This is a genomic window from Butyribacter sp. (assembly GCF_056818865.1).
Window position 1 is genome coordinate 1 of sequence record NZ_DBLYGC010000007.1, and the last position, 57,671, is coordinate 57,671.

49 protein-coding genes (1 of these 49 running past the window's edge) are annotated in these 57,671 nt (G+C 35.7%); 8 read left to right on the forward strand and 41 right to left on the reverse strand.

Annotated features, from left to right (window positions below; all coding sequences use genetic code 11):
- Positions 1 to 171: 171 nt before the first annotated feature.
- Positions 172 to 2,145, reverse strand: a complete 1,974-nt coding sequence (locus ACZLXV_RS04415; protein ID WP_482382620.1) for an EAL domain-containing protein — start codon at positions 2,143 to 2,145, stop codon at positions 172 to 174.
- A 214-nt stretch (positions 2,146 to 2,359) separates the two neighbouring features.
- Here ACZLXV_RS04415 and ACZLXV_RS04420 point away from each other — a divergent pair, with 214 nt between their 5' ends.
- On the forward strand, positions 2,360 to 3,208 hold the full coding sequence (locus ACZLXV_RS04420) for a class B sortase (RefSeq protein ID WP_482382621.1): 849 nt from the start codon (positions 2,360 to 2,362) through the stop codon (positions 3,206 to 3,208).
- 4 nt (positions 3,209 to 3,212) lie between these two features.
- Positions 3,213 to 5,285 carry a collagen-binding domain-containing protein gene (locus ACZLXV_RS04425; protein ID WP_482382622.1) on the forward strand — a complete coding sequence of 691 codons (2,073 nt, stop codon included), beginning with the start codon at positions 3,213 to 3,215 and terminating at the stop codon, positions 5,283 to 5,285.
- Between the two features lie 308 nt (positions 5,286 to 5,593).
- On the opposite strand, the gene ACZLXV_RS04430 is transcribed toward ACZLXV_RS04425, so the two are convergent.
- From ACZLXV_RS04430 to ACZLXV_RS04475, 10 genes are all read right to left on the reverse strand, one after another.
- On the reverse strand, positions 5,594 to 6,793 hold the full coding sequence (locus ACZLXV_RS04430) for a C40 family peptidase (protein ID WP_482382623.1): 1,200 nt from the start codon (positions 6,791 to 6,793) through the stop codon (positions 5,594 to 5,596).
- A 136-nt stretch (positions 6,794 to 6,929) separates the two neighbouring features.
- On the reverse strand, positions 6,930 to 7,199 hold the full coding sequence (locus tag ACZLXV_RS04435) for an acylphosphatase (RefSeq protein WP_022224464.1): 270 nt from the start codon (positions 7,197 to 7,199) through the stop codon (positions 6,930 to 6,932).
- 156 nt (positions 7,200 to 7,355) lie between these two features.
- On the reverse strand, positions 7,356 to 8,108 hold the full coding sequence (gene tpiA, locus ACZLXV_RS04440; protein WP_482382624.1) for a triose-phosphate isomerase: 753 nt from the start codon (positions 8,106 to 8,108) through the stop codon (positions 7,356 to 7,358).
- Positions 8,109 to 8,227: 119 nt separating this feature from the next.
- On the reverse strand, positions 8,228 to 9,427 hold the full coding sequence (locus tag ACZLXV_RS04445) for a phosphoglycerate kinase (protein WP_022224462.1): 1,200 nt from the start codon (positions 9,425 to 9,427) through the stop codon (positions 8,228 to 8,230).
- 236 nt (positions 9,428 to 9,663) lie between these two features.
- Positions 9,664 to 10,680, reverse strand: a complete 1,017-nt coding sequence (gene gap / locus ACZLXV_RS04450) for a type I glyceraldehyde-3-phosphate dehydrogenase (protein WP_022224461.1) — start codon at positions 10,678 to 10,680, stop codon at positions 9,664 to 9,666.
- Between the two features lie 198 nt (positions 10,681 to 10,878).
- Positions 10,879 to 11,409, reverse strand: coding sequence for an anaerobic ribonucleoside-triphosphate reductase activating protein (gene nrdG, locus ACZLXV_RS04455; protein WP_022224460.1), 531 nt, complete (start codon positions 11,407 to 11,409; stop codon positions 10,879 to 10,881).
- A 29-nt stretch (positions 11,410 to 11,438) separates the two neighbouring features.
- Positions 11,439 to 13,565 (reverse strand): anaerobic ribonucleoside-triphosphate reductase, encoded by a 2,127-nt coding sequence (gene nrdD / locus ACZLXV_RS04460; RefSeq protein ID WP_022224459.1) that lies wholly within the window; start codon positions 13,563 to 13,565, stop codon positions 11,439 to 11,441.
- A 139-nt stretch (positions 13,566 to 13,704) separates the two neighbouring features.
- Positions 13,705 to 14,625 (reverse strand): sigma-70 domain-containing protein, encoded by a 921-nt coding sequence (locus ACZLXV_RS04465; protein WP_482382625.1) that lies wholly within the window; start codon positions 14,623 to 14,625, stop codon positions 13,705 to 13,707.
- Between the two features lie 164 nt (positions 14,626 to 14,789).
- Positions 14,790 to 15,368, reverse strand: a complete 579-nt coding sequence (locus tag ACZLXV_RS04470) for a hypothetical protein (RefSeq protein ID WP_022224457.1) — start codon at positions 15,366 to 15,368, stop codon at positions 14,790 to 14,792.
- 260 nt (positions 15,369 to 15,628) lie between these two features.
- Positions 15,629 to 16,135 carry a flavin reductase family protein gene (locus ACZLXV_RS04475; RefSeq protein ID WP_022224456.1) on the reverse strand — a complete coding sequence of 169 codons (507 nt, stop codon included), beginning with the start codon at positions 16,133 to 16,135 and terminating at the stop codon, positions 15,629 to 15,631.
- A gap of 192 nt (positions 16,136 to 16,327) precedes the next feature.
- On the opposite strand from ACZLXV_RS04475, the gene ACZLXV_RS04480 reads away from it, so the two are divergent.
- Together ACZLXV_RS04480 and ACZLXV_RS04485 are read left to right on the forward strand one after the other, a co-directional pair.
- Positions 16,328 to 16,996 (forward strand): PHP domain-containing protein, encoded by a 669-nt coding sequence (locus ACZLXV_RS04480; protein ID WP_482382626.1) that lies wholly within the window; start codon positions 16,328 to 16,330, stop codon positions 16,994 to 16,996.
- Positions 16,997 to 17,030: 34 nt separating this feature from the next.
- Positions 17,031 to 17,924, forward strand: coding sequence for a YihY/virulence factor BrkB family protein (locus tag ACZLXV_RS04485; RefSeq protein WP_482382627.1), 894 nt, complete (start codon positions 17,031 to 17,033; stop codon positions 17,922 to 17,924).
- 15 nt (positions 17,925 to 17,939) lie between these two features.
- On the opposite strand, the gene ACZLXV_RS04490 is transcribed toward ACZLXV_RS04485, so the two are convergent.
- The 5 genes from ACZLXV_RS04490 to ACZLXV_RS04510 are packed head-to-tail and all read right to left on the reverse strand — an operon-like array spanning position 17,940 to position 23,701.
- The gene (locus tag ACZLXV_RS04490; protein ID WP_482382628.1) at positions 17,940 to 19,544 is read right to left on the reverse strand and encodes a SpoIID/LytB domain-containing protein; all 1,605 of its coding nucleotides are present in this window, start codon (positions 19,542 to 19,544) and stop codon (positions 17,940 to 17,942) included.
- A gap of 39 nt (positions 19,545 to 19,583) precedes the next feature.
- Positions 19,584 to 20,192: a DUF4340 domain-containing protein gene (locus ACZLXV_RS04495; protein ID WP_482382629.1), complete on the reverse strand. Its 609-nt coding sequence runs from the start codon at positions 20,190 to 20,192 to the stop codon at positions 19,584 to 19,586.
- A gap of 12 nt (positions 20,193 to 20,204) precedes the next feature.
- Positions 20,205 to 21,677, reverse strand: a complete 1,473-nt coding sequence (locus ACZLXV_RS04500) for a Gldg family protein (RefSeq protein WP_482382630.1) — start codon at positions 21,675 to 21,677, stop codon at positions 20,205 to 20,207.
- Positions 21,678 to 21,692: 15 nt separating this feature from the next.
- A complete protein-coding gene (locus ACZLXV_RS04505) occupies positions 21,693 to 22,559 on the reverse strand; it encodes an ABC-2 transporter permease (RefSeq protein WP_022224451.1) in 867 nt (288 codons plus the stop codon).
- Positions 22,559 to 23,701 (reverse strand): ABC transporter ATP-binding protein, encoded by a 1,143-nt coding sequence (locus ACZLXV_RS04510; protein WP_482382631.1) that lies wholly within the window; start codon positions 23,699 to 23,701, stop codon positions 22,559 to 22,561. Before ACZLXV_RS04510 ends, ACZLXV_RS04505 begins: the two co-directional genes overlap by 1 nt.
- A 183-nt stretch (positions 23,702 to 23,884) precedes the next feature.
- Here ACZLXV_RS04510 and ACZLXV_RS04515 point away from each other — a divergent pair, with 183 nt between their 5' ends.
- Both ACZLXV_RS04515 and ACZLXV_RS04520 read left to right on the forward strand, forming a co-directional pair.
- Entirely contained in the window at positions 23,885 to 24,691 is an 807-nt protein-coding gene (locus ACZLXV_RS04515; RefSeq protein WP_482382632.1) for a YARHG domain-containing protein, read from the forward strand.
- Between the two features lie 14 nt (positions 24,692 to 24,705).
- Complete coding sequence (locus ACZLXV_RS04520; RefSeq protein ID WP_482382633.1) at positions 24,706 to 25,692, forward strand: double zinc ribbon domain-containing protein; 987 nt, start codon at positions 24,706 to 24,708, stop codon at positions 25,690 to 25,692.
- Between the two features lie 99 nt (positions 25,693 to 25,791).
- Here ACZLXV_RS04520 and ACZLXV_RS04525 read toward each other — a convergent pair whose 3' ends face one another.
- From ACZLXV_RS04525 to ACZLXV_RS04595, 15 genes are all read right to left on the reverse strand, one after another.
- Complete coding sequence (locus tag ACZLXV_RS04525) at positions 25,792 to 26,310, reverse strand: peptidylprolyl isomerase (RefSeq protein ID WP_022224447.1); 519 nt, start codon at positions 26,308 to 26,310, stop codon at positions 25,792 to 25,794.
- A 26-nt stretch (positions 26,311 to 26,336) separates the two neighbouring features.
- Positions 26,337 to 26,492, reverse strand: coding sequence for a hypothetical protein (locus ACZLXV_RS04530; RefSeq protein ID WP_022224446.1), 156 nt, complete (start codon positions 26,490 to 26,492; stop codon positions 26,337 to 26,339).
- 254 nt (positions 26,493 to 26,746) lie between these two features.
- Positions 26,747 to 28,609 (reverse strand): ABC transporter ATP-binding protein, encoded by a 1,863-nt coding sequence (locus ACZLXV_RS04535; RefSeq protein ID WP_022224445.1) that lies wholly within the window; start codon positions 28,607 to 28,609, stop codon positions 26,747 to 26,749.
- Complete coding sequence (locus tag ACZLXV_RS04540) at positions 28,606 to 30,429, reverse strand: ABC transporter ATP-binding protein (RefSeq protein WP_482382634.1); 1,824 nt, start codon at positions 30,427 to 30,429, stop codon at positions 28,606 to 28,608. The genes ACZLXV_RS04535 and ACZLXV_RS04540 overlap by 4 nt, the downstream gene beginning before the upstream one ends.
- A 128-nt stretch (positions 30,430 to 30,557) precedes the next feature.
- Positions 30,558 to 31,295, reverse strand: coding sequence for a sensor histidine kinase (locus tag ACZLXV_RS04545; protein ID WP_022224442.1), 738 nt, complete (start codon positions 31,293 to 31,295; stop codon positions 30,558 to 30,560).
- Complete coding sequence (locus ACZLXV_RS04550) at positions 31,292 to 32,020, reverse strand: LytR/AlgR family response regulator transcription factor (protein ID WP_482382635.1); 729 nt, start codon at positions 32,018 to 32,020, stop codon at positions 31,292 to 31,294. Before ACZLXV_RS04550 ends, ACZLXV_RS04545 begins: the two co-directional genes overlap by 4 nt.
- Before the next feature lie 84 nt (positions 32,021 to 32,104).
- Positions 32,105 to 33,079, reverse strand: coding sequence for a DUF4097 family beta strand repeat-containing protein (locus tag ACZLXV_RS04555; protein WP_022224440.1), 975 nt, complete (start codon positions 33,077 to 33,079; stop codon positions 32,105 to 32,107).
- Positions 33,079 to 33,690, reverse strand: a complete 612-nt coding sequence (locus tag ACZLXV_RS04560; protein ID WP_022224439.1) for a DUF1700 domain-containing protein — start codon at positions 33,688 to 33,690, stop codon at positions 33,079 to 33,081. The genes ACZLXV_RS04555 and ACZLXV_RS04560 overlap by 1 nt, the downstream gene beginning before the upstream one ends.
- Positions 33,677 to 34,003: a PadR family transcriptional regulator gene (locus ACZLXV_RS04565; RefSeq protein ID WP_482382636.1), complete on the reverse strand. Its 327-nt coding sequence runs from the start codon at positions 34,001 to 34,003 to the stop codon at positions 33,677 to 33,679. The genes ACZLXV_RS04560 and ACZLXV_RS04565 overlap by 14 nt, the downstream gene beginning before the upstream one ends.
- Positions 34,004 to 34,326: 323 nt before the next feature.
- Positions 34,327 to 35,517: a hypothetical protein gene (locus ACZLXV_RS04570; RefSeq protein WP_482382637.1), complete on the reverse strand. Its 1,191-nt coding sequence runs from the start codon at positions 35,515 to 35,517 to the stop codon at positions 34,327 to 34,329.
- A 90-nt stretch (positions 35,518 to 35,607) separates the two neighbouring features.
- Positions 35,608 to 36,243, reverse strand: a complete 636-nt coding sequence (locus tag ACZLXV_RS04575) for an ABC transporter ATP-binding protein (RefSeq protein ID WP_367335658.1) — start codon at positions 36,241 to 36,243, stop codon at positions 35,608 to 35,610.
- Between the two features lie 137 nt (positions 36,244 to 36,380).
- Complete coding sequence (locus ACZLXV_RS04580) at positions 36,381 to 37,037, reverse strand: hypothetical protein (RefSeq protein WP_482382638.1); 657 nt, start codon at positions 37,035 to 37,037, stop codon at positions 36,381 to 36,383.
- A gap of 36 nt (positions 37,038 to 37,073) precedes the next feature.
- On the reverse strand, positions 37,074 to 38,516 hold the full coding sequence (locus ACZLXV_RS04585) for an ABC transporter permease (RefSeq protein ID WP_482382639.1): 1,443 nt from the start codon (positions 38,514 to 38,516) through the stop codon (positions 37,074 to 37,076).
- A complete protein-coding gene (locus ACZLXV_RS04590; protein ID WP_482382640.1) occupies positions 38,513 to 40,375 on the reverse strand; it encodes an efflux RND transporter periplasmic adaptor subunit in 1,863 nt (620 codons plus the stop codon). The genes ACZLXV_RS04585 and ACZLXV_RS04590 overlap by 4 nt, the downstream gene beginning before the upstream one ends.
- A 6-nt stretch (positions 40,376 to 40,381) precedes the next feature.
- Positions 40,382 to 41,971 carry an efflux RND transporter periplasmic adaptor subunit gene (locus tag ACZLXV_RS04595; RefSeq protein WP_482382641.1) on the reverse strand — a complete coding sequence of 530 codons (1,590 nt, stop codon included), beginning with the start codon at positions 41,969 to 41,971 and terminating at the stop codon, positions 40,382 to 40,384.
- 239 nt (positions 41,972 to 42,210) lie between these two features.
- Here ACZLXV_RS04595 and ACZLXV_RS04600 point away from each other — a divergent pair, with 239 nt between their 5' ends.
- Positions 42,211 to 42,816: a hypothetical protein gene (locus ACZLXV_RS04600; protein ID WP_482382642.1), complete on the forward strand. Its 606-nt coding sequence runs from the start codon at positions 42,211 to 42,213 to the stop codon at positions 42,814 to 42,816.
- A gap of 44 nt (positions 42,817 to 42,860) precedes the next feature.
- On the opposite strand, the gene coaE is transcribed toward ACZLXV_RS04600, so the two are convergent.
- The 10 genes from coaE to ACZLXV_RS04650 form a co-directional block, all read right to left on the reverse strand.
- On the reverse strand, positions 42,861 to 43,445 hold the full coding sequence (gene coaE, locus ACZLXV_RS04605) for a dephospho-CoA kinase (RefSeq protein WP_022224429.1): 585 nt from the start codon (positions 43,443 to 43,445) through the stop codon (positions 42,861 to 42,863).
- 99 nt (positions 43,446 to 43,544) lie between these two features.
- Positions 43,545 to 46,436: a DNA polymerase I gene (polA, locus tag ACZLXV_RS04610; protein ID WP_482382643.1), complete on the reverse strand. Its 2,892-nt coding sequence runs from the start codon at positions 46,434 to 46,436 to the stop codon at positions 43,545 to 43,547.
- A 92-nt stretch (positions 46,437 to 46,528) separates the two neighbouring features.
- Entirely contained in the window at positions 46,529 to 46,882 is a 354-nt protein-coding gene (locus ACZLXV_RS04615; protein WP_367334682.1) for an anti-sigma factor, read from the reverse strand.
- A complete protein-coding gene (locus tag ACZLXV_RS04620; RefSeq protein ID WP_482382644.1) occupies positions 46,848 to 49,973 on the reverse strand; it encodes an AAA family ATPase in 3,126 nt (1,041 codons plus the stop codon). The genes ACZLXV_RS04615 and ACZLXV_RS04620 overlap by 35 nt, the downstream gene beginning before the upstream one ends.
- Before the next feature lie 6 nt (positions 49,974 to 49,979).
- On the reverse strand, positions 49,980 to 51,125 hold the full coding sequence (locus ACZLXV_RS04625) for an exonuclease SbcCD subunit D (RefSeq protein WP_482382645.1): 1,146 nt from the start codon (positions 51,123 to 51,125) through the stop codon (positions 49,980 to 49,982).
- Between the two features lie 38 nt (positions 51,126 to 51,163).
- On the reverse strand, positions 51,164 to 52,360 hold the full coding sequence (locus tag ACZLXV_RS04630; RefSeq protein ID WP_022224424.1) for a class I SAM-dependent rRNA methyltransferase: 1,197 nt from the start codon (positions 52,358 to 52,360) through the stop codon (positions 51,164 to 51,166).
- Between the two features lie 161 nt (positions 52,361 to 52,521).
- Entirely contained in the window at positions 52,522 to 54,279 is a 1,758-nt protein-coding gene (locus ACZLXV_RS04635) for a Na/Pi cotransporter family protein (RefSeq protein WP_482382646.1), read from the reverse strand.
- 123 nt (positions 54,280 to 54,402) lie between these two features.
- On the reverse strand, positions 54,403 to 56,169 hold the full coding sequence (locus ACZLXV_RS04640; protein ID WP_482382647.1) for a methyl-accepting chemotaxis protein: 1,767 nt from the start codon (positions 56,167 to 56,169) through the stop codon (positions 54,403 to 54,405).
- Positions 56,170 to 56,331: 162 nt separating this feature from the next.
- Positions 56,332 to 57,204 (reverse strand): methylenetetrahydrofolate reductase [NAD(P)H], encoded by an 873-nt coding sequence (gene metF / locus ACZLXV_RS04645; RefSeq protein WP_482382648.1) that lies wholly within the window; start codon positions 57,202 to 57,204, stop codon positions 56,332 to 56,334.
- Positions 57,205 to 57,255: 51 nt separating this feature from the next.
- Positions 57,256 to 57,396, reverse strand: coding sequence for a FeoB-associated Cys-rich membrane protein (locus ACZLXV_RS04650; RefSeq protein ID WP_022224419.1), 141 nt, complete (start codon positions 57,394 to 57,396; stop codon positions 57,256 to 57,258).
- A gap of 223 nt (positions 57,397 to 57,619) precedes the next feature.
- Here ACZLXV_RS04650 and ACZLXV_RS04655 point away from each other — a divergent pair, with 223 nt between their 5' ends.
- Positions 57,620 to 57,671, forward strand: the start of a protein-coding gene (locus tag ACZLXV_RS04655; RefSeq protein WP_022224418.1) for a metal-dependent transcriptional regulator. The gene runs 314 nt beyond the window's last position; only the first 52 of its 366 coding nucleotides appear in the window; the start codon lies at positions 57,620 to 57,622; its stop codon lies beyond the right edge, outside the window.

Consider the following 57,671-nt stretch of genomic DNA (forward strand, 5'->3'; position numbering starts at 1 on the left):
ACTCACACCTGCATAGCAGGTGGTTTTTTTATTTGCTCCATTCCATTTCTCCTCCAAGAGAAACTACATTTCGCAAATTAGGCCTTTAGGCCATACAAAAAGATAACGCATATCAAATAATTCAACTATTTAATATGCGTTATTTATATTTTTTCCGTAAATTGCCGTCTGTTATTTATCTATTCCTATTTTAAAACCTATGAAATCATCCCTTGTGACATAGGACTGATGCAGATTATATACAAAATCGTGATCTCTTATTTCATTGTAAAATGTGACCTCACATATTTTTCCTATAAATGACGGCTGAAATACATCCCCGCCGAGAACAATACGCTTTGCATAACGATTTCCCGGTACATTCTTCATGTTTCCTACAAGCTGTCCGTTTATGTATGCATATGCTGTCTCTGTTTTTGCATTGTAGCTTACAACATAATGTGACCATTCATTTACCTGTAATTTGCATCCGCTTATATCATACCAACCATCAACCTCTTTTGAATCCCTTATACGGAATGATGAATGTCCCTCCCATGCCAAAGGAATCATACCAAAAAATCCTGTCTCGTATTTGACGTACAATGCACAGCTCCATGAGTGTTCCTCTGTCGGATATATCCACATTGATACCATAAAACTGTCACTTGATAAAATTTCATTCGGAAGTTCGATAACTTCCTGCTCTTTCTCTCCCCCCGGAAATACGAGTGCCTTTTTGTTTTTAAATATACCCGTGCCATATTTCAATTCACTAAAACCTTTCGCATCTGCCTCGATTTTTCCGTCATCAGACTTAATATCACCGTCAAGCTTAAATGTATAACTTGTATCATCATTAGCGATATACTCATTTGCAAATTTGTCAAATTCATTAAGCGGAAGCGGTTTTGCATACAAAAATCCCTGTGCAATCTGACAGCCGCATCTTACAATAAACTCTCTTTGTTCTTCTGTCTCAATTCCCTCGGTGACAACATCAAGTTTTAAGTCTTTACACATATTTATGACATTTCTCAAAACCTTTTTTCCTCTGTCATCATCCCCTGAATCATCAAGAAATTCCTTATCAATTTTTATAATATCAACCGGTAAGTCTTTTAAAAGATTGAGTGCCGAAAATCCTGAACCAAAATCATCTATTGAAACAATAAACTCTCTCTCTTTCAACATTTTAACATTTCTTATGAGTTCCTCGCTGTCCTTGACAAACACGCTCTCGGTAATTTCTATCTCAAGCTCATTGTGACTTACGCCGTACCTGTCAGCAATCTCAACCAACATATCCGGAAATTCTTTATTATAAAGATGCAGTCTTGACATATTCACCGAAACAGGAATATGCCCATATTTCTTTCCATGCCAGCTCTGTTTTATCTTACAGACCTGCTCAAACATGTACAAATCAAGTTTTGAAATGAAACCATTTTTCTCAAATAACGATATGTATATCGCCGGTGTCCTAACACCATCAACCGGATGATTCCATCTTGACAATGCCTCTGCTCCCGTCAGTTTAGTTGATATCATATTTACTTTTGGCTGCAAATACACCTCAAACTGACCGTTTTTTAACGCCTCATCCATCTCAAGTTCCATATTTCTGTTTCTCAGTATAGTCCGGTCATTTTCTCTATAAAATACATACCTGTTTTTTCCGTCATATTTGGCTTCATACATAGCCGAGTCACATTTATGTAAAATATCATCAAGCCTGAGCGATACTTTCTGCCTTGTGACTATACCTATACTGAGTGATACATTTGAAAGAATATCTTTTCTAAAATCGATATCCTGCATATTTTTTAATAATTTTTTTGCCGTACTTTCAAGTTCATCAATACCCATATCTCCATCAAGCAATGCAACAAACTCATCTCCACCTATTCTTGACGTAAAGCCAAATATATTTTCTTCAATAAGTTTTGCTATGCATATAAGAAGTTCATCTCCCATGCTGTGACCATAAATATCATTAACCCGCTTAAAATTGTCGATATCTATAAACATTGCATGAACAATTGCATCGCTTTCAAGTATATCGTAAAAATCGTAAAGTCCTCTCCTATTTGATAATCCGGTAAGATAATCAAATTCTGCCGGATATTCTCTTATTTTTCCCAACATCTTCTCGTTCTGTTTCATAGCTGTCCTCCGAAAAAAACTATATGTATATTTTACATCTTTTTTGCCAGATAAGCTACCATTTTTTTCGAGAGTTCAGTTTTCAATATGTCTGATAACCATATTTTTCATTATATGCATATTTTTTCTAAAAATGGGTTAATAATATTTTTTGTCATATTAAATTTTATTTTTTAATATGAATGGACTGCAGCTTTTTCACCGGAGGACAATTTTGAAAAAGAAAATTTATACTATAGCTTTATGGCTGCTTTCCTTAATTTTTTTTTCAACTATATCATTGTGGCTCATTTTTTCAACACATCATAAAAAGCAGCTAAAAAACCAAGCACTCACATATGAAACTTTTCAAAATAAACTATTAAAAGAAAACAGTTGGGATGATACATCTGACTGTAAATTAACATCTCAAAAAAAATCTAATAAAAAAAAGAAATTACTAAAGATAAAAAATTCTAATGCCAATTCAGGTCTTGCCGAAATACCTGATGTTGATTTTAATTCATTAAGAAAATACAATAATGATATTTATGCATGGATTCAGATTCCAAAAATAAATATCTCATATCCTGTTTTACAACATGAAAAACTTGATTATTATTATCTTACACACAACATCGACAACAGTTTTGGCTATCCCGGATGTATTTTTTCCGAAACTAACAGTAAAAAAAATTTCTCAGACGCATTAACTGTACTATACGGGCATAATATGAAGAATGGTTCGATGTTTGGCATGCTGCACCGTTTCGACAACTTTGATTTTTCAAACAAATCATATTTTATCCACATAATAACACCAAAGTCTAAGATACGCTATAAGATCGTGGCTGGTGCCACTTGGGGAACACAAAATATAATATCGTCTTTCGGCAATTCAGCAGACGGAGCACTACTGTTTTTTAATTCGGTCAACCTGAATTGTCCTGTCAGAAATACTTTAGAAATAAAACAAAATATACACAGCAGACACTCAGGCATGCTTGTTTTATCTACATGTGGAGCAAACAGTAACTCAAGATTTTTAATTATTTCATTAAAACAAAATGAATGGAGGAAATAATATTTTGAAACATAAGTCAAAAAAAGTTATCTCACTGATATTATGCTTTTCTCTCTTGTTTATCGGGATTGGAAGCCTTACTAAAAGTAAAGCTGCTGTGCCAACTTATACTGATTCAGGCAGACAGCACACTTCAAAACAAATTCTTAGTGACTATCAATACTTTACAAAAAGCACTTTTAAAGCGGGTAATCATTTTGTAGGTGCTCTTGCCTGCGGCGGCACTGCATATTTCAATTCGTTTGGTAACGGTGCGATTGTCCCGTCATATATAAAACATGTCTTACATTCCGGCAACTACAGCGGACAATACAACAGCCACTATCTTGCCAATTATCCAAAATACAAAAATCTTTTAAAGCAGCCTGCATATTACAAAACAATAATAACTCCCAACTCTTCTCTCACGGAATACCCTGATAAAAGCGGAGCATATATTGATTTTAAAAAAGCTTTTAATTCTTTAGAAGCCGAGTCCAAATCGCTTGGCAAAAATTCAAGTTTAATACTTTCCAATGAAAATCTAAAATGGGCTAAAATAGATAATCAATCCGGATATTTACTTACAATTCCATTTTCAGCTTCTGTAAAATCAGTATATATTCCGCATAAAGTGTTATATAAAGCTGATTGGATTATGATTGACGGTGTCAAAGATTTAGATGAACTTGTATCAACTGAGCATATTATTACAATAGATAAATACAATACTCTTGAAATCGGCAGCGACTATTCTTATGTAGAATCAGGTGATTACAAGAAAGCCGTATTTATTTCCACTACCAACGACGACGGAAAAACTTTTTCATTTTCAGGAAGCCATTTTGTTCAAAAAGCATATCTGCTTGATGATGCACACGGACTTAAAAACTTAAAGAAATCGGAAACAATTGAGGCAGGTCAAATGGATTTATCCGGTATGAAACTTATCTGGAACTTTCCTGACAATGATTTTCTCACATGTAAATATCTGCCAGGCCATGTTCTCGCTCCAAATGCATTCGTAACTATTAATGGCGGATGTTTTGAAGGTAGCTATATAGCTGACAGTATCTTAAATTATTGCGCAGAAGGACATTTTTATCCGTATGGAGAGGTTCCTGAATCTCCGGAAGAACCAAGCACTCCGCCAACTCAGGCTCCAACTCAGACTTCATCACCATCCGAGGAACCTACACCCGATATTACGCCGACAGAAACTCCTTCAACAGCTCCCAGTGCCACACCATCAGCAATCACTACTCCTGATGTTACACCAAGTGACACTCCAAGCCCTTCTCCTTCAGTAACTCCTACCCCGAGTGAGATTCCGACTCCTTCTCCGTCAGTAGCCCCTACTCCGAGTGAGGTTCCGACTCCTTCTCCGTCCGCTGCCCCTACTCCGAGTGAGGTTCCGACTCCTTCTCCGTCCGCTGTTCCGACTCCAAGTGAGTTTCCGACTCCTTCTCCTTCGGCTGCCCCTACTCCAAGTGAGGTTCCGACTCTTTCTCCTCCGGCTGCTCCTACTCCAACTGCTGCTCCAAGTCCGACCCCGTCAGTTGTCCCTACGCCTACACCATGGAACCCACCACCGACAACTGTTACACCAACTCCAACGGTTAAACCTACAGCTTCAGCAACTCCGTCCGCTACCCCAAATGTAACAGTTAAACCCACAACTTCAGCAGCTCCGTCCGCTACTCCAAACGCAACGGTTAAACCTACAGCTTCAGCAGCTCCGTCCGCTACTACAAACGCAACGGTTAAACCCACAACTTCAGCAGCTCCGTCCGCTACCCCAAACGCAACAGTTAAACCTACAGCTTCAGCAGCTCCGTCCGCTACTCCTGTTGCCACGACAACACCTACAGCTTCGGCTTCTGTAGCTCCTTCTGCCACTCCGGATGCTACTGCTAAACCTGTTATAAAGGCTAAATATCCACCGGCAGATGAGCCTGAACTTCCATCAGGTCAGAAAGGCTCTCCTTCTACCGGAGAAAAAAATCAAACATTACCATTTATATTGATTACAGTGGTTTCCGGTTTAGGTATTTTGTTTTTCGGTCTTAAGCTTGCAGCTCTGAAAAAAAATAACTAATGTAAAACTTAACAGTCTCAATAAATAATTTATATGATGCAAGGGTCAAAAGCAGCTAGTAATGTATGTTTACATACAAATTACTAGCTGGTGGCTTGACCCGCCAAACACCGACAAGTAGCAGATTTGCTTGCAAATATGCGGGATTGGAGGTGTTTGTAGGATTGCGAAAATTGCACAGCAATGAAGCAATCCGTGGCATTAGTTGGGGTCAAAATATCTTTTGAACCCAACATCATTTATATAGAATAATAAAAATTAAAATTAAAAAATCAGTCTGGTGTTTTTTATACATCAGACTGATTTTTTTATTTTGTAATACAGCTTTCACTGCTATAGTAATGCGTGAAAATATCAGTAGCTTCATAAACTACTCCACCTTTTGATGAAGAACAGTGACACCACACCATCTTACCGACCTTATTTTTTCCACAATAAATACCAACATGGTCAATACTTTTTTCAATATCGGTATTATATTTTTTCTTTAATTTATTTAATTTTTTTATTTGCTTATCATATTTTTTTATATTTTTCGATAACTTCTTTACATCAGACTTAATATTTGTGATTTCCACATCACATTTTTTTAATTCCTCAATATTTTTTTCCAGTTCTTTACTCTGTTCATCTTTTTTTATCTCTGTATCTTCCTGCTTCTTTTCATCGTCTGTGATGTCATCGCTTGTATCTTCCACTTCATCAACATCAATACTCGTCGACAAAATTTCCTTTTTATTTTTTTTCAATACATCTTTTTTATCTTTTATTTCTTCTATTTTTTTCGTCTTATTCTTTATTTTTTTCTTTGCAGAAGATTTTTTCTTTTTGTTTATATCTATTTTTTTGTCGAACTTTTCAATTTTTTTATCATTTGCTTCTTCTGCAAACTGTGGTTCTGAATACGATTTGCCATCTGCATCGAAATAAATCGAGCCTGTTCCGTTTCTAAGACCTATATCTCCTACTTTCAATTCACTTTTCTTTATTTTCGGCAAACCTGCTATCGCTATAGTAGAACCGAGTTCTGAAATTCTCTTTTTTTTGTATTTTGAATATACAAATTGGATAAATCCGGAACAATCAAGCTCTTTTGGCTGATTTTTTCCTGATATTTGTGCATCTGAAGGTTTTCCACCCCATAAATATGTAATCTTACCTTTATAACTCTTGGCAATTTTTACTATTTGCTCTCTCGGTTTTGGTGTTGCTGTTGGCTTTGGCGTAACAACTGCTTTTCTGTTCCTTGATTTAGTAACTTTTTTTCCTTCTGATGATGTGACATTCTCAGATGCATAAGACCCTATCGCCTGTGATGTCGCTGTAAATGCTCCTCCTGTTGCTGCATTTAAATTGTCAGATTTTTTTGCTTTATCATACGAAACAACTGAAACCGCAATTTTATCATTCTTTTTAGACTCATCTAAGACTGCCGGATTGATTGCAGAAAGACCAACAACAAGTCCAATTGCTCCAAGCAGACCATATACTGTTGATTTGCGCTTCAATTTTTCATCCTCCTTCTACCACTGTCATAATTATCTATTATATAACTTTTTCTCCAATTATGATAGCAAACTCCACTTAAAAGTTTTTATTTTTTGCATAAATAATTTAACATATTTTACCATATTTATTCTATTTTTAATATATTACTCTGAAACTTTTTTCCTCTTCATCCACACTAATATTTTTCGTTTCCATACTCTGTATATCTATATACATATCTCTGTTCAATGTCTGAAGCATTCTGTCTATAAGGCTTTCATTTCCCTGTACTTCCATCATCACAGAGCCATCATATTCATTTCTGACCCATCCCGTGAGCCCCAAAGCTGCTGCTGCATGCTTTGCATGATACCTAAAACCCACACCCTGAACTCTGCCGTAAAATCTAATCTGTCGTCTCTGCATTATTCCTGTCCTTATCTTTTTATTCGGCAACAAAAGGCACACCGAAAGTTTTCACCCCGATATGCCTCTTATTAATAATTTTATTCATCACTCGCTTTCAGACTGTAAAATCTGAAAGCATCCTTGCCTTTAGCTTAGTGTACTATATCAATGATTTTATTTATTATAGTTTACAATTTTTCCAAAATCAGCTTTAAGGCTTGCTCCACCTACAAGACCTCCATCAATGTCAGGTTTTGCAAGTAATTCAGCTGCATTTCCTGCATTCATAGAACCGCCGTACTGAATACGAACAGCATCTGCTGTAGCTTTGTCGTACATTTCTGCTACACAGTCACGAATTCCCTTGCACACTTCCTGTGCCTGGTCAGATGTAGCTGTCTTTCCTGTTCCGATTGCCCAGATTGGCTCATATGCAATAACCATGTTTTTAACCTGGTCTGCTGTAATTCCTGCAAGATCAGATTTAATCTGAAGACGAATCCAATCCATTGTAACGCCCATCTCTCTCTGCTCAAGTGACTCACCGCAGCAAAGAATTGGTGTAAGACCTGCTTCAAATGCTTTCTTTACTTTCTTGTTAAGTAAGCAGTCACACTCTTTGAAGTAATCACGACGCTCTGAATGTCCGATTATAACATATTTAACACCTGCATCTACGAGCATTGCTGCAGAAATCTCACCTGTGTAAGCACCGCTCTCTTCAAAGTACATATTTTCAGCACCTACTTCTACATTTGTTCCCTTTACAGCTTCTACTACAGGAACAATATCGATTGCAGGTACACAATATACTACATCAACATCATCATTTTTTACTAAATCTTTTAATTCGTTTACTAAAGCAACTGCCTCACTAGGAGTTTTGTTCATTTTCCAGTTGCCGGCGATAATTTTCTTTCTAGCCATTTTATCCTCATTTCTATGCCATCAATCTACAAACAGTATAAATCAATGGCATTATTATCAATAATCTTTATTATATTTTTTTCCTGAACTGCCGTTCAAGAAACGGTCAACCCGGTCTTTTATTTGTCGTCTGCTGCTACAACACCAGGAAGATCTTTACCCTCTAAGAACTCAAGTGAAGCTCCACCACCTGTAGAGATATGTGTCATCTTGTCACCAAAACCTAACTGGTTGCAAGCTGCTGCTGAATCACCACCACCGATGATTGTTGTAGCGCCTTCAAGTTCAGCCATAGCTTCTGCTACTGCAATTGTTCCTTTTGCAAAGTTTGGCATCTCGAAGCATCCCATTGGTCCATTCCAAACTACAGTCTTTGCACCCTTTACAGCGTTTGCAAAAAGTTCTGCTGTCTTTGGTCCAATATCAAGGCCTTCCATATCAGCTGGGATTTCTCCACGGCCTACTACTTTGAAGTTTGCATCATTTGAGAAGTCATCAGCTACTGTTGTATCGATAGGAATAAGAAGTTTAACACCTTTTTCCTCAGCCTTTTTCTCCATCTTAAGTGCATAATCTTTGTAGTCTTCCTCAAGAAGTGATTTACCAACTTCCTCACCGTGAGCTGCCATAAATGTATATGCCATACCACCACCAATGATAAGTGTATCAACCTTATCAAGAAGGTTCTCAATAACAGAAATCTTTGAAGAAACTTTAGCACCACCGAGAATTGCTACGAATGGTCTCTCAGGATTGTTTACTGCATTTCCGAGGAAATCAATTTCTTTCTGCATAAGGTATCCAACTACACAGTCACCCTTAACAAATTCTGTAACACCAACATTTGAACAATGTGCTCTATGAGCTGTACCAAATGCATCATTTACAAATACATCACAAAGCGAAGCAAGTTCTTTTGAGAACTCTTCTCCGTTCTTTGTCTCTTCTGCTCTGTAACGAGTATTCTCAAGAAGAATAACATCTCCATCGTTCATAGCTGCAACTGCTGCCTTTGCATTGTCTCCAACTACATTAGCGTCTGCTGCAAATTTAACTTCCTGTCCAAGAAGTTCTGTAAGTCTCTTTGCTACCGGTGCAAGTGAAAGCTCAGGCTTTGGCTCCCCCTTTGGCTTACCGAGATGTGAGCAAAGAATAACCTTTCCACCGTCAGCAATAAGTTTCTTGATTGTAGGAAGTGCTGCTACAAGACGATTTTCGTCTGTAATCTTTCCATCCTGCAATGGTACATTAAAATCACATCTAACTAAAACTTTTTTTCCTTTTACGTTGATATCATCAACAGATTTTTTATTTAACATAAAAATCTCCTCTCAAAATTTAATCAAATAATCTACATATTAAATGTAGTCTGCCTTATTATGAAAAATATAAAGGCACTTTATATAAACTGAAAAATTCATATAAAGAAAAACGAGCCCGGTCCTCTAAAAGACCGGACCCGTATATGGATCATATCCGTACAAGTTATAACTTCCAGAACTAGCTTAGCAGTTCTCTGAGAAGTACTTGATTGTTCGGAGAACAATCGCAATGATTAGCAGTTCTCTGAGAAGTACTTGATTGTTCTTACCATCTGTGATGTGTAAGAGTTCTCATTGTCATACCAAGAAACTACCTGAACCTCATAAAGGTCATCAGCTACTTTGTTTACCATTGTCTGAGTTGCATCGAAGAGTGAACCAAATCTCATTCCTACGATATCTGAAGAAACTATTTCTTCTTCATTGTAACCAAATGACTCATTAGCTGCTGCTTTCATAGCTGCGTTGATTCCGTCAACTGTTACATCTTTTCCTCTTACAACTGCTGTAAGGATTGTTGTAGAACCTGTTGGTGTAGGAACACGCTGAGCAGAACCGATAAGCTTTCCGTTAAGCTCTGGGATAACAAGTCCGATAGCTTTTGCAGCACCTGTGCTGTTAGGAACGATGTTAACTGCTGCTGCACGAGATCTTCTAAGGTCACCCTTTCTCTGAGGACCATCAAGTGTCATCTGATCACCTGTGTAAGCATGGATTGTAACCATGATACCAGACTCGATAGGAGCAAACTTGTTAAGTGCGTCAGCCATTGGAGCTAAGCAGTTTGTTGTACAAGATGCTGCTGAGATAATCTGATCACCTTTCTTTAATGTCTCATGGTTTGTATTGTAAACGATTGTAGGAAGATCGTTACCAGCTGGAGCTGAGATAACAACTTTCTTTGCGCCTGCATTGATATGAGCCTGAGCCTTTTCTTTAGATGTGTAGAAACCTGAGCACTCAAGAACTACATCTACATCAAGGTCGCCCCATGGACAATTGTTTGCATCTGGGAAAGCGTAGATTTTAATTTCTTTTCCATCAACTGTGATAGAATCTTCACCTGCTGAAACTGTGTCAGCCTTCTCATATCTACCCTGTGATGAATCATACTTTAAAAGATGAGCAAGCATCTTAGGGCTTGTTAAATCGTTGATAGCTACTACTTCATAACCTTCTGCACCAAACATCTGTCTGAATGCAAGACGTCCGATACGTCCAAAACCATTGATTGCAACTTTAACTGCCATGTTAAAATTCCTCCTAAATATAAATTTTATAATTTGTCCGGCAGGAAAGACCTGTCCGACAATTAATCATTTGAATGCAGGCTCTCGCTAAAAAATAATATCTTATGCGATATTTTCTCTTTTGCACAAACCTACCTATAAACTATTGTAACCAATTACCAAAAAAATTTCAAGATTATTTTTGAAATATCTTTTATTTTATCCCTCGGCCTTTTCCCACAAAACAATTTCTCCGCTCTCGAGTGATTCCTTTACCATTATTATTCTTTGATTGGACGAACCCCTGAATACAAGATTTAAATCTTTCAAATCGATTTTAAATTCGCCGTCAACCAAAACATCTATGTAAGACATAAATTTTTTAGTCACTTCCCAGTTTTTAAGCATGTTTTTCTTTATATCTTCCTCAAAATCATACCCTGTATAGCACCAGATTGATTTTTCCGGATATGCTTTTTTTACTTTTTCAAGTAAAGGGATAAGAGCCTCCTGATTCACCTTTTCCATAGGGTCACCACCAAGCAATGTAAGTCCCTTTATATAATCCGGTTCCAAATATTTTATAATCTCATTTTCTGCATTTTCATCAAATACATTTCCATATGAAAAATCCCATGTTTCAGGATTGAAGCACTCTTTGCAATGATGAGTGCATCCGCTCACAAACAAAGACACTCTGACACCCGGTCCGTTTGCCACATCAATTCTCTTTATATCTGCATAATTCATTGTTATCACCTTTTGACCCTTGCATCATATTATAAGTGAAGCACTCTTGAATTTATTTCCTTAGTCTTTCCTACATTCCAGAAATTCTCCCCGAGATAGCCGCATGTTCTTCTTATGACAGTCATCTTATTCTTGTCTTTGTTGTGGCACTGTGGGCACTCCCACTCAAGGTCATCATTTATAATAATCTCTCCGTCATATCCGCACACATGACAATAATCTGATTTTGTGTTAAACTCCGCATACTGTATGTTTTCATATATAAACTTGACAACATCCTCAAGAGCTTCAAGATTATTTCTCAAATTTGGTATCTCTACATATGAGATAGCACCGCCTGAAGAAATCTTCTGGAACTGACTTTCAAATTTAAACTTTTCAAATGCATCTATTTTTTCACGGACATCTACATGATATGAGTTTGTATAATATCCCTTGTCAGTTACATCTTTTATTACACCGAATTTTTTTCTGTCAATTTCTGCAAATCTGTAACACAAACTTTCTGCCGGTGTTCCATAAAGCCCGAAACCTATTCCTGTCTCAAGCTTCCATGTATCGCACGCAAGTCTGAGTCTCTTCATAAGTCTAAGTGCAAAGTTTGTTCCTTTCGGATCAGTATGACTTACTCCAGTCATAAGTTTTGTCGTCTCATAGACTCCTATGTAGCCAAGAGAGATTGTTGAATAACCGTCATGAAGAAGTTTGTCTATCGGCTCGTCTTTTCCAAGTCTTGCAATTGCTCCATACTGCCAATGTATAGGACTTACGCTTGACAGTGTTCCCTCGAGTGCATGGTGTCTTGCCATAAGTGCATCAAAGCAAAGTGCCAGTCTCTCCTCAAGCAATGTCCAGAATTTTTCCTCATCACCCTGAGCTATTATTGCAATCTGAGGAAGATTTATACTTACAACCCCCTGATTAAATCTTCCCTCAAATTTATACTCTCCGTTTTCATCCTTCCAAGGAGTAAGAAAACTTCTGCATCCCATACATGAAAATACATTTCCCTCATAATTTTCACGCATTTTCTTTGCAGATATATAATCCGGATACATTCTCTTTGCCGAACATTTTACAGCAAGTTTTGTAAGATAATCATACTTGCCTCCCTTGAGACAATTGTGCTCGTCAAGCACATATATAAGTTTAGGGAATGCCGGTGTTACATATACTCCTTTTTCATTCTTTATACCCTCAATTCTCTGGTTGAGAATTTCTTCTATAATCATGGCATTTTCTTCTATATACGGGTCATCCTTATCAAGATTAAGGAAAAGCGTCACAAAAGGTGACTGACCGTTTGTAGTCATAAGTGTGTTTATCTGATACTGTATCGTCTGAACACCTGATTTTAATTCATCATGAAGTCTGTCATTTACAAATTCTTCAAGAATATCCTCTGTTATGGTATCACCATACTTTGCCCTGTAATGTGCTTCATATTTATCATGGCTCTTTCTAAGATACTTTCCAAGATGTCTTATATCAACAGACTGTCCCCCATACTGACTGCTTGCCACTGCTGATATAATCTGTGTCATAACCGTACAGGCAACCTGAAAACTCTTTGGCGTCTCTATGAGTTTGCCATTCATAACAGTTCCATTTTCAAGCATATCACCTATATTGATAAGACAGCAGTTAAATATGCTTTGAAGAAAATAATCCATATCATGAAAATGAAGTATTCCTTCTTCGTGTGCCTTAACAATCTTTTCAGGAAGAAGCACACGCTTTGTAAGGTCTTTTGAAACCTCCCCCGCTATAAGATCTCTCTGTGTTGAAGCAATGTACGCATTTTTATTGGAGTTTTCCTCCATTACGTCTTTGTTGCTGTTTTTTATAAGGCTCATAATAGAATCATCCGTAGTATTTGCACGGCGAACCATTTCTCTTGTATATCTGTAAATTATATACTTTTTAGCCAGCTCAAATTTTCCCTCGCTCATGAGCTTCTGCTCTATCATATCCTGAATGTCCTCAACCATCATGTTGTCCACATGCTTATTCTCAATTCCGGCAACGATAGAGTCTATCTTTTCTTCATTGACCTGTTCGCTTTTATCTACTTCTGCATTAGCTTTCTGAATTGCAATAACAATTTTATTGCGATCATACTCAACTACTCTGCCATCCCTCTTAATTACCTTCATCATATTTCCTCCAATCTAAACTTGTTCCGACGTATGTCCTATGTCAAAACGCAAGACCCATTATAGCACTTGGACCTAAAAATGTCCACAATATATTGTGTTTATTTTTAATAAAATCACAAAATATTGTGGACACCCACTATTTCCTATATCTTACTGCTGTAGTATCGGCTATCCTTTGTGTGTCTTTTGACAATCCCATAATTCCTCTTATTTCATCGACCGGGATTTTTGTATACTCAGATAGTTCTTCTTTTGTCGGAACTCTTCCCATCTCTTCTGTCATATATTTTGCTGCCTCATTGAGCAGGTTTGTTCTTGCAAGCACGGCACTCTCCCAATCCTTATCCGATGTCATGCTGTCAAGCAAAGATTCAATCGAATTTGTAACTTCCATATATATAGTACCGTCTATACTCTCAAAAACCGGTTTTCCTGCCGCATCAACATAATTCTTTTTATTTTCTTCTATAACCGATATTGCTTCCAGCAGTCCGACATTCCCCTCCGCTATAAGTTCATCAACACCTATAATCTCTTTTTTTACAGCCTCCCTGTCAGAATACTTATTTGCAATATTTATAACCTGTGTCAATCTGTTTTCTATAAATTTATTTCTCGCTTCTTTATCTCCATTCAAAAACTCTGAAACCAATTTTTTCTCGTCATTATCCTCATAATAATCAAGTTTCTTTATCTCATCCATGTAAATTCTGCTATTATATTCTGCACGCTTTTTAGATAATGCCTTTTCGTCTGTGCCATTTTCCTTTTTGTCCTGCTCTTTACTTTTTTCATCGGGTTTTACTGATGTTTCTTCCTCGTCTTTTTGATTTTTGTTCTCATTCCTTAAATCAACAGCCTTTGGAATGAATCTATATCCCTCTATATTGATTCCCGAAAGTGAAAGATAATAATAGACCTGTTCAAACTGTTCTTCCGATAGATTCATATCACTCAAATATTTTTTTATTTCTTCTTTTGTCAAACTGTTATTTTGCGAAACCGCAATATTCTTAACAGCATCCAATGCCTCAATAAATTTTCCCTGGTCTGACATATAATCTCTCCTATTCTCTTAATTTTGCAAGAAAAATGGACTGCCATATGAAATTATATTCCTATTGACAATCCATTTTCATAACTTATCAATTATTTATTAAAAGTAATAATATGTATCAATAACTGTCTTGTTCAGATAGTATCTTTGACTTTTAACAAACATTATTTCTTAAATGTAATCTTGAAGCTTACTTTAAGAGTCTTCTTGAATTTTAATTTGTTAGGATCTACAGGATAGTTTGCTTTCTTAGCTGCTGTCTGTCCTTTTCCGTATACATTAAAGATTTCAAGACGATATTTGTTGTTCTTCTGATCTGCCTCAAGGTAACCCTGTTTAAGTTTGTTAGCCTTAACTTTGATAGCTTTTCCGTCAACTGCAATCTTAACATTTGAAATTTTAATCTGGCTTGCCTTGTATGTCTTCATAGCATCTACAACATCTACACAAAATACTGCTGCTTTTGTAATGCCCTCTTTTGAACCATTGATTGCACTTCTCTTAAGAGTCATAGTTACATTCTGTGAACCCTTCTTAGCTGTAACAGTCTTTGGTGCATCATACTTTCCATTGGCTGTATCCATGTTTGCTGTTACTTTCCATTTCTCATCTGCAAACATAACATATGTCTTTAATTTCTTTGCAGCACTTGCCTTCTGTGTCATTCCTGCGTTTCCTACTACTACCATTGAGAGTGCTAATGCAACTGCAACACCTTTTTTAGTAAATTTTGAAAGTCTCATAAAATTTTCTCCTCCATATTTGAATATTTTATTTTGTAATATTGTATACCATCAAATTTGAACCAATATACAATATAACTTTTTATTGTAACTGTCAACCAAGGTTTATTTTTTTTATACTTATTCACACCTTGTTCACATTTCCTATTGTATTTTAAACACCTGAAAGATAATACACAACAAAAGCGAAAGCTTTTACCCCAAAAATAAGACATTTAAAGTTACTAACCATACATATTGCAAATAACAGCTTTTTTCCTTTATCTTGCAAGTATTTTTGTTATCTTTGCTATATACATGGTATGGTAATCTTTGTCCTTATACCATGTATCATCTATAGTTTTGTCCAAAAAGTCCTTTGGCTCTATATCTGTCTGTGACATAACCTCACAAATAAATACAAGTTTTGCTTCATCTATATAAGGTACCCCGTCACAGTAATCAACCTTTACTTTCGCTGCTTTCATCTTATCCTCATCACGTCCTGAAACAGTTCCAAGATACTTCATATCCCTGCGGTACTCTTCTCCCGGAAAACTAAGAGAAAACTTTCCCTCCCTGTCAATAAATTCTTTTGTAAATCTGCTCTGTCTGATAAATACAAATACGGAATCTTTTCCCCACATTTCACCGACTGCTCCCCATGAGGCGGTCATGGAATTAGCTTTCTCTTCATTGCCGGCAGTAACAAGCATCCAGTCCTTTCCTATCTTTTTAAACGGATTCATGTCCATATAATCAATTGAAACTTCCTGAAAACTATGCATTTTAATTCCTCCTAAAATCTTTTTTATATATATTACCACAAATCTTACTAAAAATATGACTTTTTCATGCCTTTTATGCTCTTTTTTCATAATTTTTAAAATAGTTGTTTTGTCCGCTGCATAATGCTATACTAGTAATCATCATTATATACATTAATTTTTTTAATTTATAATCGGAGGCGGACATCAAGAATGAAAGTTGAAATGCATACACATACAAGTGAAACAAGTCCTTGTGCTCATATAAATGCTAAAGATGTTTTAAAATTATATAAAGAAGCCGGGTATGACACCGTTGTTATCACTGACCATTACAGTAAATGGGCTATTGAACAAAGTGGTGCAAAAACACCCGATGAAATGATTTACCACTTTTTAAAGGGTTACAGAGCGGCTTTAAAATATTCAAAAAAAATCGGCATAAATGTACTGTTGGGATGCGAAGTCACTCTGACTGAAAGTCCAAATGACTATCTGCTCTATGGTGCAGATGAAAGTTTTTTCTTCAAGCATAATTTTTTGTATAATCTTTCAATAGAAGAATTATCGGAACTATGTCACAATGAAGGTATTCTTATCATTCAGGCACACCCCGGAAGAGCGTATTGTGAGCCTGTAAATCCTGTTCTTCTTGACGGTGCCGAGGTCTATAACGGAAATCTAAGACACGACAGCAACAATGACAAAACTTACGCATGGGCATATGAACACGACCTTATCATGACTTCCGGAAGTGATTTTCATGAAAAAGAAGACCTTGCGCATGGCGGAATCATTACCGAACACGAAATAAAAACAGAAGAACAGCTTATAAAAACACTACTATCCGGCAACTATAGTCTTATAACACCTGCCGAATAAAATCTGTCAGCATAATAAAAATATGAGAATTAACATGAACACTATGAATGATAACCCCCACGACAAAGAAATTAATTTTTTTTCAAAAATAATAAGAATTGTAACTTTTATATACACAAATACCACTAAACTTATGTCATATTTTAAAAAAACTGCTTTATCTGCATTCGCAGGGCAGGCAGCTTTTTTTATGATGCTTTCATTCTTTCCGTTTTTTATGTTTTTACTTTCTCTTTTAAGGTACACTCCTTTTTCCGAAAATACACTTCTTGAACTTACATCACCTTTTGTTCCTGCTTCTTTCAGAGATTATCTCGGAAACATAATAGGTGACATATACAATATTCAGACAAACGCAATTTTGCCCGCTACTATTATTATAGCTGTCTGGCTTGGTTCTAAAGCATTCCTATCACTTATTCAGGGACTTAATTCCGTTTACAGCCTGAATGAATCAAGAAATTATGTCATTATAAGACTATACTCTTTTTTTTACACAATAATATTTGCTGTTCTGATTATAGTAATGTTAACCGTCATCGTCTTTGGAAATAAGCTTTATTATTATATAAGACAGCATTTTCCGTTTACAGAAAAGCCTCTCGCATCAATAATAAACATGCGTGCCATATTAAGTCTTATAGTTCTTTTTCTTTTTTTCTGGCTTTTATATGTTATACTGCCAAACAGAAAAACTAAATTTTCAAAACAATATCCCGGTGCCATTGTCGCAAGTTTTGGCTGGCTTGCCTTTTCATATGTTTATTCGTACTATGTAGACAACATAAGCAACTACTCTAAGTTTTACGGCACAATGACAACCGTTGCACTCCTGATGTTATGGCTCTATGCATGTATGTATATACTTTTTCTCGGAGGGCTTCTCAATCACATTCTTGAAAAACTGCATTTTAGACATAAGTCATGACTTTTCATGACTTTTTTAATAATCTTTTAAAGTAACTATTTTTACGCCTGAAAAATAATGATGCAGTATCTGTCTGTAATCATTTCCCTGCTTTGCCATATTTCCGGCTCCACTTTGGCTCATGCCTGTTCCATGCCCAAAACCTCCTCCTGTTATATTAAATGCTCCCGAAGTTTTATCTATATAAAACGCCGCACTCGGCAGCATGAAATATCCGTTCATGCTGTCACCATATCTGCGCTTTATCGTTTCATATACCGGTGCAAGAACTTTCCTTATATTATATTGATTATTTACTTTGTAAGTATTTAATGTTCCCGTTATGATAATCTGCGACGCCATACCGCTCTTTTCACGCTTACTAATTTTTATATCAGTTATTTTGCCTGTTTTAAAAACAGAACTCTTCTTATATTTTCCGTTTTTTGTTTTTGTAAGAACATTCTCATTATTTGAAAGATAACATGAACTAAGAGCTGAATCTATGCGATTTCTCAAACTTTTTTCTTTGATTATAACTGACCAGCGATACCACTCTTCATTGCTGTCATATGTCTTACATGACTCATTATTCATAAAGTTTCTAAATGTAGATTCATTTGATAAATCATAGCCTCTTACCCCTGTTTTTCTTTTTGATCTCTGTGTTATCTGAAAACGGCTGCTAAGATATGATATCTGTGACGGTGTGTTCCACACATCCTGACCGTCAGCCGTATATCCCCATGATGTCGAAAAATAATATGCAGTAATAACATCTCCCGACTTTTTCATAACATCTCCAAATGTTGAATCAACAGCTTTTCTCGATTTTTCATTTTCAGGTATATTGTTGTACACCTGACAAGCCACACTGTCATCAACATCTGCTCCATACTCTTCATATTTATCTGCTTTCATCTGATTGTAGGCATAACTTCTTGCACAAACCGCCTGAGCCTTCAATGCCTCAATGTTGTTCCCAGTTGACATCTCACTTGGAATAACCGCATAAAGATACTGTTCAACCGGAAGTGTATTTGTAAGAATAAGCCCTTTGGATTTATATTTTATTGTCATTGTTCCGCGATAACCCGGATGTCCCTCAAGTCTTTTTATACTGAGAACTTTTACTTTGCCTCCGCTATATGAACCAATAACGATTTTTTTTCCTTTTAGCTTTTTGTCTGCTGCCTTAAATTCAATTTTCTTTCCGGCAGGATAAGTCTTTGTCTGATTATTTATCTTTACATAAAAACTTTTTGATGAAGTAATTTTTATACTGTTGTGAAACATATCCGAAAAATCACTGTTTGTTATAAGCACCCTTATCGGTCTGCTTCCCTCAGGATTTGCCGCAATATGCGTGATTTTCTTTTTCTTTTTTTTGCCTGATTTCTTTTTTTTCGACGTACTCTTTTTCTTTGCCGGTTTTTTTGCAGCCTCAGCATCTGTCCTATCCGATTTTTTTTGTACACTGTTTTCATTTACAGCTTTAGTACTTTTTCCCTTTCCATCCCCAAAATATCCCTCTATATATGCCTGCATTACAACACAAATAAAAACCATGATGCTTATCACAGCTATTATGATAAGCATCTGTTTTTTATTTTTTAAATTCCCATTCTTCCTCTTTTTCATCCTTTTCATTCCCATCTTATTATTTCTTATACATCACTTTTACTTGCCCGAAGCCGTTGTTTCCGGTGCTGATGACGGAGAAGCCGTTGCCTTAGCTTCAGCTTTTAATTCCTTTTTTGTAGTCTCAAAGTCAGATGTAAACGTTGATGCAATCATATAAATTTTCTTTACCTCATCATCAATGTAAACGTATCTTCCCTCTCCAGCTACCGATTCATCTCCTATAGTCAACGTCTTTTTATTGCCGTCATTGTCTGTAATATCTACCTGTAATGTCGGCTCTTTAAGTCCATACTGTGACAAATCAGTACAGTCAGATGTAACATTGGCTGTGGCAGACATCTCTTTTACATCATCAATCAAGGTCTCTACCTTGCTCTGGTCAAGACTGTACTTTGTATCATCACTTAACACCCATTTATTTTTCTGCTTTACAAAAGTAAGTTCGGCTGTACTGTTTTTAAAATGAAAAGATTTAATATCCGCATCCTTTATCGTATAAAGACTGATATTTGTCTCCGCTTCTTTTTCAGTCTTATCCTTGTACCTTGTAACAACAAAAAAACTTATAACCAATGCTAATAGGAGAACACATAATCCGACAATTGTCAATAACTGTCTTTTTTGTTTAGACACTTTTTTACCCATTCTACCCCTCCTTTACTTTCTTCTTCTGCTCATCCAGATTATAAATCCGGTAATCAAAAGACCTCCGGGTATCAATATGATTACTACTGTTGCCCATAAAATCTGTGTTCCCTGTGTAAGTGAAACATATGAATATGAAAGACTCTTTGCATTTATTGAGGTCTCCTCAACATCTGATGCAGACATTGACTTAACCGCATTTGACAATAGTGAACCATTGTCAAACTGATTTGTTGAGATTACATCATCCGAAAATGCGTATGCTGATGCATATACAACAAGATTTGCACTCTTATCATCATCAATCTTATCTGTCACCGATACACCAATATCAAACGGTCCGTCTATATCACCCTTTTCCTTTACTGCCTTTCCTGACGACGGGTCTAATTTAAGATATGAACCTTTTGATGTTGTTGCAAGTTCTGTTATTGTAAGTGATTTTCTTATGTTTTTGTCAGAAAGTTTTGATATTCCAACAGGCACCGGCATTATAACAATTCCCGATACATCTGCTGTTATTTCACTTGATGAATCAACTGTCGGAATGACATAACTTGTATAAGTAGAATAATTTCCCTGTGTCTCACAAACCATACCAATCTGCTCGTTGAGTCCGTAATATTTAAGCAATGCTCTTAAATTTGGTGTATCTTTTGTTCCATATTGAAGATTTATTACTGCATTTCCACCTTTCTTCATATATGCAAGAATTTTATTCTTTTCTTCTTTACTTATGTCCTTTGTCGCTCCGTTTATGAGGAGAATGTCACAGTCAGATGGCACTTTATCCTCAGAATAAAGAGTAAGTTCATCCGTTTCAATATTCATTTTGCTAAATGAAGCAGACATTGTTGTTCCTACTTCAAGTTCATCATGCCCTTGGAGAATATACATTTTTGTCTTTTTCTCTGCAAGTACTTTCTGGATTGCTGATGTTATCTTTCCTTCAACATCAAGATACTGCGTCTGTGAATATGTCGAATAATCCGTATTGGTGTAATACATATCCGTATTCTGCACATATGACGAACTCTTTGTAGAATTATTCACAACGATAACGTCATTCTGTGCAATAGAGCCTGACTCGCTGTCTGACAGATATTTGCTCGCAAATCCCGGATTTACAACTGGGTCAATCTTTTTGAGTTTGACTTTTGATGATACCTTTGGATACTGTTTAAGTACCTTTTCAATATAATCTGTTTCCTTGCCGTTACTAACCATATAATAAAGCGTTACATCATTTTTCGCCGACTTCAGTGCTTTCTTTGTATCCTTTGATAATGTAAATAAACTGTTTGAACTTAAATCCGTACTCAAATCGAGTTTTCCAAACACAAGATTTACCACAACTACTATCGCTATCACAAGAACAGTGATAAACGAACTATATGCTCCTGATTTAAATTTTCTATTTGTAAATGATTTTTTTATTCCTCCGGAACTCTTTTTTGTTTTAACCGCTTTTAATCCTTCACTCATTTTTGCTGCTCCTTTCTAATTAAAACGCTTTTTCTTAATCATCTGAATTGTGAGGAATACAAACAAAAATGCTATCGAAACATAATAGACTATCGCATCATAGTTTAATATTCCAAGACTAAAATCATCATATCTTGTAGACAGTGCAAGCGTATTTAATATATTTGTGAGCAGGCTTTCATATAATGAAGATTTTACTGCATATACAATCCATATTGCTGCTTCTCCGATAACTGCCATCATAATAAGTATCGTTACATTATTCATCATATGATAAAAAACAAAACATATGACAAGCCATAATACTGCTATCATCACACACTGTGCTATTGCATCCGTTGGAAGCAGACTTGTAATATTACTCAAAAGGAATGTGAGCAAAAGTGTGATAAAACTTACAACAGATGCAATCACCTGACTTTCAGTAAGTGATGAAATAAAAAGACCGATTGCTATTGTTGCCGCACCTAAAAGATAAAATCCTATAATACTGCTGTATGCAGGTGCAAGTCTGACATCTGTTCCATACATGTGTATAATCAATGGATATATGCATATCGGAATAAATGCACATGAAAAGAGTGTCATAACGGCAAAATATTTACCGATTATTATCTTTGTAAGTGATATTGGTGCCGTGTAGAGCAGCTGGTCTGTTTTCTGCCTGTTCTCTTCCGCAACTATTCTCATTGTAAGTATAGGTATAAGCAGCACATACATAAATGATATACCGCCAAGCGTCACCTCAAAATTTCCAAGTCCGCCTGAAAAGTTGTAAGCCCATGTATATATTCCTATGATAACGAGGAAAAATGCAAGAAACACAAAACCTATCATTGAATTAAAATATTGTCTCAACTCTTTTTTATATATTGCAAGCATTATTCTTCTCCTCCTCTCACATTTGAATTTTCGTCTGTCTCCACTTGCCTCTCTTCATCAGTTTTTTCGACAGTGGATTGTTCATCATTATTTATGTCCTGCTGTTCAATGTCTCCGTCTGATGAATTTTCTTTTTCGTTTTTATGTCCACTCTTAAGTTTTTTTAGCTTTCTTCCGCCATATTGCTTTGAGCCGCCTTTTGTCAGTGCAAGGAATGCATCCTCGAGTGATGTATCAAGCTTATTCATCTCTATTACCGGACACTCTGCTTTTGCAAGCGCATAGAACAATTCAACTCTTATATCTTCATCCTCGGCACAATAAATTGTAAGACCAATTGTCTCCTTTTCATTATCATTTTCATTGTCCTTTTCATTATCATAAGATACATTTTTAATGCCTGAAACTGTTCTTAATGCTTCTTTTAGTTTTGTCTTGTCACCTTTAACAATAATATGAACACCATTCGTATCAACCATTTTCTTTGTTATGTTTTCAGGTGTGTCTTTTGTTATCATTTTTCCTTCATTTATGATAATTATCTCATCACAGACAGCACTTATCTCCTGCATGATATGTGAACTTAAAAGTACCGTATGATTTTTGCTGAGCTCTCTGATAAGCTCACGCATCTCTATAATCTGGCTTGGGTCAAGACCTACAGTCGGCTCGTCGAGAATAAGAATATCCGGATTTCCAATCATTGCGCCTGCAAGACCTACTCTCTGTTTATAACCTTTCGACAGATGCTTTATAAGCCTTTCCGAAACATCAAGTGTTTTTGTTTTCGACATTATCTTATGCACTTCAATGTCTCTTTCTTTTTTAGGAACTTTTTTCAAATCAGCAACAAATGAAAGATACTCTCTTACTCTTAGATCAGGATAAAGTGGTGGAATTTCCGGAAGATACCCTATATTCTTCTTTGCAAGTTCAGGTTCATCCATAATATCAATACCGTCGATGAGAACCTCTCCCTCCGTCGGTGCAATATAACCTGTTATCATATTCATAGTAGTTGATTTTCCTGCACCGTTTGGTCCCAGAAATCCAACAACTTTTCCTGTTTCAACAGTAAATGAAAGATTGTTTACCGCAGCATGTGAACCATACTTTTTAACGAGATTTTTTACTTCAATCACTGTACTTACCTCCTGTTTTTTGTATACAAAAGAGAATAACATAAGATTGTCAAGATTTTGTGAACACAAATAAATTTCGATGTGCCTATTATGCTGACAGTATTAGATTTTTGCATTTCAAACTAATATAATATTTGTGTGCACATTTAATAGTGCAAATTACTACGAAAGGAAAATAAAAAAATGAAGTATTGTGAAGAATGTGGTGCAAAACTTGAAGACGATGCCATCTTTTGTGAAGAATGCGGTGCAAAGCAGTCTTCTGTTGTTTCTTCTGAACCAAATCAAGACATATCTCATAAACCTTCAGATATTTCCGCCAGTGCAGGCAGCACACCGATACAAAACCAGAACAAAAATCAAAATCCTGTTTTTGAAACTCCTGCTGCTCCTGCAAAAAAAGCTTCATCAAAGACTGCTGTGTATATATCTGTTATTGTTGTATGTCTTGCGGTGATAGTCGGTGCAGTTTTTTTACTTTATCCAAAGTTTATAAAAAATAATAATAAACCTGCAACAGAAATATCCAAACAAGACGATTTCAAAAAATCAGCACAGGGAATTGCAGACGAGCCGACAGCTACGCCGGAGATAACTGAAGCACCTACCGAAAAACCAACAAAAAAACCTAAGAAAAAAGTCAAAAAAACACCTGAGCCGAATGATTATGACGATGACTACTCAGATGAGGATGACTATGACGATTCAGATGATTATGACTATTATGATGAATATATAATTCCTGACTCAGATGTCCGTAAAATCACAAAATCTGAAGTTCTTGCTCTTTCCAAAGAGGAACGCTGGATTGCCAAAAATGAAATATATGCAAGGTATGGAAGAATGTTTAATAATCAGGATTTACAGGAATATTTTGACGGCTTAGACTGGTATATTCCTACAACTTCACCTGATGATTTTGACGAGAGTGTATTTTCAAAAGTAGAAAAATACAATGTACGTCTGTTAGCAAAATATGAAAATCAATAACGGAGGATAAAATAATGAATGAAAAACTAAAGGAACCAAGAATTTATTTATGTGCAGCTGTTTTTATATCAATGTTTTTGCCATGGGCAAGCTGTGAATCTTCAGCAGATGTCATGGGCATTTCTGCCAGTGGAAGTGCTTCAATCAGCGGCGTAGCGCTCTTACAAAGCAACTTTATAACAAGCGTATTTATATTTCTTATTCCCGGTCTGCTCATATGTCTTGATTTGATACCTTCAATAAAGATTCCGATGAGGCTGCCATATTTATTAGCACCTATTGTCTCAGTCATCATGTCTGTAGTATCAATACTGCTCTATAAATCCAAGTCATCTTCTTCAGTATCTTTTGGCGGTGACAGCAGTATGGATATTTCATTACATATCAAAATAGGTTTTATAATAACCATATTACTTTTTATCGCTATTATCGTCTACACTTTAATACATGATTTTGCATTAGATAAAGATGCAATAAAAGAAAAAGGATTAAAGGGAGCAATATCAGATATTGCCGGCGAAGTTTCCGGAGAGATGTCAGAGACAGTGAAAAAGACAAACTTTGAACTTCCATCATCAAAATGCCCTCAGTGTGGTTTGCCTGTCACTATAGGCAAAAAATTCTGTCCGAAATGCGGTTATAAAATGCAGGCAGCGTCTTCCCCATTAGGCACTAACAGACGTACATCTGCAAATTCTTCAACCCCGCTTACCGTACAGCAGTATATCGACAGTCTTAATACCGTCAAATGCCAGAATTGTAACAATGACGTACCGGTAAACACAAGATTTTGTCCTCAGTGTGGAGAAAAAGTTGAAATTAAAGTTTATCCTGAAAATTGTGAGTCATGCGGCAAACCGCTTATAAAAGGTAAAAATTATTGTCCTGACTGTGGTACAAAGGTAAATACCATAAAACTTATAACAAAATGTTCTAATTGCGGTTCAGACCTGTATTTCGGCAAAAAATATTGTCCTGACTGCGGTACTAAAGTTCAATAAATTTTTTATGATACTAAACAGCCACAGAATATTACGATTTTATCGTGTTTTCTGTGGCTATTATTTTTGAACAATATTTTAAATTGCCTTATATATCTTTTAACATTTCTCAGGTTCCGGATAATCCACTCCGTCAGTATCTACCGTAACCTTGATTATCATCTGCGGCTCTAACGGTGCATCTGAATAATCAGTTTCTGTCTCTGCTATCGCATTCACCGTATCCATTCCGTCTGTAACTTTTCCGAATGCGGCATACTGTCCGTCAAGGTGTGGCGCATCTTTATGCATGATAAAGAACTGTGAACCAGCTGAGTCAGGCATCATTGAACGTGCCATTGATAGAACTCCTGCTGTATGTTTAAGGTTATTTTCTACCCCATTTATTGCAAACTCACCTTTGATAGAATATCCCGGTCCGCCGGTTCCTACTCCGTCTGGGTCTCCTCCCTGTATCATAAAACCTTTTATAACTCTGTGAAATATAAGTCCGTCATAAAATCCCTTATTTATAAGAGAAATAAAATTGTTTACCGTATTTGGAGCTATTTCAGGATAAAGCTCCGCTGTAATTGTACCTGCTGTTGTTTCAAATGTAACTATTGGATTTTTTGTCATTTAATTTTCCTCTTTTCTAAATTAGTTTAATTCATTTTCTTTTTATATAATTCAATGCGACGCTTTGCAACCGACGCTTCAATAGGTGCAAACATCACATCAGCCACAACTTCCGATGTTACTGCGTACTTAAGCTGTTCCATATTTTCTTCCCTGCATACTGCCACAATCGGATACTCCACAGCCCACTGCTCCTTCCTCTGAAACTTTGAATCATCTACAAGCAATAATTTTTCTTTCTTTTATATTTCCATACCCGCCGTTCTCCCATAATTCTATTTATAATTTTCGCATAAAAAACGTATACTAAAAATCATTTTTCATTAGAAATTGTGTTATTCTTATTATAACACTTGCTTGAAATTATGTGAAGTAATAAAAAATGAATAAATTTCGCCATTGCTGTTTTTAACACAAAAAATGACGTCCTGTCAAACTATATATAATACTGTGCCTGTGCATTCCAGAACTCATAATATTTTCCGTCCGTATCGTTTAAAAGTTCTTCATGTGTTCCAAACTGCACAATCTCACCCTCGTCAAATACAGCTATATTCTTACAGAACCGGCATGATGAAAGTCTGTGTGAAATATAAATTGCCGTTTTATCTTTTACCATCCTGTCAAAGTTGCTGTAGATTTCATATTCCGCAATCGGGTCAAGTGCCGCTGTCGGCTCATCGAGAAGTACGAACGGAGCTTCTTTGTATATTGCCCTTGCTATCGCTATCTTCTGCATTTCTCCTCCTGAAAATTCAACACCGCTTTCGTCATAACTTTTTCCTATATATGTATCAAGCCCATTATCAAGTTTGTCAAGCCTTGTTTTTAACCCTGCTTTTTCAAGACAATCCTCTATCTTTTCATTATCTCCCTCCATGTCTGCTGCCACATTCTGTTTCAATGTAAACGGAAGAATATTAAAGTCCTGAAATACAACCGAAAACAATCTTCTGTACTCTCTCTGGTCAAATTTTCTTATATCAACACCATTCAATAATATCTCCCCTTTTTCAACATCATAGAGGCGGCACAAAAGTTTTATCATTGTCGTCTTTCCCGAACCGTTCATTCCGACTATCGCAAGTTTTTCTCCGATATTTAATTCCATTGAAAAGTTTTTAAGTGCATACTCATCACTTCCCGGATATTTAAAATACACATTTTTAAACTCTATCTTGTATTCATTATCGCTTCTCTTTTCAACCGGAAGTTTTCCTTTATACATCTCATCTTTTAATCCGATAAGTTCCAATGTGGAAATCTGTTTTTTCGCCTCAAACGCAAGAGCTACAAGTGCTGTGCAGATATGTGTAACACCTGTCAGAAGCTTTTGCAGACTGCCTACAAATACAACTACATTTCCTGCACTTATTTTTCCTGACAGTGCGGCAAGAATGACAACCAGATATGCCCCTGCCTCTACCACTCCCATAGTAAAATCACCCATTGCAGCTTCCATTCCCATACTGAAAACTCCTTTATTATCAAGTTCCCTATGCTTTTTAGAAAAGAAAGGTTCTATTGTATAACGCTTTAAAAGGTCATATCCGTTATATATCTTAATATCTTTTGTATTGGCATAAGTATACTCTCTGCCATAAATAAAATCGTATGCAAAATTAACCATTTCTTCACGGTCTTTTTCATCAACTTCAAAAAACTGATATTCTTTTAACATCTTGTTGTAATGAAGCCTGAGTTTGTCTGTAACTATCGCAATAAGTATTATCATAACAAAAGAAAATAATACGGAATATCTGCCTGTATGGCTAACTATCTTCACTATCGGATATGCGAGAACAATTGACGCAACAATATTTACTATATCAAACAATATGCTGTTTGTTATAAATACCGGTGTATTTATGCCCCATCCCCAATTTGTATCCTTATCTATCTTGTCTCTTAATCCTTTTACCTTTGGACTGTCTATCTCGCTGTAATCCATATCTAATATTTTCATTTCTATGTTTGATGAATATATATTATATATCCTGTCACGCCTTGCCTCTGCATAATTCCACACCGTACTTGCCACAAACCTTATCAAAAATATTATAACAAGCGTAATAACGGTAACCTCTGACAACTCTCTTGCTCCCTTTTTTTGTGCAAGCCCATCGAGGACATAAGACGAAAGCCAAAGTGCAATATAAGCTGCCGCAACATTTGCGATATGTGTTATCATAGAAATTTTAAAATAATTTTTATCTATCTCATTTATTATCTTATAGAGATTTTTAATATTTTTTATATGTTGTCTTAACGAAATTTTTTCTGTTAATTTTTCCATCATACTGTCCTCTCATCATAATAACTGCTCTGCACTTCAAACATCTGTGCATATCTTCCTTTCATCTGCATAAGCTCCTCATGCGTTCCCTGTTCTATCACTTTTCCTTTTTCAAGCATGATTATCCTGTCTGAAAATCTTGTACTTGCAAACCGATGCGATATAAATATTGCTGTTTTTTTGTCCGTATATTTTACATAACTGTTATATATCTCGCTTTCAGCAATCGGGTCAAGTGCCGCCGTCGGCTCATCAAGCACAAGCACCGGTGCATCTTTATACAATGCTCTTGCAAGCAAAAGACGCTGGTTCTGACCTCCCGACAGTTCAATACCGTTTTTATGCATTGACTTTGTTATATAACGCTCAGATGTTATTCCTCTGCTGTCTAAATATTCTTTTAAACCTGCTTTTTCAAGTGCATTAAGTACCTTTTTATTATCCGTATCTGCTGCTCTTTTCAAAGATATATTTTCACTTATCTTAAACGGAAGTATAAAATATTCCTGAAATACAACAGAAAACAACTTATAAAATTCTGACCTTGCAAATCTGTTTCTGTCAATGCCATTTATCAGAATGCACCCCTCATCAGGCTCATACATTCCTGTAAGTAATTTTACAAGTGTAGTCTTTCCTGCACCATTTACACCAACTAATGCTATTTTTTCTCCGGAATTTATCTTCAGATTAAAATGCTCAAAAATCTTTACATTTTCCTTGTCTTCATCATTACTTTTATATGAAAAACTCACATCACGAAACTCTATTTCCAGAGGATATTTTAACTCTTTTGTCCCCTCGCCGTCATCCATCTGCTCATCCTCAAGGTCAAAATATTTTCTTATATCATCTGCCTTTCTAGCGGCATTGCCTAACTCTAACATGTCATGTATAATATTTCCCACAAAGCCTGAAAAACCTGCCACTGCACCAAAATACATCACAAATTCTCCTGCCGTTATGCTTCCCTGTACAGCTTTATTTATAAGGTATATATACACTGTCATATCACACAGCATGGATATTAAAAAACCAATTTTTTCAACACGGGATGTAACTTTTCCTTTTTTGATATTAAAATCCGTTATCTTTCCTATGATATTGTCCCTAAGCTTCGAAAGCCAGTTATCCATATCAAACATCCTTACATCCTTTGCCATACTTGTATTTCCCATATTACCTCTTATACAGTAATATTTACTGTTAAGTTCTGCACTTTCTTTTCTCACACTCTCATAGTATTTCATGCCATAATCCTGTGCATAACAGTTTATAAGTGACAAAATGATAACGACAGCAAGCATAAACATATTAAGGCTTCCTATGACTCCGGAATATAATACAAAACATAAAATATTTATAATAATAGATACTGTTTGGTTTATGAGCTTACTTGTAGCACCGTCATCTCCCTCATTGCCTAATGTCTGTACCGCTTTGTTATATGTCATTTTATTTTCTCCGCCCTCACCGCACTGATAAGCTACTTTCTGACTTTTCAAAAAAAGTTCCGACAAAAGTAAAAATCTCATATTGTTACATGGAATATACTTTCCTCCCCAGCTTCCCGCACCAGCGGCTTTCGCCACTATGTAGACAAACAGCAGCAGTATAAATACTCTTAAATTCATCCCTGTGTCACCTGTGACAATATCCACTGCCACTTTGGATAATATAATGCCAAGAAACGGCTGCAGCACACGCATTATTATTTCAACCGCCGTAAGAAACAATGCAGCCGGACAATACTTTTTCATCAAACCGAAAATCCATAGTATATCGCTTATCACTCCATAACACTTCGTACTATTCTCATTCATTTCTTCCTCTCCTTCAATTTATTTTCCATATGATAACACTTTTTTCAGTCAAAAATAAATTCGTGCACGAACGGTATGTTTCATGCACGAATGGTTAGTTTTTAACAATAACATTGTTCTTTTTTAGTTTATAATGGCAGCATTACCTCTGTTGCAAACACTCCTTCCTCATCCTGTCTGTTCAGATACCCACCATATTTTTCCACTACTTTGTCTGTTCTTCTAAGACCAAAGCCGTGATATTCTTCTGTTTTTGTTGAGTGGTACAGATTTCCGCTTCTTTTTAACTTGCCCTCAGATGAGTTAATAACATACAGATAAAGCTGACCTTTCAGAATATCAATATAAACCCTGATAAATCTCTTATCCTCATCTTTTATCTTCTGGCACGCCTCTATCGCATTATCCATAAGATTGCCGAGCACAATGCTTAAGTCGACTTCAGAAACAGAAGTATTTAAGTCAGACGGCACAATGGCTTTCGCATCAACTTTTATTTTTCTCTGACCGGCAAGTGAAATCTTGCTGTTTAAAATCGCATCAATCATCACATTTCCTGTTTTTATAACAGTGTCAACAGTAGTAAGGTCAATCTCAAGGTCATTTAAATATTTATCAAGTTTATCATATTCTTTCATCTGCAGATAAGCTTTCATTGTCTGTATATGTGTGCGGTAATCGTGCCGCCACCCTCTTGTCTGCCGATACATATTTTCAACTTCCTCATAATGTCTTTCAATAAGGCTGCTCTGATATGCTGATATATTTTTTTCCGTGATAAAAAGTATAAGTTTCCTTATTGCAATAACAAGAACTACTGCTGCTATAACAAAAATTGCAGCTATACACACCATATTTGTTTTCATCTGTCATCCTCAATCCTTCTGTAATAATTTATAAATGCCTCATTCACAACAGAATACGCACGCCTGCTAACCGGAATTTTGGAACCATCATCAAATAGTATCTCATTTTTCCCTATGCTGTGTATAAACTCAAGATTACATATATATGAGCGGTGGCATTTGATAAAATTTTCACCGGCAAGTTTCTTTTCAACACTCTTGACAGCTTCGATAACAATATATGTAACACTCTCATCACCTTCTGAAACACGAAATAATGTATTGTGACCGTCTGCCTCGACATAGATTATTTTTCTTTTTGAAAATTTATAAACACCGTCCCCGCCACGAAATATAATATACTCCGTATCAGCTTTCCTTTTTGCTGCACGTTCAAGACACTGTACTACTTTTTCTTCTTTGATAGGTTTTATCAGATAATGAAGTGCTTCAACCTCGTAACCTTCTGATATATATTCAGCGACACCTGTAGTAAACACAAGTGCTATATTATTGTCAGACTCTCTTATACGCTTCGCCATTTTAATGCCATCCATCTTTTTCATCTGAATGTCAATAAACAATATATCAAAGTCCTTTTCGTCATCCCATGCAAATAAAAAACTTTCCGCACTGTCATACTCTTTTATCTGTATATTTTCTTTTCTTTCCACTCCCCAGTTTTTAATGTATCTGTTTAATATCTGCATATGCACAGCTTCATCTTCAATAATTCCTATCTTCATTCTGTTCCTCGTTTTTTTTTTATAGTAATTAATTCCCATTCGTGCACTGTTTTTGTGCTTGTTATGAAAATTTTAATATTCATACTATCTGATTGAAATATCACCGTCAGAACAATTTATCTCAAGTTTAGCAGACGGATTTTCGACATTTTTTTCAAAAGACGTTTCTGTTTTTTCTCCGTCTATTTTATGATTTACGCTGACATCTCCGTAACTTGTTCTTGCACTGACTAAAATGTCATTCCAGTCATCAAAGCCTATAACTTTCACATCGCCATAACCGGAATTAATTTTTATATTTCCTGTAAGTTTGGTATTCTGCAATTTTAAGTCACCATCATTTAATTTTACGGCTATATCCTCAAACGAGCCGTCATTACACTTAACGTCTCCATAATTGTCTGTTAAAGCCATACCTTTTAAATTTGTATTTTTAACAACAATATCTCCGTCAGAGGATGTTATCTTTCCGCTTTGTAACTCTGCATTTTCAAGCTTAATATCACCTGCATCTACAGCTATATCCATCTTGTCACTTTTAAGTCCGTCAATTGAAATGTCGCCGTCTTCCGTATCAAATTCTACTATACTTATCTGTTTGTCTTTTGGCAGATATAATACAAACTGGTTTTGTCTGACATAATCCTGTGTTCCGCTTAATATGGCAGCAAGCCCGCTCAAATCAACATTTATCGTAACATGATTTGATTTCTGTCTAAGCTTAAACTCACCACCACTCACCTCATAGACTGCAGGAACTTCACCTTTCTCTTTCTTCAAATTATACGCTATATAACAGTTTTTGTCATCCGACTGTGCAATTTTAATGTCAATTGTATTTGTTTTTATGTTTATCTTATCGAAATCATCTATTTTTGTTTTCTCTAATGTCGCATATTCTTCTTTCAAATTTTTACTGTCTGTTGTGAGCATTGAACTAAAATCCATGTTCTTTACATATCTTCCGCCGCCCATTACCTTGCCTGCAAAAAATATGCCCATACCAAAAACTATACATAAAATCCCGGTTATCAATGCTCCCTTTATAAATTTTGTCATTATTTTTTCCCCCTTTTAGACGCCTTGTGTGCAAATTTTATTGTAAGTTCTGCAAAAAGCCTGACACATAAAACTCCAAGCAGAACAATTATAATTCCGACACCGATTGCCGCAAGTCCCAATCCTGAAAGCATTATCGCTGACGATATGGAAAGTTTCACGGTAACAATCGCTCTGGCTATCACTGCCATTCCTGCTATAGCTGCACACACTCCGAACAAAAATACACATAAAACTGCCAGAACCACACACAGCAAAACACAGAACATAACGATAAGACCACTTATAAGTAATGGTGTTGCTACCGGAAGTGCAAATATTGCAAGCAATGCTATCCACAATACACCAAACACTGATTTTTTGTCACTGTCAACCTGTTTCTTTTCACTGTCAGCCTGCTTTTTCTCATCTATCTTTTTTTCAAGAATATTACTTATGATGTCACAGGCTGCTTCTTTTGGTGTACCAAGTTCATCCATAAGCTTTTTTGCCTCATTTTCATCCGTCTCGGCAAAATATTCCGTAAAATACTCCATCGCATCATCATAATCTGCTTTAGGCAGCTTTTTCAGATATTTACTAAGCTGTCTTAAATATTCATCTGTTTTCATCTTTCATTCTCCCTTCCACTATATCATCAATTGTGTCCCTGTAGATTATCCACTCTGAGTTTAAGAATTTAAGTTCCTCTACACCCGCATCCGTTAAAGAATAATATTTTCTTTTTCTTCCCTGATACTCTTTCGTGTATGTTGTCATAAAACCGTTTTTCTCAAGTTTTTTCAAAATCGGATAAAGCGTTGACTCTTTTATATCCGCCACAAGTTTAACTGTGCGGCTTATCTCGTACCCGTAAGAATCTTCTTTTTGCAGTACCGACAGGATTAAAAATTCTATCAGATGCGCTGATACAGGATAGTACATCTTTCCACTCCCTTTCCTTGCTAATTATATGTATATATTTTATATATAAAAATATTATATATAAAATATATACATATTGTTTTATTTTGTCAAGTATAAGTTTTTTATCTTTTCAAAAACATAACAGTGCAAAAAAAGAGACAGCTGCAATAAGAAAATTTCATACAAATATAGATATTTAATAGTAACTACTTCTATATCCTGTACGATTTTTCATTAATGCAACAGTCTCTTTAAATATAAATCTGAACATACCAATTATACTGTTTTTAAACATTATGTTCACTGTACGCTATTAAGATTACTGTCTGTTGTTATTTTTATCACTTCTCTACAAGTTCATACGGATTTTTGCTGATTATCCTAAACCCTCCTGTCTCATCGCCCGTTATGTTTTTCTTTGTCGTTATCTCATTTGTTTTTGTCTTTTTCACTCCCCACTGATAATTTGAATCAAAGCTTTGTACATCACCCCATTTTGCAAGTGGGACTACATAAAAGTCAAACAAATCTTTCTCAGATGTCTTTTCATAAACCTGTATCTGTATCGTGTAGCTGTCAATCTTTGTCAGCCCCTTTATACGCTGCTTTTTGTCCGGCTGCTTTTTGCAGATTTCATTGAGTACGATTTTTTTTACAAGAGCATCATAATTCTTTCCTGTCACTTTTCCAAGTTTTTTGTAATCATAACCGTATTGGGCTGAAATCTGTTTTATCACCGTATCAGCATCCTTATTTTTCGCTTTATATTTTGGATTCAGAGAAAAAAAATAAACAAACAAATCCCTTGTCCTCGGATATTTGTCTGTTATGTAAGAGTAAGTTTCATCCCGGTATAAAGAACTCGTCCACTCAAATGCGTCTTTTATCTCGGGATATATTATTTTTGTTTTTATCTTTTTTTTCATTGCAGCAGACGGTTTCTTTATTTTCGCATAGAGCGTATGCTTTGCTTTTGAACTGTTCTCACACCCCGTCTGATAATTTAAAAGTCCAAGTATCTTACACTTGTACACATTGTCAGATGCCTCATACGAACTATCGGTTCTCAGATAGTAATTAAACATCAAATCATCAGCTGTCACAGCCATTCCATCCGTCGCCCTTATTCCCTCTTTAAGTCTTATTGTGTATGTTGTCAGCTTATTTTTTGTTTTCTTTTTGCCTTTATTTAGATACCGGCTGTCTTTTTCTATGCTTTCAAAATATAAAGAACCTGAGCCTGAGTTTATTTTTTTTAACTCATTATATATATTTATATAGCATTTATCCAATATATATCTGTCAGCTTTTGTCTTATATACAAAAGGCGATATTTCTTCAGATACATCACCCTTTATATGTAGCACTTTTTGTGTATCATTTTCAGTATTCTTCACTTTCACATCAGTCTGTTTTATTTGTGAATATGTAATCTGTTCGCCATTATCATCTTTTTTATTTTTGCAAAATGAAGTGATTACTATAATGACAAGACATACATAAAAAGCAACAACAATTATATTTTTTTTCATGGAGCAGACACTATTCCTTTCACTGATAATAATATTGCTAATATAATTAGAGTAAAACTCTGCCCGCTCCATGTCAATTTAAACCATCTTTTAATTTTCGACAGCAAACATCTCTCCGTCTACAATCTTAACCACCCTTTTTGCAGCTTTTGCCACCTCAAGGTCATGTGTTATCATAACTATCGTATTTCCCATGTCATTAAGTTTTCTAAACAGTTTTAAAACTTCTTTACCGCTTTTACTGTCAAGTGCTCCTGTAGGCTCATCTGCCAAAAGAATTGTAGGTTCACCTACCAGCGCTCTTGCTATTGCAACTCTCTGTTTCTGACCGCCTGAAAGCTCGTTTGGTTTATGGTTTACCCTTTCCTTAAGACCAAGCATTTCTATTGTATCCATACACATCTCTTCTGCTTCTTCATGTTCATATCCTCTCATAAGAAGCGGCATTATAACATTCTGAATAACAGTATATGTAGGTATCAAATGATAATTCTGAAATATAAATCCGATTTTTTCGTTTCTGATACCTGTAAGTTTCTTTTCTTTCATTGCATGAATTGCAAGCCTGTCAAGATAATATTCACCCTCGTCAAAAAGATCCATACAGCCTATAACATTCATAAGTGTAGACTTACCTGAACCGGAGGGACCAAGAATAGCAACAAATTCTCCCTCGTCTACTGTGAAATTTATATTCTTCAGGACATGAAGAGACTCCCTCCCCATGTCATAAGTCTTATTAACATTGATAATCTCTATCTTATGCTCGTCATGCTTAACGGCAGTCTTTTTATTTTTATCTTTATCAGTATCACTGTTCACCGCTTTTTTCTTTCCAAACTTAATCATAAAAACCACCTTTCTTATGAAACTATCCACACTCCTACTACGACTTTTTCTCCGCTTGAGTCCTTCTCCATTATCATCTTAATAATATCCCCGTTTGATAATCTTGAAAACGTTGTCGTTTTTCCGAGTGATGTTATCACATCCGTTCCAACCGGTATCGTTGTACTATCTGTCTCATCTGTCAATGTATAAACCTTTTTGTCACTATTCTTAGAAGATTTGCTTTTGTCCGATTTATTTTCGCCTGAACTGTCTAATGATGAATTTTTGCTATCACCACCCATATCGGGCGGTCCCCCGGCAGAATTATCATTATTTCCATTATTCATGTCAGGTGCCCCGCTTGATGATGGCATATCTCCACCTTTCATGTCAGGCGCCCCGCTTGATGATGGCATATCTCCGCCTTTCATGTCAGGTGCTCCGCTTGATGATGGCATTTTATCTTTTTTCGCGTCTGATACACTTTGCTCTTTAGCAATGGTATACTCTATCTCGTTTCCGTATATTGCCGTTATTTTGCATGTTACTATTTCCTGATTTGATTTCAGTTTCACAGAATCTATATCATTTGTGTTTTCTTCTTCTGCTTTTGAACAACCTGATGCCAACAGGCACATTACAAGCAGTAATACAGTCATTTTTCTGATTTTTTTCAATTTAAGAACCATATTTCATTTCCCCTATCCTTATAAATACTTGCGAAACTATTCTTCATTTAATGCCTCAACAGGTACAAGTTTTGAAGCTTTGAGTGCCGGATAAAATCCAAATACTGTTCCTGTAAATATTGCAAATACAACTGCAAGCACTGCACCGGCAACAGAAAGTTCAACTCTCACGTCAAAATACTCAACTATCGGTGTTATGCCAAAACTCAAAAGAACTCCGAGTATTCCGCCGAGAATACTTATAAAGCACGCCTCCAGCAAAAATTCTATAAGAATATCTTTTTTGGTACATCCTATTGCTTTCAATATACCAATTTCTTTTGTTCTCTCTTTAACCGATACAAATAACACATTCATAATTCCTATACCGCCTACAATAAATACTATTGCTGCCATTGCAATAAGAAGTGTTGTAAGTGTATTATTTGATTCTGAGGCAGCCTCCATTTTGCTTCCTGCATCAGTTATAGTAAACTCGGCATTTGGATAATTCTCCGCCAATACTGATTGTATATTCTCCATAACATTGTCTACATTATCAACATCAGATGCTATTACTGTTATCGTAGGATTTGCATCTGTACCTACTATATACTTTACACCTGTACTGTAAGGTATGAAAATCGAATCATCAGGACTTATTCCTGAGGATACTGTTCCAACTTCAGATATTACACCATTTACAACATACGCCCTGTTGTCTATATATATTGTGCTGTCGTATGCATCTTCTACACTTCCGAATATTTCTTTTGCAACTGAATGTCCGAGTACACAGACCTTTTCCTTATTTGTTTCATTTGATGATTCAATAAAGCTTCCTGCCGCCATTGTGAGATTACTCATACTTACATAATTATTTTTTACCCCTGCTATTGTGTAGCTTTCTGCCTCGTCAAGGTCTCCACCGTCCACTTCAGATTTTGTAGTATAAGATATTGTTATATCTGATATTCCCGGAAGAAATGTTTTTAAATCATCCATGTCATCTTCTGACAATGTGATTTTTTCCTGATTTATTTTTGAACTGTCATTATTGTTATTTCCCCCTGCCATAAATCCGCCGAAACCGCCTTGCATACCGCCTCCTGGCATCTGTGGCATTCCCTGACTGCCTCCGCCCGATGAACCTCCGGGCATCTGCGGCATTCCCTGTCCGCCTCCAAATCCGCCGGGGTCTCTCTGGTTTCCTTTGGACTCACTATTTCCTCCTGATGATTTATTTGTTGAGCCTGATTTTGAAGAACCCTTACTATTTGACGATGAACTGTCTGTCGATTGCTCATATGAAATATCAATAGCTCCGGCGTTCAGATTTTTGAACTGGTCTGCAACATCCATCTGACCGCCTCTTCCTATCGCAATAACCATTACTATTGTTGCTGCACCGACAACTATACCTATAGAAGTAAGCACAACCTTAAATTTATTCTGAATAAGGTTTATCCAGACAAGTCTTAATATCTCACTTAGTTTCATTCGCTCACCCGGCTTTCTATAAGAACTGTATCACCTTCACTTAATCCACTCTCTATCTGAACATTATGTCCATCTGAGAAACCTGTCTTAACCTGTGTCTTTGTTGTACTTCCATCACTGTTTTTCTTTGTAACGTACGACTTTGTTCCCTCTGTCACTACTGCTTTATTAGAAATATAAAGAACATCCTTTATCTCTTTGGTAACAAATGTAACGTCCGCACTCATTCCTGCATAAACACTTGAAACGTCACCCGTCATAGTAACTACAACAGGATAACTTACCGTGCTCGTATCAGATGATGTTGTAGAAGAAATAGATGTAACTTTGCCATGGAATGTCTCATCCTCATATGCAGTAAGATTTATATTTACGGTATCTCCGACTTCTACCTCTGAAATATCATCCTGAGCAACAGATACAGAAATCGTAACTGCTTCTGCATTCTTATATGTGGCTATATCTGTGTCTGTGCTGAGTGTCTCACCGTCTTCATAGCCGACTGAAGTAACTGTACCTGAACACTCTGCTTTTATCACGCCTGTTCCTGCATATTTTTCAAATGTCTTAAGTTCTTTTTGTGCATCTTTTAATGTCTCCTGCGCATCTTTGACATCATCATCAATTCCATCCATTGCAACATTGTAAAGTGTCTTTGCGTTTGAATATTGAAGCATGGCTGCATCATAAGTCTTTTTGGCACTGACTTCACCTGTCTTTTTTGCTTTTTTCGCTGCCTTAAGCTGAGACTTTAAGTTTGTCAGATTAGCTTTATACTCTGATAACTGCTGTTTATATGTTGCAAGCTGCTGCTGCATTATTGTTATCTTACTTGATGTACCCTGACTGCTGCTGTCTGACGATGTATTTGTATTCGTGGAAGAATCCTGTGTCATATTTTTATTATCATTTTCCATACCGGACATGTTATTTGATGATGCTCCTGAACCTTCTCCCACTTTCTGGTCTGTTGACTGGTTTGATGATGTACTTTTATAAACAGAGGTACTTCCGCCTGCTTTTTTAATCTTCTTTTGTAACGTTTTTATTTTTAAAGGAAGTGTTTTTATTCCCGAAACTGCCGTGTTGTAATTGTTCTGTGCTGCCATAACTGCACTGTTAAGACTTTGTACCGTAGCGTTATATGTTGTTTTTGCACTCTGTCCTGCTGCAAGTCTCTCTTTATATTCGTATTCTGCCGTAAGTTTATCGGAATCTCTGTCAATCTTTGCTTCTTTCAGTGAAAGTCTTGCTGAGCTTACTGCCTCTTTATAAAGTTTTCTTACATTTGAAACACTTTTATTTGTCAATTTCAAAATAGTATCACCTTTTTTGACATTCTGTCCTGATGTAATACATACTTTCCCTATAACAAGGTCTGAATCCGATACACTCTCACTGCCCGATGATGTTGTTGACTTAGTAGATGTCGTACTTTCTGAGCCGGACTGACCGCCTGCCATTCCCATTACATTTCCGATATTCTGCATTCCCTGTGAGTCACTTTTGTTCTGGCTGCTGTTTCCTGATGAACTGCTGCCTGCCCCTGATGCCGAAGAACTGCTGCTTCCTACCGAAGATGTATCAAGTTCATACGCCTGGGTAATTGAACCACTCTCCATAGTTCCGCTTTCAGTTATTCCGACTGTAAGATTTCCTTTTTTAGCTGTATTTTCTTTAGTAACAGTGGTTGTCTTTGTGTCATCATTTTTATTCATGACATTAAAAACCACAACAACTGTTATACATGCAATAAGAATAACGGAAACCGCCACTTTTTTTATTCTTTTTTTACGTGACTTTGATGTCATCTGTTTTTTTTCTTTATCTGCCATTTTTCCACTTTCCTTTCGATTCATAATTCATTACTCTACTGTAAAATTCACCTGTGCCGTACTTCCGCTTGACATCATTCCCTGTGTATTGTCAACAGAAACTGTCACTGTGTATGTTACTTTTGAAACGCTTTCCGATGATGATGCTGTTTCGATAGCTGCGACCTTGCCTGTTACTGTCTGAGGCATATTCTGAATGTTTACTGATACCTCATCACCTACCGAAATATTTCCTATGTCAGTCTGGTCGACAGTAACATCGATACTCAATGTATTTTCATTACTGTAGCCTGCTATTGCCGTCATACTATTCAATATATCTCCGCTTTCATATGATATTTCCGACAAAGTTCCTGACATTGATGCCACAACATTATTTCCAGATACAAGTTTATTAAATGCTTTTATTCTGTCTCTTGCATTTGTATAATTATCTTTTGCTTTCTGCAATGTTTCTTTTGCTGACTTTATCGCTGCCTTATAAACCGTATCGGCACTTTTATATGCCCTAACACTCTCGTCATAAGTCTTTTTGGCACTGACTCTTCCCGTTGTTTCCTGAGATAATGCCTGATTGTAAGATGAACTGTATGCCGCCAGGTTCATCTTTGCATTTTTATACGCACTCCCATATGATGATATATTATTTCTTAATTTACTTATCTGTGATGTAAGCTGATTTTTCTTAGAGCTGTAACTATCATATGTCTTCTGTGCCTTGTCAGCCTGATTTGATGCTTTCTTATATGCATTATTTTTTGCTGTCATTTCTTGATTTGATGATGCAAGTTTTTCTTCAATATCTTTTGTAAGCTGTGAAATATCACTCTTGTTCTCCCTGCTGAATTCTCCTATATATCTTGAAACTGTATTTAATTCATCATTTTTTTGTTTTGCCTGTTCATATGCGTTTTGTTTCGACTGAAGATTTTTCGCTTTATTATCTGCCTGCTTTTTTGCCTTTTTTAATTTTTTATTTATACTTATAAGCTGTTTCTGTTTTTTTGTAAGGTCCTGTTTTGCTTTTTTTATCTTTTCAGGATATGTACTTATTATTTTTTTGCTGTTATCCAGCTGTTTTTTTGCTTCTTTTACCGACCCTGTATACTCTGATAAGCTGTCTTTGTAATCAGTAAGTGCCGAAGCATATGCTGATAAACTGTCCTGATAATCACTTTTTGCATCAAAAACAGCTTCTTCATAATCAAGTTTTGCCGATTCATATTTCTTTTTATAAGTTTTTACTGCTTTACTCAGAATATTTTTAGTATCTGTAACGCTGTCCTTCGTAAGTTTTATAAGTGCCTCTCCCTTTTTAACCTCATCACCGGAACTTTTTAGTACACTCTCTACTTCAAGTGCACCTGTCTTACTTGTTCCGGCAAGATTCAAACTATATAACTGATAGTCAGTTCCACCGGATGTAGTGCCCCCAGCCTGTAATATACTGCTGTTTTGAGACTCTCCTGAATTCTCCCCTTTACTTTCTGAGGTCTGCGTCTTTTGAGACTGCTTGGATGAGCTTTTTTTTAAGATGCTCTTTCCGCCGTATATCCCCACACCTGCTATAACAAACACTGCCGCCATTATCAATGCAATTTTTCTTTTTCGGTGCATCATTTTTCCTCCTATCAAATTTCATAAATCCTTTAATATCTGTTTTGTACCCAAAATATTACATAAAATTTGTGAAAATGAGGTGGAAAAGTTGTGTGTAAAATGTGAACTGCCATATTTTCCTCTAGACAAAACAACAGCTATGAATATTTTTTATTGTGTGTCATAAGATAGATTAGATATAAAAGAAACTACGAAACTATATATATAATATAATTTTTTGAAAGGTATGGTATTATTATATGAAAAAAAATTCTTCAATAAATATACGAAAAGGTAAAATGCCACGCATATGTCAGACAGTCATCATTTTCTTTTTTATCGGTATGCTGCTTGGCACTCTTGTCGGAAAACTTTTTAATTCCGCTCTTCTGCCTGAATTAAAGTCTATTTATACCGAAACATTGAGTTCCATACCTTCATTGGACATACCATCAGACAAAATAGTCCTGTCCTCATTTAACAGAAACATAAAATTTGTACTGCTGCTTTTTATTTTTTCCATGACTGACCTTTGGCGTTATTACTGCCTTGTTTTTTCTGTCTACACCGGTTTTTCAAACGGTCTTTTACTTTTCTTCAACATTTCAATTTACAAATTTGCAGGAATTGCAAACTATACCTGCTGTATAATGCCGCAATATCTTATTTTTGTGCCTTCATTTTTATATATTATAATGAATCTTCACAAAATAAACTCCTGTGATGATACAAATCAAAAAGGGAAACTGTTCTTAAAACAATTCCCCTTATTTTTACTTAGTATTCTGCTTATACTTATCGGCAGTCTTGCCGAGGGTTACATAAACCCACTGCTTTTGTCACATCTTGCCGGTGCCGCAAAATAATTAATCATGATTTTATTAAAAGCCCGGCAACGACTTAGCAAAGCTCAGTCTTTTGAGATATTTTTCAAATATTCTCTTAACTTTTCCACCGAGCCGTCATTTTTTATGACCCTGTCACTCCTGCTTATATAAAATTCATCAGGTTTCTGACTAGCCATAACTGCTTCACATTTTTCGACAGAATATCCTCTGCTATCTTTAAGCCTTTCAATTCTTATATTTCTCGGTACATATACATACCATATCTCATCACAATATTTATCGCATTCTGTCTCAAATAATATTGCACTTTCAAGAATTATATTTCCAGCTTTTTCTTTTCTGTTTTCTATATATTGCTCTATATATTCTTTTACTTTCGGATGCACAATATCATTTAAATCTTTAATTGCCTTTTTATCATTAAACACAATATCAGCCAGTTTTTTTCTGTCAATCTCTCCTGTTTCAGAAACAATTTCATTTCCAAATCTCTCCACCACTAAATCAAAGGCACTTCCACCCTTATCAGTAACAATATGACCAACATCATCCGTCAAAATAAGCTCCGCACCCGTCTCTTGCTTTAAAATCTGTGCCACAAGCGACTTCCCACTCCCGACACCGCCTGTCAAACCTATAACTCTCATAAATATACCCTCTTATTCTCATAATAATCATAATCAAATATTTGCTAAACTGTCATAAAATGTAATTGAATTACGCAACTCTCTAATCAGTTTTGCAAATCAGTGAGCCTCAAACCAGTCATCTCCCTGTTCAACCTCGGCAATAAGCGGCACTTTCAGGCTTGCTGCCGACTGCATATTTGATATAAGTATTTCTTTAACTTTATCTATTTCATCCACACTTGTCTCAACAAGCAGTTCGTCATGAACCTGAAGGACTATTCTTGATTTTAGTTTTTCTTCTTTTAGTTTCCTTGCAACTTTTATCATCGCAATCTTTATTATATCTGCCGCCGTTCCCTGTATCGGAGAATTCATTGCGATTCGCTCTCCAAATGAACGCTGCATAAAGTTTGATGATTTTATCTCAGGCACAGGTCTTCTGCGTCCAAATTTTGTATATGAATAACCGGTCTTTTTTGCATCCTCAACTTTTTCGTCAAGAAATGCCTTTATTGCCGGATAAGTTGCGAAATATTTTTTTATTATCTCGTCTGCTTCTTTTCTTGTTGTTCCTAAATCCTGTGATAATCCAAATGCACTTATCCCATAAACAATTCCAAAATTTACTGCCTTTGCATTTCTTCTCTGAAGCTCAGTAACTTCCTCAAACGGGGTATGGAAAACTTTTGAAGCGGTACTTCTGTGAATATCGTCACCATTTTTGTAGGCTTCTATAAGATGCTCATCACCTGACATATCAGCTAAAACCCTGAGTTCTATCTGTGAATAATCAGCATCTAAGAATACACATCCTTCTTTAGCCTTAAAAACTTTTCTAAACTCACGTCCCATCTCCATTCTGATAGGTATATTCTGAAGATTTGGCTCTGTAGAACTGATTCTTCCTGTTGCTGTAATCATCTGATTAAATTTACCATGAATCCTGTTATCACTCTCGATAAATACAGCAAGTCCCTCCGCATAAGTTGATTTCAATTTTGTAAACTGTCTGTAATCAAGTATTTTTGATATTATAGGGTCTTCTGTCTTTAATTTTTCAAGAATATCCGCTGATGTCGAATAACCTGTTTTTGTCTTTTTGGCAAATGGCAGCTTCATTTTTTCAAACAAAATTACACCAAGCTGTTTTGGAGAATTTATATTAAATTCCTCACCTGCCAAATCATAAATATCCCCCTCAAGTTCAACTATCTTTCTGTCAAGCTTTTCTGCAAGCTTTTCAAGGACTTTTATATCAGCTTTCACACCAACTCTCTCCATCTGATATAAAAAATAGGCTGTCGGTATTTCTACCTCACGGTAAAGGTTCATCATGCCTGTTTTTTCGAGTTCGTCTTTAAGATTTTTATATCCCTGTGCCGCAACAAACGAAAGTTCACCCGTATAGTCCAAAAGATTTTCTAAAATAATATTTTTTTCTTCATCTGTATTTTCATTAAAATAAAATTCCTCAACCTCCGCAATTACTTCCGAGAGTTTACTTTTTCCGAATCTCTCACTGTATGAAGGAATTGTCATATTAAGATAATCTCTCGCAATATCATCCGGCTCATAACTGTCTTTTAACGGATTTATCAGATAAGCGGCAATGCTTACATCTGAAACTTTGTTAAAAATCATGTCAAAATCCGAATCATCAAAAGCTGCCTGTGACGGAGCTTCTTTTTCCTCTGAATAATTTTCAACAGCAGATGTAAGATGCAATTCATTTTTCCAGTCAAACAGCGCGATATGCGGCATTTTCTTTTCGATTTTTTTATAAATATCTATAAGAAAATCTCCATCTGTCTCATCATTTTTTAGTATGCTTATCGTCTCAAAAGTTCCATCTGTCTCATAACTTAAACTCAGCCCTAAAAACAGATACTCGTTTAAACTATCGCTCTCATCTTCAAGCGAAACTGCCGATATATCATCAAAAACAAATGCCATCTGACCGCCGTTTTTCTTTTTATTCTTTTTTTTCTGTACACCTGAGTTTGACCACTCATCTCCAAAAAATGAAACTCCCACAACATCAGGTGAATTTTTTATAAGTTCTTTTGCAAATTTTTCAACCTCCGCTTTCTTTTTTAAGAACTTAAAGTTCATAGGTTTTATTACAATACTGCTTCTTGTATCCATATCAAATTTGTTGACAAGTGACTTTAATTCAAGTTTTTTTACCCACTCAAAAGCCTCAGGCGTAAAAATATTTTCAAGTTTTGCATCCGCAATATTATAATCCAACTCACAATCCGTCTTTATTGTCGCAAGTTTTTTACTGAGAAAAGCCATATCTTTTCCTGCTCTCAAAAGCTCTCTTGCTCTCTTTGGTTCAACCTCCTCAATATGTTCGTATGCCTGTTCAACGCTTGGAAAAGCTTTAAGTATCTTTACCGCTGTCTTTTCACCAACACCTGCAACTCCGGGAATATTATCAGCAGTATCTCCCATAAGACCTTTCATATCTATAATCTGAACCGGTGTCACACCGTATTTTTCTATTACATCCTCTGTGTGATATTCCTCTACCTCAGAACCACCTTTTTTTGTCTTGGGAATACTTATCTTTATATTCTCTGACGCCAATTGAAGTAAATCTCTGTCACCTGATACAAGTGTAACTTCTTTTCCTTGTGCTTCTGCCGTTTTTGCAATAGTTCCAAGTATATCGTCTGCCTCAAAACCGGGTCTTTTTACTATTGTTATTCCCATAGCCTCAAGAACCTGCTGGATTATCGGAACCTGCTGTCTTAATTCCTCGGGCATCGGCTTTCTTGTCCCCTTATATTCCTTAAACATTTCATGCCTGAATGTAGGTTTTTTCACATCAAATGCAACGGTGAGATATTCCGGCTTTTCTGTATCCAAAATTTTAAACATGATATTTAAAAATCCATATACAGCGTTTGTATGCATTCCCTCCGAATTTGTCAAATCAGGCACTCCGTAAAATGCTCTGTTTAAGATACTGTGTCCATCTATTAAAACTATCTTTTCACTCATTATAAAATTTCCCTTCTTAGTTCTTATCATAAATCACAAATGTTAATTATCACGCATCAATTGAGGGCAAAATGCCTTTTGACCCCAATATCTCAATATACAAGAATAATGCCAATACAGATAAATATAAAAAGAAGAATTTTTTCCAATAAAACAATGCGCCATTTAAACAGATAAGATTTAGCACTATTAATTTTTTCCTGCGAATCAATCTTTGTCTTTCCCTTAAGATTATCACTGTCAAGTATTCTCATTCCCATTATAAGTGTATAATATACATCATACTCTTCCTTACACTCGTCGCAGCTTTCCAAATGCTCAATAAAAGTACCCAGTTCTTTGACATCCATATCATCGTTTATGAAATCAATAATCTTTTTTTGTACCTGCTTACATGTCATCTTCTTTTTTCTATCTGTCCTGAGACCATGTAATATGACTTCCATCGTTCTCCTTTCTTACAAGTATCTTTGACGGAATCTGCTCTTTAAGTTCCGATACATGCGAAATAACCCCTACCGTTCTGCTGCTTCCTGCAAGTTCAAGAAGTATTCTGACTGCCTTGTCTCTCACATCATCACTTAATGAGCCAAATCCCTCATCAATAAACATTGTATCAATATTAGTTTTACCTGATTTATTTTGAACAATATCTGACATTCCGAGTGCCATTGCAAGAGAAGCCATAAATGTTTCACCACCTGAAAGTGAATGTGCATCCCTTACCTTTCCTGTCACAGGACTATAAACATCAAGTTCAAGTCCTGTCTCACCGGCAGTTGAAAATGAAATGTCTCTGCATCTCAGCAAAAAATTATTTGATGTCATTACCGCAAGTCTTTTGTTTGCATATGATATTACCATATTGAAATATTGTCTCAATACAAAAGTCTGAAAATGTATTTTTTTATTATTTGCAGCATTGTTAAGTGAGGCTATAACTCTGTATTTTTTATCCAGTTCACCTCTGTCACGCAACAGATTGACTATTTTTTTCTTTACAGAGACATTGTTTCCAAGCTTTGAAATTATATCTTCGTTTTCCTTGTTTAACCGCTTAACTCTAACCTGCATTTCCGATTTTGCCTGCAAAAGTTCTTCCGTATCTATTATACTCTCATCTGCCAGCATGTCATTTAACACTGCTATTTCCGATTTCAGCCTGTTGAGTTCATCACGGTATTTTTCAAGCTGTTCTTCAAGCATTGTTATCTGTTCATCTTCTAAAATGCTTTCTTTATATGAGGCTATGCTATCAAAACCTTTTTTGCTAAGTACATTTTCAAAATTTTTGTACTCTTTTGCAAACTCATTTTCATCTGTCTCTAACTGTTTTTTTGTTTCCTCTATTTTTCCTTTTAACAGACTGTTTGTTTTGTCGCACTCCGCTGTTAAATCTTCAATTTCCTGTTTTTCAGTCTCGATTTCTTCAATTTCTTTTTCAAGATTTTCAAGCATTTTTTTTGCTTCTTCGGAATTATTGTATGATAAGGTTTTACCTAACGTATCAATTTGCGCTAAAATACCTCCCACATAGACCGATTGTTCATTCAGCCTGTCACCGGTTTTCACTATTTCCTTTTCCAATGCCGCAAGTCTTGTTTCAAGTTTTTCTCTTGTCTTATAACATTCTTCCTTTTGAACTATCTTTTTCTTTGCAATATCAATATTTTTTTCAACACCATTCAGTTTTTCTTTTGCATCAGAAAGTTTATTTTCCAATTCTTTTTCTGCTTTATCAAAATCTAAAATCTGCGTATCTGATTGTTTATTTTCCTTATAATATTCTTTTATAAATTCAGATTTTAAAATCTCAGTCTTTCTCCTGCTCTCCTCGTACTCTGCCTGCTTTTCGTTTTTTTCTCTCTCAAGCCTGTCCTCTCTTAATTTCGCCTTGTCTAAATCATCTTTTGTAACTGTGTCTTCAGTCATCTTAGCCGGATTTATATGTTCCAATGCTCCACATACCGGACATGGTTTTCCGTTTTCTAACTTAGCAGCAAGAATAGCTGCCTGTGCCGTTACATACCTGTCACTTATCTGCTCAAATGTCTTTCTTGCATTTTTCCACTCAATATATTTAGCACTATAGTCATTTTCAATATTCTTAAGACTGTCGTTTTCAGTCAGATACATTTTTAATGTCTTTTGAAGCTGCGAAATTTCATCTGTGTTTTTAAGAATTTTTTCCTTATCATTTTCATACTGACTAAATACTATTTCAATGTCCTTTAACTCATGCAGTTTTTCCTCTGTTTTCTCTCTTGACAAAAGATATTCTTCATTCTGCTTTTTTAATTCCAAAACCTGATTTCTAATCTCTGTTAATGTATCATTTTCTTTCTGATATAGTTCTCTTTTATCGTCATATTCTTCATACACAGACATTTCATTTTCAATCTTACTTTTTTGATTTAAAAGTTGTGTATATTTTGCATTATTTTTCTGCTCAAATTCCTCTTTCCTGATTGACAAAGCATCATGCCTTTTTGAAGTCTCCTCCAGTCTGCTTTGATTTTTTTTGAGCTGTTCTTTTTTTAATTGTATATTTTTCTGTATCTTAAGGTAAATATTTTGTACCTGCCTGACCTCATATGCTGCTTTGGCTTTTCTTACTTTTTCCGCTTTAGCCGCATATATCTCCTTTTCGCCTAACAATTCTTTATATCTTGTTTCCGACATCTGCATTTTCTCAAATTTCGCGTTTATCTTGTCAGCATCAGATATCTGTTTGGTTATCCTAATAAGCTCAGTATTTTCCTTATCTATAACCTTTTTAAGTCCAGTTTTGTCTTTTTCAAGTATGTCTATCTCACTTTCAAGAATTGACAACAATTTTTCAGGCTCCGTGTCTCTCTTATCATATGCATCACTCCATAAAATTGCATTTTCACTTTCACTGTTTATAGTAACAGACCCAAAATTTTCCTCAAGCAAAAGATTATTATCCTTTAACTTTCCATATATTTTTTTAAATCTTTCACTTATGTTTTTTTCAATTTTCTCATAAATATCCATTGAAAAAATACTTTTAAAAATTTCTTTTCTGTTTTTCGTGCTTTCCATTATGAGTTCACGAAATTGTCCCTGAGCTATCATGACTATCTTTCCAAATTGTTTGTAATCAAGTCCTATAATACTTTGTATTTTCTCATCTGTCTCTTTATTTTTCCCGACAAAAACTTCTCCGTCAGGCATCGTAAGCGTTACATCAGACACCATTCCGCTTTTTCTAAAATGAGTAGTCCTCTTTACTGTATATAAGCCTTTATTTTGTCCGTGAGCATATTCAAATGTAAATTCCACGAAAGTTTTTCGTTTATCATCAGCATACTCACTGCGCATCATTTTAGTTTCTCTGTCATCACCGCCCAGCTTATTATAAAGAGCATACATTATACCATCAAATATAGTCGTTTTGCCTGAGCCTGTATCTCCTGATATAAGAAACAGACCTCCTTTTATCTTTGAGAAATCCACAACTTCCTCACCGCCATAAGAACCAAATGCTGACATAACAAGTTTTATCGGTCTCATATCATTCTACTCCTTTATAACCTCACTAAGTATTTCCCTGAATAACTCACTTTCATTTTCATCCATCTTTCGGTCATTTAACTGCTCAAAAAATGTGTTAAAAGAGTCAAATGGTGACATTTCCTTTAATTCTTCAACATCATCAAGCATTATCTTTCTCGTCTGTGAATTATCTATAATTACCTCTAATATATTATCAAAATATGCATTCAGCTTCTCCTTTACATTAGGAATTATATCTTCATCCCTCAGAGTTATGCTCACATAATCTTTCTTAATTTCTTCGTCTGCCAGTGCAATTATATCTTCAAAATATCCTTCTAATTTCTTTACATCTCTTATCTGGTTAAGCGGAAGTTTTGTTATTTCAGCCTTTTTGCCCTTCTCTTCTAAATCCACCATAACAATGCTTTTATTATGATTTCTCTCGCTTACTGAAAATTTGACCGGTGTCCCGCTGTATCTGTTTTTTTCATTTCCGACGAACTGACCTCCGTGTATATGCCCCAGGGCACTATACTCAAAATCTTCAAAAGCCGCTATATCTACAGCATCAAGTCCTCCCACTATTGCCGGCAATTGCTCAGAATCACAAAGTTTTGGTTCTTCATGTCCCGATATAAAAAATTGATGTGACATTACAACATTGCGCTCGCTCTTATCTATATCCGTATTTTGAACAATTTTTTTTATAATAGCATTTTCGCCGTTTAAATATTCATCCGGCATGGAATTTTTAAACACAACCGGTTTAAAAAAAGGTAAAAGATAAAAATTTACATTTCCGTTTTCATCCGAAAGACTTATCTTCTCCATTTTCAAATCTTCAACCGGTGGCATTGATGATATATATATATTGTGTTTTCTCAAAAAATCACTTCCGTAATTGAGCCTTTGGGCATTATCGTGATTTCCTGAAATTATCAGAACAGTTATTCCTGAAAGTGTCGTTAAAAGTTCATCCATGAGTGTAACTGCACCTGCCGAAGGAACTGCTCTGTCATAAATATCCCCTGCAATAAGCACTGCATCAGGCGAATACTCCTCGCAATATTTTCCAAGCTGTCTTATAAAATTTCTATGTTCCTCTGTAAGGTCATACCCATATAGTTGTTTTCCAAAATGTAAATCGGAAATGTGAAAAAATCTCATATTACTCCTTTATTCTAAGCATATCAGTTAAATTCTTCTTACTTTTCATCACATACCTGGAATATATAAAACTTCAAATAGTATGATTCATTGGCAGCCCAAAGTATCGGATGATCAGGTGCCTGTGTTCTAAACTCAACCTGACGAAGTCTTTTATGCACATTTGACGCTGCCTGCGCTATTGTTTTTGTAAATAAGTCATAATCCATAAAGTGTGAACATGAACAGGTTGCAAGAAAACCGCCGTCTTTTACAAGTTTCATTCCTCTCAAATTTATTTCACGATAACCCTTTACGGCATTTTTTATTGAATTTCTTGATTTTGTAAATGCCGGTGGGTCAAGTATAACCACATCAAATTTTTCGCCGGCTTTTTCAAGCTCAGGTAATTTGTCGAACACATCTGCACATTCAAATTTAACTGTATCCGAGAGCCCGTTAAGCTCTGCATTTTTTATTGCCTGCTCTACACCAAGTTCAGATGCATCAAGACCAAGTACACTTTTTGCTCCTGCCTGACCTGCATTTAAAGCAAACGAACCTGTATGTGTAAAGCAATCAAGAACTTTCGCATCTTTACACAATTTTCTTATAGACTGCCTGTTGTATTTCTGATCAAGGAAAAATCCTGTTTTCTGACCTTCTTTTACATCCACATAATATTTAACTCCGTTTTCAACTATCTCAACATTCGTGTCGAATTCATTTCCTATAAATCCTTTGATACGCTCAAGTCCCTCATTTTTTCTGACTTTTGCGTCACTCCTCTCATACACACCTCTTATATGAATTCCGTCTTTTTCCAAAATATCTTTTAATATATCAACTATCTTTTCCTTAAATTTATCTATTCCAAGTGCAAGAGACTGAACAACCAACACGTCAGAAAATTTGTCTATAACAAGTCCCGGAAGAAAATCTGCCTCACCAAACACTACCCTGCAGCTCGATGTATCAACCGTCTTTTTTCTGTATTCCCATGCATTTTCAAGCCTCTTTCTCAAAAATTCATCATTTATATCCTGTTCTGTATTTCTTGTCATCAATCTGACTCTGATTTTTGAATTTCTGTTTATAAAACCTTTTCCCATCGGATAACCGTCAAAATCATGAACAAGAACTATATCTCCATCTTCAAAAGAACCCATTATTGAGGCAATCTCATTGTCAAAAATCCACATTCCGCCACTTTTAATTGTTCTTCCCTCACCCTTTTTTAATGTTACTATTGCCATTTTTTATCCTCTCTTATCAATTATTTTCTTATTACGTTTTAAGCACATTTATGTTTATATTATAACACGACACGCCCCTGTGTGAAAACATAGGGGCGTGTAAAATTTAATCATATTTTTCATGATGTTGGGGCAAAAATTATTTTGACCATTGCATCATATCATGGTAATTTGTACTTGTTGCGGTATTCTTTGTACATATTTTTAAACTTAGGATCATCGTTTTCCTTTAAGTTATCAAGATACTCATGCGTATCAAATCCATCCTCGTTTGTCTGTATAATACAGACTGCTATATTGGAACAATGGTCTGCTATTCTCTCAAAATTGGTGGTTATGTCAGAAAGTACAAAACCAAGTTCAATAGTACATTTTCCTTTGCGCAGACGTTTTACGTGCTTTTTCTTTACCTCATCATTTAATGTATCGATAACTTCCTCCAAAGGCTCAACTTTTGTTGCCATAGCTACATCCTGTTTTTCAAAAACACTGAATGTCATTGAAACAATATCTCTTATGGCACCTTCGTATACCTCTAATTCACCTTTCGCCTTGTCAGAGAAATGTTCCTCTTTCCTGTAAACTTCATTGGCTGTATTCATAAGATTTACCGCATGGTCTGAAATTCTCTCGAAATCCCCTATACAATGAAGTATCGTAGAAACAATCTTTGAATCCGCATCTGAAAGGTCTGCGTTATTAAGTTTCATAAGATATGTTCCAAGCTCATCCTCATAATGATCTACCATATCTTCCAAATTTGATACTTCCTCGGCAATGTCCTTATCATAATGATGGAAAAGAGCAATTGCCTTAAACAATGCATCTTCTGACGCTTTTGCCATAAGAACAGCTGTTTTCTGTGCCTGATTTACAGCAAACGCAGGTTTCTCAAGGAAACGCTCGTCAAGAAGTGATTTAACCGTATGTTCCTCTGTCTCGTTATCTTTGATTGTGAGTTTGGCAAGGGTAACAAGTACATTTTTCAGAGGAAGCAGACATAATGTTGCTATTATATTAAATGCAGTATGAATTACAGCTATACCGGCAACTGAAGCTGACTGACTTAGGAAATTAAAATGTACAAACGCATTTATTCCGTAAAAACCTATCATAAAGACAATAGTTCCTATAAGGTTAAAATAGAAATGTACAAATGCTGCTCTCTTCGCATTTTTTCTTGCTCCTACTGCCGATAAAAGTGCAGTTACACATGTACCGATATTTTGTCCCATAATAATAGGCAGCGCTGATGCATAGCTGACTGTTCCTGCAAGACAAAATGCCTGTAATATACCAACAGAAGCTGATGAAGACTGTATAATCGCAGTAAGCACGGTTCCTACAATAACACCTATGATAGGATTATCACTAAACATTAAAAATATTTTTGTAAATGCAGGCATTTTTGTGAGTGGTTCAACAGCCTCACTCATTGTACTCATACCTGTCATAAGAATGGCAAAACCTGCTAATATTGTTCCAACATCTTTTTTGGTATTGCTTTTTGCAAATAAAATCATGCCCACACCAATTATTGCAAGTATCGGTGAGAATGATGTCGGTTTCAAAAGATTGATAATCAGACTGTCTCCTTGAATTCCCGTAAGTGAAAGTATCCATGAAGTTACTGTAGTACCGATGTTGGCACCCATGATTATGCCAACAGCCTGTTCAAGCTTCATAATGCCTGAATTCACAAAACCTACAACCATAACTGTTGTAGCTGACGATGACTGAATAACGGCTGTTACTCCGGCACCAAGCAATACGGCAAAAAGAGTTTTTGAAGTAAACTTTTCAAGAATTGCTTCTAATTTACCACCGGATGTTTTGGCAAGACCGTCTCCCATGACATGCATTCCATAAAGAAATAGAGCAAGTCCACCAATCATTGTCAATACATTAAAAATATCCATTGTATTCTTCCTTTCAAAAAGTGATAGGTTCTTCTTTTTACATTTGTAAAAAATATTCACCACTTATCAATTATACCTGAAAAAATTTTACTTGCAATATACAATATAAAATTTATGGATATTTTATATTTCTGTCTCACACTCTGCACTATGTTCTTCTGTGACCGTGCTTACATTAAATCTGTTACAGTTATCCTCAAGCACACCGACAAGATCCATACTTACACTCATTTCATTTTTTATCTTCTGCACTTCACCTGCAAGTGATGTTGCGCCCTGAGATGCATTTTCAATACCTCTTGCACTGTCTTCTATAACTGTAGTTATGCTTGATACGGAATTTACAAGCTTACTGATAACTTTATGTAATTTGCGTGTTTTTTCAGCAAAGTTCTTCATCTCATCATTGATGTAAACCGAATCATCACTGTATTTTCTTCCTGATTCAACAAAATTGTTGTAGTCAGGTAAAATATCACTGTCTATGTATTCAACTATCTGATTTGAATTTTTGCTAAGTTCATTTACCGCAGCTATAACATGCTCGTTAATCTGCTGGATATTGTTTGCCGTTTCCCTGCTGCTGTCGGCAAGTTTTCTTATCTCGTCTGCAACAACCGCAAAGCCTTTTCCTGCCTCACCAGCTCTTGCCGCTTCTATAGAAGCATTTAATGCAAGTAAGTTAGTCTGGCTGGATATAGACAAGATTTCATTTGTAAGATTTTCAACCTGCTCAACGCTTCTGCTGTTGTCAATGGCTTTCTTAAGCTTTTCAATGATTTCTCCAATCATATCTCCTGTTGTCTTTCGGCTGTCTACCGCATTTTGTTCAAGTTCAGTTGCTCTCTGCTGCATTTCATTTGAATACTCTAATATATCCTCACTTGATTTTTCAAATTCGTCTACGCTTGAATCTACATCACTGACATTTTTATCTATTGTAATCAATGTTGCTGATACTTCCTGCATGGATGCCGACAATTGCTGCATAACAGCAGATACATCACATGAATTGTCATTCACACGTGTTATACTCTTTTCAACATCTGCAAAGCTTTCTTTAAGTCCGCCTGAGGATTTCACAACATCCCCTATAACGCTCTGCAAAACATCCATAAATTTATTTATGCCCTTTACAAGAAGTCCAATCTCATCCTTAGTCCTGACCGGAATTCTCTCATTTAGATTGCCACAATTATTTTCAAGCTTCTCAACAACTTTGTCCAAATCTTTTGTTGTATTTGTCGTAGGTTTTGTAATGGTAATAATACATGCCAATACAGAAATCAGGCTTATGATAAGTGCTATAACAATCTGAACAATCGACATTCTTATGCTCATATCAAATGTCTTTGCCTGTTCCTCATTAGACGCCGCAATATCATTTTGAATAGCATCTGTCAATGCATTGATGGCAGATTCCGTCTTGTCTACCATAGGTTGAAGCTCATCATTTGCAACCTGAATGGCACTGTTTAAATCTTTTTCGCACATTAACAATGCCTGTTTATACTTTTTATAAAGTTCGTTATATGATTCCTTAAAAGTATTAAAACGTGTTACTTCCTTAGTATTATTCTTGTCAATGCCTTTTTCATATTCATCTATATTGCTTGTAACAGTTTCTGCAATATCTGAGACATTGTTTCTTATCTCCGCCTTTGCAGTTTCATTTCCTGTAACAAAATAAATGAATATTTGTTTGTGCATTTTCTCAAATTCAATAGAAAGCGTGTCCAGCTTATGAATCGCTTCTGAATTTTTTTTAGAGTTACTTATACTTGACTCTTTAAGGTCTTTCATAGATAAAATATTCCATCCTGAGTAAGCAGTACATATAAATGCAAGCACCAAAATAGGAATAAGTATTTTCATTCTTAATGTTTTCATATTTCCACTTCTCCTTGTTAACTGTTTATTCATACATTATACCTACTTTATCCCATTTATTCTATAACAAATTACTAATTTATAAACAGATTTTGCTACAAATTTTGTGAATTTTTCTCAGTATTCATGCCTGCTGCCGCGAAAATTTCTGCTTTACTGTTTTTATTTTCCGATTATTTCAGACAGATTGTTTTGTATACCAAGCGCTACCTCAGGATTATTCATCGTGTATACATGCACATTTTTAATACCGTTTGCAAACAAATCTATAATCTGTTCCGTAGCATAGGCAATACCTGCCTGCTGCATTTTTTGAGGCTCATCACCAAACCAGTCAACTATCGACTTAAATTTAGCCGGTACACAACAACCTGAAAGCTGTATACTTCTTGCAAGCTGTGCTTTCTTCGTAATAGGCATAATTCCCGCAATTACAGGTACAAATATACCCGCCTCCCTTAATCTGTACAGATAATTATAAAAAATTGAATTATCAAAAAACATCTGGGTTGTCAAAAACTCGCATCCAGCATCAACTTTTTTCTTTATATTGGCTATATCCGCAGTCTTGTCATCAGCCTCCGGATGTCCTTCCGGATAACATGCGCCTCCTATGCAGATATCCGGTGCTATATTTTTAATCTGATATACAAGGTCAGACGCATGTTTAAACTGCCCCGGCATAGGGAACTCTGTTTCTTCCGGAATATCTCCCCTTAAGGCAAGTATATTTTCAATGCCGGCATCTCTTATAAGCTCAATTTGTTTCCTAACTGTATCCTCACTCGATGAAACACAGGTAAGATGCGCCATAGAAGTCACTCCGTACTGTTTTTTTATGTCTGTCGCTATCTTAACCGTGTGTTTACTCGTCCCACCGCCGGCACCGTATGTAACACTCATAAAATCAGGCTTCAATGCTGCAATTTCTTTAACAGCTTTATTTACCGTTTCAAATGCAGTACTCGTCTTCGGTGGGAAAACCTCCATAGACAATGTAATTTTATTGTTTTTCAATATTTCACTTATCTTCATTGTATTCCTCATTTCTTTGCAGTTTGTCTCACACAGACAGTTTGCAAGTTTTTACTTTTTGTGATGCACCGCACATCCTGAACAGCTCGCACAATTTCCTGTGCATCCATTCTTCTTTCCTTTTATAACACTTCTAAGTGCTGCCGCCAATGCAATCACAATAATAATACTTATAATAACAGTTGCTATCATTTTAAAGTCCCCTTCCTAAAATATCACTGTCTACATCTGCGATGCAGACAGCAACTTAAAAACATATTTATTATTGACATTTTGTTTATTATCTCTTACAATTGTTAGTATATTCTAACTGATAATCAATGTCAATAGCATTGAAAAAATATGCGTCATTGAAAAAACATATTCTATATGTTAAAATCATGTACGAAAGTAAACTTATGGTGAGGTGAGTTAAATGAACAGCAATGAATCTTCTGAAAATTATCTTGAAACTATACTTATGCTCA

Excerpts from the sequence above, each read along its gene's own strand:
- ACZLXV_RS04550 (WP_482382635.1), bottom strand. The coding sequence starts at position 32,020 with ATGAAGATAGGAATTATTGAAGATGAAGCTGTGCATATGCAGATATTA.
- ACZLXV_RS04535 (WP_022224445.1), bottom strand. The coding sequence starts at position 28,609 with ATGATGGAAAAATTAACAGAAAAAATTTCGTTAAGACAACATATAAAA.
- ACZLXV_RS04540 (WP_482382634.1), bottom strand. The coding sequence starts at position 30,429 with ATGAATGAGAATAGTACGAAGTGTTATGGAGTGATAAGCGATATACTA.
- ACZLXV_RS04445 (WP_022224462.1), bottom strand. The coding sequence starts at position 9,427 with ATGTTAAATAAAAAATCTGTTGATGATATCAACGTAAAAGGAAAAAAA.
- ACZLXV_RS04555 (WP_022224440.1), bottom strand. The coding sequence starts at position 33,079 with ATGACAAAATTTATAAAGGGAGCATTGATAACCGGGATTTTATGTATA.
- ACZLXV_RS04485 (WP_482382627.1), top strand. The coding sequence starts at position 17,031 with ATGAACACTATGAATGATAACCCCCACGACAAAGAAATTAATTTTTTT.
- ACZLXV_RS04650 (WP_022224419.1), bottom strand. The coding sequence starts at position 57,396 with ATGATAGCAACTGTTATTATAAGTATTATTATTGTGATTGCATTGGCG.
- ACZLXV_RS04590 (WP_482382640.1), bottom strand. The coding sequence starts at position 40,375 with ATGAATCGAAAGGAAAGTGGAAAAATGGCAGATAAAGAAAAAAAACAG.
- ACZLXV_RS04415 (WP_482382620.1), bottom strand. The coding sequence starts at position 2,145 with ATGAAACAGAACGAGAAGATGTTGGGAAAAATAAGAGAATATCCGGCA.
- ACZLXV_RS04495 (WP_482382629.1), bottom strand. The coding sequence starts at position 20,192 with ATGGGTAAAAAAGTGTCTAAACAAAAAAGACAGTTATTGACAATTGTC.
- ACZLXV_RS04585 (WP_482382639.1), bottom strand. The coding sequence starts at position 38,516 with ATGAAACTAAGTGAGATATTAAGACTTGTCTGGATAAACCTTATTCAG.
- ACZLXV_RS04640 (WP_482382647.1), bottom strand. The coding sequence starts at position 56,169 with ATGAAAACATTAAGAATGAAAATACTTATTCCTATTTTGGTGCTTGCA.
- ACZLXV_RS04475 (WP_022224456.1), bottom strand. The coding sequence starts at position 16,135 with ATGCATAGTTTTCAGGAAGTTTCAATTGATTATATGGACATGAATCCG.
- ACZLXV_RS04545 (WP_022224442.1), bottom strand. The coding sequence starts at position 31,295 with ATGAAAACAAATATGGTGTGTATAGCTGCAATTTTTGTTATAGCAGCA.
- ACZLXV_RS04515 (WP_482382632.1), top strand. The coding sequence starts at position 23,885 with ATGAAGTATTGTGAAGAATGTGGTGCAAAACTTGAAGACGATGCCATC.
- ACZLXV_RS04480 (WP_482382626.1), top strand. The coding sequence starts at position 16,328 with ATGAAAGTTGAAATGCATACACATACAAGTGAAACAAGTCCTTGTGCT.
- ACZLXV_RS04565 (WP_482382636.1), bottom strand. The coding sequence starts at position 34,003 with ATGTACTATCCTGTATCAGCGCATCTGATAGAATTTTTAATCCTGTCG.
- ACZLXV_RS04470 (WP_022224457.1), bottom strand. The coding sequence starts at position 15,368 with ATGAGACTTTCAAAATTTACTAAAAAAGGTGTTGCAGTTGCATTAGCA.
- polA (WP_482382643.1), bottom strand. The coding sequence starts at position 46,436 with ATGAGTGAAAAGATAGTTTTAATAGATGGACACAGTATCTTAAACAGA.
- ACZLXV_RS04595 (WP_482382641.1), bottom strand. The coding sequence starts at position 41,971 with ATGATGCACCGAAAAAGAAAAATTGCATTGATAATGGCGGCAGTGTTT.
- metF (WP_482382648.1), bottom strand. The coding sequence starts at position 57,204 with ATGAAGATAAGTGAAATATTGAAAAACAATAAAATTACATTGTCTATG.
- tpiA (WP_482382624.1), bottom strand. The coding sequence starts at position 8,108 with ATGGCTAGAAAGAAAATTATCGCCGGCAACTGGAAAATGAACAAAACT.
- gap (WP_022224461.1), bottom strand. The coding sequence starts at position 10,680 with ATGGCAGTTAAAGTTGCAATCAATGGTTTTGGACGTATCGGACGTCTT.
- ACZLXV_RS04630 (WP_022224424.1), bottom strand. The coding sequence starts at position 52,360 with ATGGCAATAGTAACATTAAAAAAGGGTGAGGGAAGAACAATTAAAAGT.
- ACZLXV_RS04625 (WP_482382645.1), bottom strand. The coding sequence starts at position 51,125 with ATGAGATTTTTTCACATTTCCGATTTACATTTTGGAAAACAACTATAT.
- ACZLXV_RS04505 (WP_022224451.1), bottom strand. The coding sequence starts at position 22,559 with ATGCTTGCAATATATAAAAAAGAGTTGAGACAATATTTTAATTCAATG.
- ACZLXV_RS04490 (WP_482382628.1), bottom strand. The coding sequence starts at position 19,544 with ATGAAAAAGAGGAAGAATGGGAATTTAAAAAATAAAAAACAGATGCTT.
- ACZLXV_RS04525 (WP_022224447.1), bottom strand. The coding sequence starts at position 26,310 with ATGACAAAAAATCCAATAGTTACATTTGAAACAACAGCAGGTACAATT.
- ACZLXV_RS04600 (WP_482382642.1), top strand. The coding sequence starts at position 42,211 with ATGAAAAAAAATTCTTCAATAAATATACGAAAAGGTAAAATGCCACGC.
- ACZLXV_RS04570 (WP_482382637.1), bottom strand. The coding sequence starts at position 35,517 with ATGAAAAAAAATATAATTGTTGTTGCTTTTTATGTATGTCTTGTCATT.
- ACZLXV_RS04500 (WP_482382630.1), bottom strand. The coding sequence starts at position 21,677 with ATGAGTGAAGGATTAAAAGCGGTTAAAACAAAAAAGAGTTCCGGAGGA.
- ACZLXV_RS04580 (WP_482382638.1), bottom strand. The coding sequence starts at position 37,037 with ATGGTTCTTAAATTGAAAAAAATCAGAAAAATGACTGTATTACTGCTT.
- coaE (WP_022224429.1), bottom strand. The coding sequence starts at position 43,445 with ATGAGAGTTATAGGTTTGACAGGCGGTGTCGGGAGTGGGAAGTCGCTT.
- ACZLXV_RS04615 (WP_367334682.1), bottom strand. The coding sequence starts at position 46,882 with ATGGAAGTCATATTACATGGTCTCAGGACAGATAGAAAAAAGAAGATG.
- ACZLXV_RS04465 (WP_482382625.1), bottom strand. The coding sequence starts at position 14,625 with ATGTCAGACCAGGGAAAATTTATTGAGGCATTGGATGCTGTTAAGAAT.
- ACZLXV_RS04560 (WP_022224439.1), bottom strand. The coding sequence starts at position 33,690 with ATGAAAACAGATGAATATTTAAGACAGCTTAGTAAATATCTGAAAAAG.
- ACZLXV_RS04620 (WP_482382644.1), bottom strand. The coding sequence starts at position 49,973 with ATGAGACCGATAAAACTTGTTATGTCAGCATTTGGTTCTTATGGCGGT.
- nrdD (WP_022224459.1), bottom strand. The coding sequence starts at position 13,565 with ATGAAGGTAATTAAGAGGGATGGCAGAGTAGTTGAGTATGATCGCAAT.
- ACZLXV_RS04435 (WP_022224464.1), bottom strand. The coding sequence starts at position 7,199 with ATGCAGAGACGACAGATTAGATTTTACGGCAGAGTTCAGGGTGTGGGT.
- nrdG (WP_022224460.1), bottom strand. The coding sequence starts at position 11,409 with ATGAATTATGCAGATATAAAGAGAATTGATGTGGCAAACGGACCGGGT.
- ACZLXV_RS04575 (WP_367335658.1), bottom strand. The coding sequence starts at position 36,243 with ATGGGGAGGGAGTCTCTTCATGTCCTGAAGAATATAAATTTCACAGTA.
- ACZLXV_RS04635 (WP_482382646.1), bottom strand. The coding sequence starts at position 54,279 with ATGGATATTTTTAATGTATTGACAATGATTGGTGGACTTGCTCTATTT.
- ACZLXV_RS04520 (WP_482382633.1), top strand. The coding sequence starts at position 24,706 with ATGAATGAAAAACTAAAGGAACCAAGAATTTATTTATGTGCAGCTGTT.